Raw genomic sequence first — 57671 nt, 5'->3', positions numbered from 1 at the left:
GAACGTAATCGAGCGGTATGGGAACAGCCTAGTAAACTGCAACCGTTTATTAAACAGGGCTGCTTAATGCAAATTACCGCGGGAGCCTTACTGGGGCAGTTTGGCGAGATCAGTTTACAAAGGGCAGAAGAGTTGCTGCAACAAGGATTGGTTGATGTGATGGCCAGCGACGCTCATAACTTGACTAATCGCCCTCCAAAGCTTGCAGCGGCTAAAAACAGGGCATGCGAGTTAATTGGAGAGGTCAAAGCGAAGGCGTTAGTGGTTGACACTCCCGCTGCTATTTTAGGTTTCTGATGGCCTTCCTTGGCAGCCTCGGCTGATTGCTTGCACAAGCTCTATCGCATCGAATTTGGTCAGCGCTTCGTCGGCCCCTACTTGCTTAGCCCGGTCGACGCTTATTTCGCTCGACAACGACGTATGTAAAATGATGTATGCGTCGGCGATGGCCGGAGCACTGCGCACTTCAAAGGTCAGCTCATAGCCATCTAATCCGGGCATCTCGATATCGCTGACCAAAATAGTTACGGCTTGGCCTTCGGCCTGGCTTTGCTTCATATAATCAAACGCGTCGTGGCCATTGTGCTTAACTTGATAGCTTAAACCCAAGTCATCCAATGCCGTCATTAATTGGCGTCTGGCAACCGCTGAATCGTCCACCAATAAAATGTGCTGCTCGACTAAGCGGGCAAGCACATCTGGACTGACATGAGGCAGCTCAGTGTTGGCTTCATTAGGGTAAATTTGATCAAGCAAAAGCTCAACGTCTAGCAGTTGAACGAGGCTGTCCTCAATGTGAGTAACGCCAGTCATATAGGTGCCTTTACCTAAATGACTGGGGGGCGGTACAATCTTTTTCCAATCACAGGGGCTAATTTTATCTATGCCTCGGACTAAGAAGCCAACTAATTGGCGGCTACAATCGGTCACTATGATCACGCAATTAGCCATTTCTTCACTGGCAATAGGACGAAAACCTACCGCAGCAGGCATGTCTATCACGGCGATCGTCTTACCACGAAAATCAGCTGCGCCTAATACATATGGATGGGCATTCGGAATTGGCCTATAGGGTTTGTAGGGGATAATTTCTTGTACCTTCAAGGTGCCTATAGCAAATGTTTGCTGGCTAGAAAGCTGAAACGTGAGTAATCCTTGAGATTGGTTTTGCTGCATCTATCTACTTCCTCACAAATCAATGCTGGTATGGCATGCTATAACTGATATCTTAACGCTTTTCACTTATTGTCACCACGTTGTAGTTGGGTTTGCTATGTTACATTTTCATTTATTGTCGCACCCAAAAGAAGTCCACCGTCGCAGTAATACCGGGCAAGTGATTGAAGCGCTATGGCCTGAACACTGCCAGCGATATATTTGGTCACGCCAGCGTAACGTTTTGCCAAAAGCGTTAAATACCTCAATGGCGCTGTTAATGCCTGGCGACCAAGCAAGTAGCAGCCAAGATGAAGTGAAGGGCTTTCAACATTTCTTGATCATAGATAGCACCTGGCAAGAAGCCAAAAAAATATACCGGCAATCACCTTGTTTACACATTTTACCTAAAGTTTCAGTGTGCGCTAAACCGTCCACTTTTATTCTGCGGGCAAACCAAATCGAAGGCGGTTTAAGTACCGCAGAAGTAGCTGTAAATTTGCTTAGTCAGCAAGGTTATCACCAACAAGCGGAGCAACTTGAGTGTAACTACCATGCATTTATGCGCCAGTGCTTATAAATCAGTATAAGCATAATCTAAATGTGGCTTTTTCAACTTGACGAAATCGACCATAATTACCTTGTTGAGTAGGAGATTTACACTTTTTTGCTTAACAGCGAGGCGGATAATTGGTATAAAACCGCTCTTGTTGTTACGGTCTAACCGTCTCGACCCTTTTTTATCTACAAGGCAGCTTCATTTCGATGTTTTTAAGTCCATTTTTTAGCGAGCAGAATAACCAAGTGTTAATCACACCTGCTCAAGCCAGTCATTTCGCCAAAGCTGTAGCTGGAGACTTTAACCCACTGCACGATCCTGATAACAAGCGATTTTGTGTGCCGGGCGATTTATTATTTTCTATGGTGTTGGCGAAGTATGGTTTAAGCAAGAAAATGGCGTTTACCTTTGCCGGTATGGTGGGCAAAGACGTATTGCTGAACTTCCCTGATACTGATGACTGCCAGTTCGATGTTACGGACGATAAAGAAAAAGTGTACCTTAGCGTGGCCCGTGAAGGGGAAGTTAACCACGACGCAGAGCTGATCGAAACGATGGCGAAAAACTATGTCGAGTTCTCTGGACATAACTTTCCTCATATTCTCGTGCCTTTGATGGCAGAGCATAACGTGATGCTGAACCCTGAGCGTCCATTGGTTATTTATGAGAGCATGGAGTTTAGCTTAAGTCGAGTTGATTTCTCAGCGCCTACTTTAGAGTTGGCCGAAAGCCGCTTGGAAGTGAATGGCAAACGCGGCATCGCGTACCTTATCTTTGATGTAAAAGCCGATGGGGAACTTGTCGGTACAGGCTCGAAGAAAATGGTGCTTAGTGGCTTAAGAGAATTTGATAAAGTGGCTATCGACGCATTTTGTGAGCAATACCTTGCGAGCCGAGACGCTTACGACAAATCATAACTAAGGCCAGCTTTTACTGCCTGATAAAACCCAGCTTAGCTGGGTTTTTTTGTGCCTAACGCGGGCAAGCTTTGGCTTAAACAGGAAAAAGTGCGAAAATAAAATAAATTTTAGAGGGAGCAAGCTGAATGAAAAAAGACACAACGATTGTCTCGGCAGGTCGCAGTAAAAAATGGACAAAAGGCGTGGTTAATCCGCCTGTGGTCAGAGCCTCAACGGTCGTATTCGATAGCGTCGCTGAAATGAAACACGCGACTCGCAACCGGGCTAACCAGGTTATGTTTTATGGTCGCCGTGGCACAGATACCAGCTTTGCTTTTCAAGATGCGATGGTGGCGTTAGAGGGCGGTGCCGGTTGTGCCTTATACCCTTCAGGAACGGCCGCTATTAGTAACGCTATTTTATCTTTTGTGAAAGCGGGCGATCATTTATTGATGGTTGATACCGCCTATGAGCCAACCCGTGATTTTTGTAACAAATTGCTAAAGAATTTAGGCGTTGAGACAACCTATTATGATCCTATGATAGGCGAAGGCATTCAAGACCTTATTCAAGACAATACGCGTGTGTTGTTTCTTGAATCTCCGGGTTCACTCACCATGGAGGTACAAGATGTACCGACTTTGGCTCAGATTGCTCACCAACACGACATCGTGGTCATGCTCGATAACACTTGGGCGTCACCGATTAACTTTGACCCGTTCGCACATGGCGTTGATATCTCTATCCAAGCAGCCACTAAGTATATAGTGGGTCACTCAGACGTAATGTTAGGCACGGCAACGGCCAACGAACAGCATTGGGAGCAGTTACGCGAAAACAGTTACCTTATGGGGCAATGTACTTCGCCTGATGATATCTACAACGCGCTACGTGGTTTGAGAACCATAGGTGTAAGAATGCGTCAGCATCAAGACAGTGCATTGAAAGTAGCACGTTGGCTTGAGCAACGTGAAGAAGTGGATCATGTTCGCCACCCAGCATTTACAAGTTGCCCTGGCCATGCGTTTTTTGAGCGTGATTTTACTGGCAGTAACGGCCTTTTCTCATTCGTTCTAAACCGTGGTAATCAAGCGGCGTTAACGGCTTTATTAGATGGCATGGAACACTTTAAAATGGGTTACTCTTGGGGCGGTTATGAAAGCTTGATTCTAGCGGTTAATGGCGTGAAAAGTTTAAGAACAGCCACCGAATGGCAAGCGGCTGGGCCATTAATGCGGGTTCACATAGGCTTAGAAGATGTCGATGATTTAATCGCCGATTTAGAGCAAGGTTTTGCGCGATTTAATAGCTGTTTGTAGTCCATTAATATCGATGCCAAATCGTTGGCATCGATATTTCAATGGTAAGGTTATGTATTTTCGTGCTGATAAATGTGCACGTCGCGCTGTGGGAACGGAATAGAAATATTCTCCTCGTCAAAGCGCAGTTTTACTTCACGAGTAACGTCCCAATACACGTCCCAGTAGTCTTCATTTCTCACCCACGGGCGAACAGCAAAGTCTACCGATGACTCACCTAAGGCATGCACTTTGATCATATATTCATGACCTTCTTCTTTCATCACTGCTGGGTGTGCTTCTAAGATTTCCGCCAGTACTTTCTCAGCTTTACGAATATCATCGCCGTAGCCAATGCCAAATAACATATCTACACGGCGGTAGTTTTCAGCCGAGATATTATTGATAGTGTCACCCCAAATTTTATTGTTTGGAATGATTAAACGCTGGTGGTCAATGGTTTTAATCGTGGTGGAAACCAAGCTCATGTGGCTGACTTTACCGCGAACGCCGCCCGCAACATCGACAAAGTCGTCCACGTCAAATGGACGGTAAATCAAAATCATCACACCAGATGCAAAGTTAGATAATGTATCTTGTAAGGCTAAACCGACAACCACACCTGCGACACCAAAACCGGCTAATAGTGGACCTAACTCTACCCCTAGCTGAGACACTCCGACCATTAAACCTAGGACAAAAACAACTTTACCGGATAAGCCGATAAAGAACTCTTGCATCAGCACGCTAAATTTCATGGTTGAGTGGGTTACGCTACGCTGCACTGCTTTTCTAACCAAGCGAGCGATGCTACGAGTGATAAACATGATCACCGCAAACAATAATAGGCGCATCAATAGTGTTGGCGTATTGGCGAGCGCCCAATCTTGGAAGCTTTCTAACCATTTACCGGCTAATCCTGTGACGACTTTGAGGTCGAATACGTCGGTAGTAATGTCGCCGGTAATGCTAAAGATAAGCTGTTTATAATCGGATGTGCTTTGTTTATAACGATCCATTAGCTGCACGGTTTTCTCTAGGTTGCCTACCAGTGCATTGGCTTGGTCGGTGGCTTTTTGTAGTTCCTGAGTAAGAACCGCCTTGTCATCGTCAGCTGCTGTATTGAGTCGGCGCTTTAAGTCAGATTGACGTTCGGTTAAAAAATGAATCATGTTAGAGAGCATTTCGGCTCGGTTTCTGATTTCTTTTTTAAGCAAGCGAACTTCTTGTTTGACATCGATTTTTAGGCGCACGGCCCACTCTAACGTTTCGGCTAACGCCACGTAGTGTTCATCTAGAATATCAAGTTGCTTTTGCTGCAAAGTATTGAGTTCAGCCCGTTCTGATGGTTTCGCATTTTTATTCTCCGAAACCAGGGTGCGAAGTTCTTCTTGGCTTAACTTGATAGATTGTCTGAGGTAAGTAATTTGAGCAAAAATATGCGGCGTTATTTCAGCTGCGTGTTGTTCGCCAAATTTTTCGACCACTTCGTTTAGAATGATGCGCACGTCTTCATTTTGACGTTGCACCACGTCTTCCATGAATAATCGCTCTTCACCTTTCACCGCTTCTAGCTTTACCTGCTCAGCGGTAACGTCTTGTTGGTCTTGTTCTATGTCTTGCAATTGATCACTTAACTCAGAAGCAAAGCTTAAGCTGGTGAACAGTAGCAGTATGAGTAAAAAAGGCATTTTAATAACGCTTTTCATGCGTGGATTCCTGTTTTGTAACAAGCCGTTGCTTGAAGTAAGCAAGGCCAAGAAGTTGAGTCTTTGTGTCGCCACTGTTAACTATAAAACAATTTTGGCGCAGGTATATATTGCAGTGTGATTATGGTCACGTTTATCGCGGCTAATAATAGGGCGCTAAATACTAAAGAACAAACGCTTTTTTCCAGAATTAATGAATAACTCACTCTGGCGTAATATGGTAACTAATTAAAGTCAACACGACCTAAACTGATCCTAAATCGAAACTTGATTGAGTTAAGAAACTCAGATGTTTTATGCTTAGGAGCGAATATGACGTTGAAAAATTTCCTGACTTCCACTTTATTGGTATTGCTTATTACGCCTGTTGCTGCATTAGCCCACCATGATAATCATGGCTATAACAACGCTCATCATTCTGGACATTACCAGGACAATTATCACCAAGCGCTGCATAAGTGTGAACGCAAGGCCCGCAAAAATCGCCATAATGGTCAGGTTGTGAGAGGGGCCACACGTGGTGCGGTATTAGGCCGTTTAGTGGGCGGGAAAAAGAAAGCCCGTCGCTTGGCTGCGGTAGGTGCGGTGGGTGGCGCGATTCGTAAAGCGGATGACAGGGCTTACCATAACGTCAATAGCTGCATGGCACGAAAAGGCTATTAATCTCTATCTTACCATGGTGGTTAAAGCGTCAAAAAACAGCCGTATACTTAACGGCTGTTTGATGACTCCGGCAAGGCTTGCTAAAGGCCTGACGATAAGCTTTGTTTAGCCTCAAGCTCCTCAATTTGCTCTTGGGCGTCAAGCCATTGCATTTCAACTTCTTCTAACTCCGCTTTACAGCTGCGCTGCAGGTCAAGAGCTTGATTGAGCTGCGCTTTATTGTCTGCTTCATAAATGCTGCTATCACTGAGCTCTGCTTCTACATCAGCTAAAGTAGCAGTCAGCTTGTCCATTTGCTGTTCCGCTTGCTGCATTTGCTTACGGTAAGGCTGAGTTTGTTTGCGAAGCTCTGCTTCTAAGCGTTTTTGCTCTTTACGATTAGCTGCGCTATTACTGCCTTTTTCTCCACCGCTACTTGCTTGTTGCTTCTCGAGTTTTTGTTGCTCACCCAGCCATTTATGGTAATCGTGTAAATCGCCGTCAAAAGGCTCGACTTTGCGGTCGTGCACCAAGTAAAGTTCGTCGGTGGTGGTGCGTAATAAATGACGATCATGGGATACCACAACCATAGCGCCATTAAAGCCTTGCAGCGCAACCGTGAGGGCGTGACGCATTTCTAAATCGAGGTGGTTAGTTGGTTCGTCCAGTAATAATAAATTCGGCTTTTGCCAGACGATTAACGCCAGTACCAAGCGGGCTTTTTCACCGCCTGAAAATGGCCTCACTGCTTCTAGCGCTTTGTCACCTTGGAAACCAAATCGGCCCAAATAGTTTCTCAGGTCCAACTCAGATTGATCGCTTGCCAAACGTTTTAAATGTTGCAACGGCGTATCATCAAGGCGCAAAAACTCAAGTTGGTGCTGCGCGAAGTAGCCTACTATTGCGTTTGGGTTTATTTCAAAATCGCCGCCTTGGGCTTTGAGTTCGCCGGCAAGCAATTTAATGAGCGTGGATTTACCTGCGCCGTTTCGACCAAGTAAGCCAATACGGCTGCCTGGCACTAGGTTGAACTTAATCTTTTCGAGGATCAGCGTATCGTCATAGCCTGCACATATTTGCTCCATGGTAAGTAACGGCATGGGTAGGGCATCGGGCTCAAAAAAGTTAAAACTAAATTGACTGTCGGCATGAGCAGGCAGCGCCAGTTCCATTTTCTCGAGGGCTTTAATTCTGCTTTGCGCTTGTCTTGCTTTAGAAGCTTTATAGCGAAAGCGATCGATATAGCTTTGCATGTGAGCCATTTCTTTTTGCTGTTTGTCATAAACCGCTTGTTGCTGCATCAGCTTTTCGGCTCGTTGCTTCTCAAAGCTGGTGTAGTCACCGGTATACTCAAACATTTGATGTCGCTCAATGTGAATAATCTTGCTTACGATGTCGTCGATAAAATCACGATCGTGAGAGATAAGTATTAACGTGCCTTCGTAAGCGTTGAGCCACTTACCAAGCCAAATTACCGCATCAAGATCTAAGTGGTTGGTGGGCTCATCCAGTAACAGCAAATCAGAACGACACAGCAGAGCTTGGGCCAAGTTTAAGCGCATTCGCCAACCACCTGAAAAGTCACTCACTTGATGGCTTTGTTTAGCATTGCCAAAGCCCAAGCCGGCAAGCAATTCGGCGGCGCGGGCTTTAATGGTGTAGCCACCAATGGTTTCAATTTGGCCATGCAGTAGGGCTATTTTATGACCGTCGCCACTGGCTTCAGCCGCAGCAAGCTCTGTTTCAAGGCGGCGATATTCGCGGTCGCCATCCATTACGTATTCAATCGCAGACATGGCTAAGGCGGGGGTTTCCTGAGCTACGCTCGCAATTTGCCATTGACTTGGCCAACTAAGCTCGCCGTTGTCGGGCTGAAGCTCATGTTTGAGGAGCGAGAAGAAACTCGACTTTCCACAGCCATTAGCACCTACTAGGGCAACTTTTTGACCGGGATTAATACTGGCGGATGCGTTTTCTAAAAGCGGTCTACCGCCGCGAATGAGCTCAATGGCACTGGCAATGATCATATACAGGCTTGCTGACTAAAAAATGAGAGCAGATTCTAGCACAGGTGATACGACAGAAGAAAAGCTTGCCGCCTTCAGGTACAATGTTAACGCGGACTAAAGCAATAAGAGAGCAGCTACAAGCGGCCTTGAAACTTGTGTAATTGCCCTCATATAAGGAAGAGTATGAGCAAAAAGAAACGTTTTATTGCTGGTGCCACTTGTCCATCTTGTCGCAAATTAGACACTATAGTGGTGTTTGTTGAGCAAAATGTAGAGAAAGTAAACTGTATCGAATGTGGCTATACGCAAAGCCAGGCTCCTGATGAAATCAGCGGAGCGACACGTCAGTTTGAGCAAGTATTAGGCATCTTTAACCCTGATGATAATTAATTGGAAAAACTATGAAAGTTGCAAATGAACATGTTGTATCTATCCACTTTGCAGTTGCTGACGCTGATGGCGTTGAGATAGATAGCACCGCTGGTGGCGCGCCACTTGACTATATCCACGGCAGCATGTTTCTGGTGCCAGGTTTAGAAGCCGAGCTTGAAGGTAAGTCTGTTGGCGATAAATTTGAAGTGACGTGCCAACCTGAGTTGGCTTATGGTGTACATGAAGAGGCTTTAGTACAAGAAGTACCTCGTGCCTTGTTTGAAGAAGAAGGTGAAGTACATGCTGGCATGCGTTTTATTGCTGAAACAGATCAAGGCCAGCGCCCTGTTGAAATTACCGATGTCAAAGAAGAGACGGTAACGGTCGACGGCAATCACCCGTTGGCAGGCCAAACGCTGATTTTCTCTGGTGAAATCTTGTCCATTCGTGCCGCGAGCGATGAAGAGTTGGCTCACGGCCACGTGCATAAAGCTGGGGGCTGCGGTCATGGGAATAGCCATGATGATGCAGAGGAAGGTTGTGACAGTGAAGAGCCAAAATCAGGTTGCTGCGGCAGCGGTAAATGCGATAGCTAATCTTTAGCACGTCGCCATTGAATGGTTAAGCCCAAGCAAACTGCTTGGGCTTTTTTATTGTTCTTGCTTACTTTGAGTTTATGGTCGTGCTTGTTATCAAAAGTAAGTGCGCATCATATCAATGACCTGATATTCGTCGTCAATGACGGCAAGTTGTTTCCACTTATCAAAGGTTAAGCACGGATGTGAAGTCGAAAAGGCTATCATGTCGCCTACCTTAAGCGCTGCACCCTCAGGGAATGAGAGGTATGCATGTTGATCCATAATGTCCGTTAACTGCCACTGTGAATCGAGAGTAACTACATTATCTATGCCATCACCTGGCTTAACTAAAAGTTCTGGACTTGGAAGTCCAGCATCAAATGCTGTATCTCGCTTACCCATGCCGATGATCGCGTGACCAGGCTCTGGAATAGATTGAACATAAGCCCACACTTCAAGGGCTGAGCTAAGGTCGCCTTTAATATCACAAGCCACTTGAGAGCGCTGTTTTAGCGCTTGCTGGCTGCTTTGATAAATGCCTGTGTCGTGGATTAAATAACAGCCTGGGCGAATCACTGGAATAATTTGTGAAGGTAAGCGCGCTTGTTGAAAGCTCTCTGCAACCAGGTCATACCAAGCGCTGCCTGCGCCTGTTAATAGGACGCGAGAAGTATCAAACGCTTTAGCAGCAAGTAATGTAAGGGTTTGCTCAATCATATGTGCGACAAACTGCTTAATAAGTGTAACTTCATTGTCGCCATGAATAACCCCTTCATAAAACTCTACCCCGGCGAGTTGCAGGTACTCGCTGGTGTGGATCACGTCTAAGGTTTGTTGAATTTGCTCAGGAGTGCGACAGCCACAGCGGCCGCCTGAGACCCCAATCTCTAGCAATACTTTTAGTGGCGTTTTTACGTGGCCGAAAAAATCAGCCAGTAATTTTGCATGCTGAGCTGAGTCAGTAAGACAATAGAATTCGAAATCAGGGTCTTGCAGTAAATCTGCAATCATCTGCATATTGCTTTTACCCACCAATTCGTTTGCTAATATCACGCGCTTTATGCCGTGGTGATAAGCCACTTGCACTTGAGGGGCGCTGGCTAATGTTATCGCCCATGCACCGGCTGCCATTTGTTGTTGAAACAACCCTGGAGCCATGGTGGTTTTACCATGAGGGGCTAGCTTTACTTGTGTTTGGTTAGCGTAACCTTGCATCCAAGCTAAATTATTATCGATACGAGATTGATACAGCACTGCCGCAGGCAAGCTAATATCTTGCGCCAGCAGATTTTGTTGGCCGGGAACGAATGTGGAAATGCCTTTATGTAAAGAGGATGTGCTAGGTTGCATAGGACACTCTGTGTGAATCGGTTTATTCAGTGAGTGTATTTTTTATTTATATGACTTACAAACCTTATATCCATTAGGTTGATTCGGTAACCTAAGCAGTGAACCCAATAGCACAGGCGAGCAACGGGGCTTAAACAATCACGGGGTAAGAAATGACAGCAGCGGAAACAGGCTTACAAGAAAAAGCGCACGTGTGTGACGTGTTAATACTGGGCGCTAAGGTCGTCGATGGCAGTGGCCAAGACGCTTACCTGGCTCATGTTGCCATCACTGCGGATAAAATTGTTGCTATTCAAAAGGTCTCTCAGGTTAACGAGCGGCCACATTATTTGGGGCACAGAAAAGTGGATGGCAAAGGGCTGGTATTGGCTCCCGGGTTTATTGACGTGCATACACATGATGATACTAATGTTATTCGCAACCCTGAGATGCTGCCAAAGGTTAGTCAAGGCATAACTACAGTGATTGTGGGAAACTGTGGTATCAGCGCTGCTCCCGTCAGATTAACGGGCGCGCCACCCGATCCGATGAATTTGTTGGGAGAGCAAGCGGACTTTGTTTACCCTGAATTTGCAGATTATGCGGCGGCGGTTGAGGCTCATTCACCGGCGGTAAATGTTGCGGCCTTAGTAGGCCATACCGCGCTCAGAAACAACGTTATGAATGATTTACTGCGCCCAGCATATAAAGATGAAATTATTCAAATGCGGCAACAATTGCATCAGGCCATGGAGCAAGGCGCTCTAGGGTTAAGCTCAGGTCTTGCCTATTACAATGCCAACGCAGCACCCGCCGAAGAAGTGCAAGCTTTGGTGGATTGCTTGCGTCAACATGATGGCATTTATACTACCCATTTACGCACTGAGTTCGATGAAATCATACCGGCAATGAACGAAGCGTTTGATACTGCAAAACAAGGGCAAGTGCCTCTGGTTATCTCTCATTTGAAATGTGCTGGAGCAGGCAATTGGGGGCGCACCACCGAAACCTTAGCTTTGTTTGAACACCGCGCTCAGCACCAACATGCGGCTTGTGATTGTTACCCTTACTCGGCTAGCTCATCCACTTTGGACTTAAACCAGGTAACAGATGAATTTGAAATTTTTATTACTTGGTCTGAATCAGAGCCAAGCATGGCAGGGCAAACTTTAGCGTCGATTGCAAGCCAGTGGCAGCTGCCTTTGCTTGATGCAGCAAAGCGTTTGCAACCTGCAGGGGCGGTGTATCATGGTTTACATCCGGAGGACGTGAAACGGGTACTGGCTTATCCTCGTACCATGGTGGGCTCAGACGGCTTACCGAATGATCCTCACCCGCACCCAAGGTTATGGGGCGCATTTCCACGAGTATTGGGATATTACTGCCGAGAGTTAGCATTGTTTTCATTGCCTCAAGCGGTACACAAAATGACGGGTTTATCTGCTCAGCAGTTTGGTTTGAAGAAGCGGGGATTAGTGAAAGAAGGATATTTTGCCGACTTAGTCTTGTTTGACCCTGATCGCATCATAGATAAAGCCAGCTTTTCTGAGCCAAAGCAGGTTGCTTCTGGCATCGTAGCCCTTTATGTTAATGGGCAATTGACGTATCAAGAAGCAGCCAGCAAAGATATTTCGCCTCAAGTAACCGCGCGAGCTGGTCGCATGTTACGTCGTAAATAATCAATATCAACAGGAGAGCAGCATGAGTATTAAACGTTACGGCGCAGAAGGTGGTACAGGGACCGGTGGCCAACACTTGCCATTTTCAAGTGCGGTAGAAGCGGGTGGCTTTTTATACGTATCTGGCCAAACCCCAATGACAGACGGTGAGGTGGTTGAAGGCGGCATTGTTGAGCAGTCTCGTTTGGCGATTCAAAACTGTGTCGATATCATGCAAGGCGCAGGCTATGAGCTCAAAGATGTGGTGCACGTAAAAGTGGTATTAACCGACGCTCGTTACTTTCAATCGTTCAATAAAGTATTTAAAGAGTTTTTTGGTGAGCACCCACCGGCGCGAGTATGTTGGGTCGCTGATTTAGTGGTAGATGTGAAAGTAGAAGTAGACGTTACTTGTTTTCAAGCGCCTTAGGCACAGGCTCTAGACCCTAAAATGGTAAAATAGCCAGTGTTCTCTGGCTATGTTGCTATTTGCATGCGCCATTAATAGTGTGGCGGAGGGGTTTCTTCCGCCTCGCTGGCGACTTGATTTTCTACGTGTCCGTCCTTCATTTTTTGAACCAAAAATTGCATTTGTGATCGCAAGGTTTCGATTTTATTTTGTTGTTCGGCTATTTCTTGGTTTAAGGCTTCAATGGTGTCGTCTTGAAAAGCTACTTTCGTTTCTAGGTACTCAAGACGGTTAAGAATATCGCTGATTTCTGTCATGGCTTCTATGGGATACGACTGTTTACTGGCCAGTACTCGAGTAGTCCGGCGGAGCTTTCAGTGATCACTTGTTGGTCAACTAATGTGGCAGAGTATACAACAGCGCTTTTCGGTCGGCTGTTTTTTCTTGGGCTAACGTGCCATTTTTGTAGCTGCTTACCCGTCGCAACGTCCCACAGTAACACCTGACGTGCTGGTGAGCCGGTGAGTAAGTATTGACCGTCAGCCACAAAACGCGCACTGCTAAAGACCTCTTGGCGAGCTAAGTAGCGCAATCGAGACAAGGCTTCACCGGTTTGGATTTGCCATACGTTAGCCTGTTTTTGGCTGTCGGCGGTAAATGCAAGTTTACCCGTTCGCTCTAGCTCAACCATAGTAACGCGGCTGGGGTGAGTAAATTTATGCACAACTTGGGCGGTACGGGTGTCCCACAAATAGGCGGTATAATCATTACCTCCAGTTAAGGCGTAATGACCATTCGCAGAAAGATCTACGGCATTAATTTTTTCAGTGTGGCCGAGAAATTCTAGCCTACGGCCTGTTGTTAAGTCGACATGCACCACTACGCCATTTGCGAGGCCGTATAATACGTAACGCCCAGAGTTAGACAGGGCGATATCGCGAATGTTGGATTGACGTATCTTGTAAAAGCCTTTTGACTCTCCGTTATTGGTGTCCCATACTGCAAACTCGTCGCGGCTCGCGGTTACTACGTGAGAGCCATTGTCGGAAAAACGGGTAATAAAGACGGCGTTGTTTTCTTCGCTGCCGACACGCCATTGGAATTTAACGAGGTTTTTTTGGTTATCCCACAACGTTAGGCCGTGATGAATCGATGACACCACGCTCAACTGGCCGTCGCGGCTAATATCTGCGGCATAAGCGCTGTCGGTAGCGTGTTCTATTTGTGTGACAGGTAACCGCTCTTCACTGCATGCGGTTAATAATATCGCCTGAATCAAAGAGAAAAAGATTGCACCTTTAGCCATCTTTGTAGTCTACTTGTTGGTTTATAGGTTAGCGTTAGTATAAATGGATTTTCCACGCTAAACCTTTATCTGTATATCGATTATGTACATTGATACACTTTTTGGAGAAGATAGTTAATGAAAAATTTGTTTAAAGTATCGCTTTTAGCGGGCGCAGTATTTGCGGCCACAGGTTGTCAAGAAAAAGAAGCACAAGTCGCACCGGAAGCGGCGAAAGCTGAAGAAGCCAAAGCGGTGACGCTACCAGCCGAAGCATCAGCAGAAACTGCAACTACAACTGCAGAATTTGCTAGCGAAGATGCAAAAGCAGCTTACGCGATTGGCGTATCTGTTTCTCGTTACATTCAAAAAACAATGGGCGAGCAAGAAGCATTGGGAATGTCTTTAGACAAAGAGCAAATCATTGCCGGTATCTCTGACGCATTACGTGATGAACTTAAACTCAACGACGAAGAAGTGGTTGCAACACTGCAAGCTTACGACAAAAAGCTAAGCGAAGTAGCGCAAGCTAAACAAGCTGAAGCAGCTGCAAAGGCTAAAGAAGAATCAGCTAAGTACTTAGCTGAAAATGCCAAGAAAGAAGGCATTACCACTACAGATTCAGGTCTGCAGTACCAAGTGTTGACTGCGGGTAAAGGTGGTGATAAACCACAAGCGGCAGACACAGTAACAGTTCACTATGAAGGTCGCCTCACTGACGGCACCGTGTTCGATAGCTCAGTTTCTCGTGGTCAACCTGCAACGTTCCCGCTAAACCGTGTTATCCCAGGCTGGACTGAAGGCGTACAGCTGATGGAAGTTGGCTCTAAATACCAGTTTACTATCCCTTCTGAGCTAGCTTACGGTGAGCAAGGCGCTGGCAATATTCCGCCGCACTCTGCACTCGTATTTGATGTAGAGCTTATCTCTATTGCTGGTGGCGAAGAAGCTCCTGCTCAGCCTGCTATTGAAGCTGAAAAAGTAGAAGCTGAAACAAAAGCTGCGGAATAAGCCGGCACGACAAAATCAAAAAGGGAGCCGATGGCTCCCTTTTTTTATGTCTTTATGTTTACTGGTTTGACGCGAAGAGCAGCCTATCAGTATTTATGCCGTTACGTGTTTGCTGTGCAAGGTTTCTAGCAACTGATCTTCAAGGGCAAATCTTTGTTCCATAATTTGACCTAATTGAGATAAGTCCAAATCAAACGATGCTGCATGCTCATCAAGTTCAGCTTCTGCATACTTGTCGTTAAAAGCGAGCGCTGTGTCCGTGGTATCAGAAATTTTGGGGTAGAGCTCTTTAGCAAGAGTGACACTCGCTTTACCATGGCTTTCACATTTGGAAACGACTTGGTCGTAAATTTCAAAATGGCCAGTAGATAAATAATCCACCAGCACCTGGCAAAATTCCTGCACCTTTTCTGGGCTAGGCAGGGTTTGTTCATCTTTGTTGTAAGGCGGTAAACCTGCTAATTCACAATAACCGACAAGTACGGTTTGGCGATCATTTAGCCAGTTATCAATGATGTGTGACGAACCGCCCCATTCCAATTTTGCTTGTTCAAGTTTTGTTAGCATTGTTTATCCTTGGCATTTTATTCTGGCATACTGTTATAAGTAATGAAATCTGACCTTATCGTCAACAGTAATTTGGTTACTTAAACGGCGTTCATGTATAACTGTGAGCTATATGGAAATTGTGGAGAGAAGAAACTTGCAAAATAATCAACTAGTTCTGAATCAGACTGAAAATAGCTGGTGGTTTATTCTGGCGGGTGGAAAAATTTTAGTCTCTCATATGAGTTGTGCAATTCCTTTTGGAAGCTTGCAAGAGTTACCATTTCCCGACATTTTGCCCGAGTCCGTGTTACCGATAGGGGAGTATGATGCGAGCCCATGTTATTTGGTGGACCTAGGTCAGGAAGAACAAGACATGGGCATGGGCGAATTTCGCCCGTTGCGCTATTTGCTAAGCCGAACCGATGAATCGCTGTTTAATATGGCGGGCCGTGCGGTGCAAATAGCCAACTTTTTAGATACACATCGCTTTTGCGGGCGCTGCGGCAATACCATGACACACATCGACTGGGAGCTGGCGTTGAAGTGTTACGATTGTGGCCATCGTTGCTATCCGCGTATATCGCCTTGCATTATTGTGGCAATTCGCAAAGATAAGCGCATACTACTGGCAAACCATGTACGCCATAATCAGCCAGGAAATGAAATCTTTACCACCTTAGCCGGGTTTGTCGAAGCGGGAGAGACCTTAGAACAATGCGTGCAACGAGAGGTGTTTGAAGAAGCGGGCATTAAGGTAAAAAATATCAGTTATGTGAAAAGTCAGCCCTGGCCGTTCCCGCATTCACTGATGATGGGATTTGTAGCGGATTATGACAGTGGTGATATTCATATAGATCCAAATGAATTGCAGGCAGCCGACTGGTTTAGCTTTGATCAGTTACCGCTCTTACCTCCAGAGGGCACTCTGGCTCGAGCATTAATTGAGAAGATCCGCCACCGTTGCCGTTAGGTCACAAAGAAACGCTCTTAGCAAGCTTGCGCTTACAAGCGTTTCGCTTCCCCTTTAGCTTTGTTACAATCCGCTCAGAAATGCGATAAATGGACCTCCAATGAGCGAATTAAAAAACGACCGTTACTTACGTGCTTTATTAAAGCAACCTGTAGACCAAACTCCAGTGTGGATGATGCGACAAGCCGGGCGTTACTTGCCTGAATACAAAGCAACCCGTGCGCAAGCGGGTGACTTTATGTCTCTGTGTAAAAATGCGGATTTAGCTTGTGAAGTGACGTTGCAACCACTGCGTCGTTATGCCTTGGACGCGGCCATTTTATTCTCTGACATATTGACCATTCCCGATGCGATGGGATTAGGCCTGTATTTTGAAACCGGTGAAGGCCCTAAGTTTGAACGCCCGATTACTTGCAAGGCTGATATTGAAAAGCTCATCATGCCTGATCCAGAAGGTGAGTTGCAGTATGTGATGAATGCAGTACGTACAATTCGCCGCGAGCTAAAGGGTGAAGTTCCTCTTATTGGTTTTTCAGGGAGCCCTTGGACGCTAGCCACTTACATGGTAGAGGGCGGCTCTTCAAAGGCATTTACCAAAATTAAGAAAATGGCGTTCGCCGAGCCCAAATTATTGCACTTGTTATTAGACAAAGTGGCCGACTCTGTGATTGATTATTTGAATGCACAGGTCGCTGCTGGTGCGCAATCTTTGATGATCTTTGATACTTGGGGTGGCGTGTTGTCACCGCGCGATTACAAAGAGTTTTCGCTGCAGTACATGGAGAAAATTGTCGCCGGACTACAACGAGAAAATGATGGCCGTCGTGTCCCCGTTACCTTATTTACCAAAAATGGTGGTATGTGGCTAGAAGCCATTGCGGCTACGGGTTGTGATGCTGTCGGCCTAGATTGGACCATTGATATTGCCGATGCCAAAGCACGAGTGGGTGATAAGGTAGCATTACAAGGCAATATGGATCCTTCTATGCTTTACGCCTCTCCAGAACGTATTCGCCAAGAAGTGGCGACTATTTTAGAAGGTTATGGCCATAATAATACCGGCCATGTATTTAACTTAGGACACGGTATTCACCTCGATGTAGACCCTGAACATGCAGGCGTCTTTATTAAAGCAGTGAATGAGTTAAGTCGGCCTTATCATAAATAAGCCGAAAACGTTAAGGCCACTTCGGTGGCTTTTTTTATGCCCGCATACTGCGCTTTTACATTTTATTAACAACTGGTATGATAGTGAAACTATTGCATAATAGGATTTCAGCCAATGTCTGTAATAGCGCAAACTAAACGACTGACACTGCGACACTTTACCCTTGATGATCTTGAGCGTGTTCATGCCATAATGTCCAATCGCCAAGTCATGAAATATTCTATGTCGGGCCCGCTTAGTAAACAGCAATCAGCTACATTTTTGCAAAACATCCTCGATACTTATCAATCAAAAGGCTACAGCTTGTGGGCGGTTGAAAGCATAGAACATCAACAACTTGTTGGCTTTTGTGGTCACTTTTTTCATCGCTTTCAAGGTGAAGACGAAGTTGAACTGGCTTATCGGTTACACCCGGATTTTTGGGGGGTTGGCATTGCGAGCGAAGCGGCACAGGCTGCCAGTGAATACGCTTTTCGTGAACTTGGCTTGACGCGATTAATCTCTTTTATTTCACAAAAGAATGCGGCGTCTATCAAAGTGGCTGAGAATTCGGGATTTGAACTCGAGCAAGAAACGGAAATGTTTGAAACACCGGTCCTGGTGTATAGCTTGAAGAAGGGATAAAAGCTGTGAGAAGTGAGAATATTTGCTCCATGATTGGAGCTATTCTCTGTGTTCTGCTTATTAATAATGTTGCATTTCTGTGTAAATACAGAAGGAAGGTTTATAATTTACTTACTTTACTTTTTTAGCTTTTTTCTTGTTGCTGAAAAGGCCCGCTAGGTTCAAGCTTGCTTTACGTTGAGCTTCACGCTCTTGAAGTGTTGCACGACCAAAATCTGCTGCTGCGTTACCAAATAACATAATGTTACCTCTCTGTTTATTTAACTGTTTGTTTTTGTGTGTTCTCTTTGAGAACAGTTTCATAATACTGCTACCGAACAAATCGCGCAAGTACTTTTTGTAATAAATTTACAGAAAAAAGTGATCTAGGGTGTGTCGTTTAGGTTTTTTTGTGAGGTTAATCATCATTAATGATTGAATCGCTTCGCTTTAGGTTGCAAAGTTACCTTTTAGTGTGATTTTGGCTTGGTTTTTTGTTCGCGTTTTCTTTTTTTGTAATTTTAAAACAAGAAAGGGCGCAATGGCGCCCTTTCTTGGTGTAGTCAGTGTTAGCTCTGGCTGTCGTTAAAGCTTTTTCCACACCCCCCAGTCGCCAGTTTGCTCAGGGTTATCCCCTTGCGTCCACCATCTGGCTTCGTAGGTAACACCGTTTGCAGTCACTTGTTGGCCGCTGGTATAAACGGTATCTGCACTCCAGCTGCCTTGAACAGGCGCTTGAGTTGGCTGAGTCGGCACTGTGGTGGGCTTTGTTACGTTGCCATAACAACCCACTTCGGTCCAAAACCAGTTACCGCCAGCGCGTGGTGCTTCCCATACGCCAGGGTTGTTCTTAGCCTCATAACAAGCTCCCATATAGGATACGACGTCACCGTTATTAACCTGAGTTAAGCCCGCAATCCAAGTTGGCGGAGGCGGTGGAGGGCAGCTTAGACTTTGACGGCCATCATCATAAACAGGGCAAGGTGGCCAAGTTATTGGTGGCTCAGTCACAGGTGGTTCTGTTACAACTATAGGTGTGGCTGGTAAGCATGTCGGCGCCATGCCACCGTAGATAAGCTCTCCATCACAACCGATAACGGGCGGTTGGGTTGGGGGGGGAGTGACCGGCACACAAGTAGGGGCTATGTCACCGTAGATAAGATCGCCATCACAACCAACAACCGGCGGCTGGGTCGGCGGTGGCGGTGTAGGTGTTACGGTGACGGGTGGCAATGATGGCGGTGGCACATCATCGGTTGGGATCAGTGTTGGCGGTAACGTAGGCTTTTCGGTTACTGGCACATAACCCGTTAGACCGTCATGTATTGCGTTTAGGATGTCGCCGTTATCCGCGTCAATTTCCCACGAAAACATACCTGCTAGGCCTAGCTCTCGTGCGTATGCACCTTTGGTCTTGGTTGAGCGTGCGTCATCAAAAGTAATTAACTGACCAGTAGTACGGTTCCACACGTAAGGCGCTTGCGCTTGCTCGTCGTAGCCGTATTCAAAGCCGTTGATGCCTTGATTGTTAGCCCCAAGCATATACTTTTTAATGCCTTTATAATCAATTACGCCTGCTTCCCATACGCCCTGAGTTGTTGTTCCTGTGAGTTTACCGTTACCTGTGCCTGTCATAGGGTTGTTAGGATCTGTCAAGCTAGGAGGCATTACGCCGTCCCAACCACGACCGTACATAGCAGCACCTAGTACGAGTTTTTTCGCGGGCACACCTTGCGCCAGCAGCAGTTGGATACCGTTGTCAGCTGTGTAAGCAGGACCTTTGAAAGGCACGCCTTCAGCATCTACACCAGAGCCATCACACTGGCCTGGAGCCATGAATGAACCACAGTAAAGTGCAGTTTGGTGACCTGGTACGTTGTTCCAGCCGCCGTAGAAATCGTAAGTCATCGCGAAGATGTAGTCCATGTACTGAACCGCTTGAGCGTAGTCAACGTCTTCGATTTTGTCGTAACCTACACCGATAGCAGAAGTAACTTCATATTCTTTACCTGTTTCTAGCGAAAGCTCGTCAAGCATAGCGCGAAGCTCTGCCATTAGGGCAACGTATGCTGGGCCGTCGTTTACAGGGTCACCTAAGCTTGCGTTTTCACCGCCGCCACCAGGGAATTCCCAGTCGATGTCCACACCGTCGAAGAACTTCCAAGTTTTTAAGAACTTTTTAACCGATGCGACGAATACATCACGGTTAGCTTTGTCAGTGAAGTCAAAGAATGGGTCAGACAGTGTCCAGCCTCCGACAGAGGGCAGAATTTTCAGGTCTGGATAGCGCTTTTTAAGCGCCATCATCATCGCATAGTTACCTTTAATAGGCGTGTTGAAGTTATGGCCCGCTTGCTTAAAGATCTTTTGATAAGCCGCAAACGGATCGTGAATCACGACTTCATAGTCATTAACGTCCTGACAAGCGACTTGCAGCGCCTTAAAGCTACTGCCGCCAACAGATTTTAGTGATTCGTTAGGGCCACAAATTGGAATGAAGCCGTAAAGAATGTGAGTTAGGTTATCCGCAGGGATGTTGTCCACAGTGTAATCGCGGGCAAAAATGCCCCATTCAACAAAGTAAGTACCCACCACTGTGTTTTTATCAGTGTTGTAAGTTTTGTTGTTAGGGTCGATGTTCATTGTTAGCGGCGCTAAGTGAGAACCATCTGTATCAGCTAGCGTTAGTTCAGCAGCAGCACTTGCAGTACAGCCAGTGCTATCACATGCTTCGATAACTACTTGGTAAACACCACCTTTAGAGTATTTGAAGCTAGTAGTAGTTTGGCTGCCAGTGATAGGGCCAGTTGCTACTTCAATGCCGTCAAATAATACGCGGTAAGTGTCACCAGGAGTACCAGACCACTGGTTGAATTTGATGCCGATTTCAGCTTCTTCATTGTACTGAACCATGGAGTTGTAACCAGAGGTTGTGTCCATTGCCAGTTGAATTTTAGAGAACTGAAGGTTGTTAGAGCCGTACAAGTCGATGCTTGGCGCTGCTGGAGCAGCCATTACGCTGCCACTTACTGCCGCTAAGATAGAAGCGGCCAGTAGATTTTTTTTCATTAGTCGAATCCTTTGACTGAATGCAAAAATAGGATTGGTTGTAACTAAGATTACGACTGATAGCTGCAAAGCATACTAAGGTGCTTTATCAAATCTAAAACTCAACCAAGAGTGTGTTACCTGAGATAAACAGGTAAAACTTATACTATGAGAGCGAGGTGATAAGTCGATTTAAAAGAGCATTAAATAAAGTGCTAGTTGTTTGTTTTAGTGATAAACATCAACAACTTGCTAACCTTTTTAGCGATTTAGGGTGAGCGTCTAAAATCACAAAGGGGCGCAGGTGCTCAATGAAAAATAAAAGAATTCTTGTTTCAGTTTAATGAGTTAAAGTTTTTTCCACACGCCTAGTTGTCAGATTGTTTAGGGTATCTCCTTGGGCTTTATAAGCAACACCATTAAACAATGCACTGGCGATCAGGCACAAAAAAGGGACGCATATGCGTCCCTTAAAAGCGATTTAGTAAAAGATTAATCTAATAGATTAAAGCTTTTTCCAAACACCCCAGTCGCCAGCTTGCTCAGGGTTGTCGCCTTGTGTCCACCACTTAGCTTCGTAAGTTACACCGTTTACAGTCACTTGTTGACCGCCAGTGTAAACTGCACTTGCATCCCAGTTAGAACCGCCACCAGGAATAGTTGGCGCTTCAGTAACTACAGGTGCATCAGTAGGTGTTACTACACCACCTTCACATGGAACTTCAGTCCAGAACCAGTTACCACCTGCTTTAGGTGCTTCCCAAGTACCTGGGTTGTTCTTAGCTTGGAAACATGCGCCCATGTAAGAAACAACGTCGCCATTTGCTACTTTAGTAGAACCAGCAACCCATGGAGTAACGCCAGTTACAGGAGCTTCAGTTACAGGCGCTTCAGTTACAGGCGCTTCAGTTACAGGCGCTTCAGTTACAGGCGCTTCAGTTACAGGAGCCTCAGTTACAGGCGCTTCAGTTACAGGCGCTTCAGTTACAGGCGCTTCAGTTACAGGCGCTTCAGTTACAGGCGCTTCAGTTACAGGCGCTTCAGTTACAGGTACTTCTGTTACTGGTGGCTCAGTAGGTACTGGAGTTACAGGAACGTAACCTGCTAGACCTTCATGCATTGCATTAAGGATGTCGCCGTTATCTGCGTCAATTTCCCAAGAGAAGATACCCGCTAGACCTAGGTCACGTACGTACGCACCTTTAGTCTTAGTTGAGCGATCGTCATCAAAAGTAATTAACTGACCAGTAGAACGGTTCCATACGTAAGGCGCTTGCGCTTGCTCGTCGTAGCCGTACTCAAAGCCGTTGATGCCTTGGTTGTTAGCACCAAGCATGTACTCTTTGATACCTTTGTAATCAATTACGCCAGCTTCCCATACACCCTGTGCTTTAGTACCAGTAAGTTTACCGTTACCTGTACCTGTCATTGGGTCATTTGGATCCGTTAGGCTAGATGGCATTACACCGTCCCAACCACGACCGTACATAGCAGCACCTAGTACTAGTTTGTTCGCAGGTACACCTTGCGCTAGTAGTAGTTGAATACCGTTGTCAGCTGTGTAAGCAGGACCTTTGAAAGGTACGCCTTCAGCATCTACACCTGTGCCATCACACTGGCCTGGAGCCATGAATGAACCACAGTAAAGTGCAGTTTGGTGACCTGGTACGTTGTTCCAGCCGCCGTAGAAATCGTAAGTCATCGCGAAGATGTAGTCCATGTGCTGAACCGCTTGACCGTAGTCAACGTCTTCGATTTTGTCGTAACCTACACCGATAGCAGAAGTAACTTCGTACTCTTTACCTGTTTCTAACGATAGCTCGTCAAGCATAGCGCGAAGCTCTGCCATTAGGGCAATGTATGCTGGGCCGTCGTTTACAGGGTCACCTAGGCTTGCGTTTTCACCGCCGCCACCAGGGAATTCCCAGTCGATGTCCACACCGTCGAAGAATTTCCAAGTTTGTAGGAATTTCTTAGTAGAAGCTACGAATACATCACGGTTAGCTTTGTCAGTGAAGTCAAAGAATGGGTCAGACAGTGTCCAACCACCGATAGAAGGTACGATCTTCAGGTCAGGGTAGCGGTTTTTAAGCGCCATCATCATCGCGAAGTTACCTTTAATAGGCGTGTTGAAGTCATGACCAGCTTGCTTGAAGCTCTTCTGGTATGCAGCCCATGGGTCGTGAATAACTACTTCGTAGTCGTTAACGCCTTGACACGCAGTTTTCAGTGCGTTGTAGCTGTTACCGCCAACAGATTTCAGAGATTCGTTAGGACCACAAATTGGAATGAAGCCGTAAAGAATGTGAGTTAGGTTGTCAGCTGGGATGTTGTCCACAGTGTAACCACGCTCATAGATACCCCACTCAACAAAGTAAGTACCAACAACAGTGTTCTTGTCAGTGTTGTAAGTTTTGTTGTTAGGGTCGATGTTCATTGTTAGCGGAGCTAAGTGAGAACCATCTGTATCAGCTAGCGTTAGTTCAGCAGCAGCACTTGCAGTACAGCCAGTGCTATCACATGCTTCGATAACTACTTGGTAAACACCACCTTTAGAGTATTTGAAGCTAGTAGTAGTTTGGCTGCCAGTGATAGGGCCAGTTGCTACTTCAACGCCGTCAAATAATACGCGGTAAGTGTCACCAGGAGTACCTGACCACTGGTTGAATTTGATGCCGATTTCAGCTTCTTCATTGTACTGAACCATGGAGTTGTAACCAGAGGTTGTGTCCATTGCCAGTTGAATTTTAGAAAACTGAAGGTTGTTAGAGCCGTACATGTCGATGCTTGGCGCTGCTGGAGCAGCCATTACGCTGCCACTTACTGCCGCTAAGATAGAAGCAGCTAATAGATTTCTCTTCATAAGTCCATTCCTTTGACTAGTCATTTGAGAATTCGAAGAAAATTTGAAGTAGACGCAAGGGAAAGCAGCAGAGATAGAGTACAACAAAGGTAAGTAAGCATTACTTAACCGATATCCATATCACGTTGTTTTGCCTTTCCTTGGCATCAACACCTGTTTGTTAGAATGGCCTCCTGGCCTAAAACAAGTGCTATCAAATCTTTAGTCTAACCATAGACTGATATCTAATATAGGCGGTTATATTGGGATGAGCAATATCATAAGAGCATTAAATGAGTGTTAGATATTCGTAAATTGGAGTTAGATCATACTAATATCGATGATCTTATTTTTATTTTTTGATTGTGTCTGTTAAAGACGCTTTAAACGATATGTGTAAATAAGCTTTTAATTTTAAATGATTTATTAAAAAAGGGAGCCTAGGCTCCCTTTTTTGTTGAGGTTAGATTGAGCTATTGTTTATAGCTTTTTCCAAACTCCCCAGTCACCAGACTGCTCTGGGTTATCACCTTGTGTCCACCATTTAGCTTGGTAAGTAACACCGTTAACTACGACTTCGTCACCGCCGTTGTAAACTGCTGCGGCATCCCAGTTTGACCCAGGAAGTGTAGGTTCGTCAGTTGGAATAACAGGTTCGTCTGTTACTACTGGCGTATCCGTTGGTGTAATCACAGCCCCGTCACATGGCACTTCAGTCCAGAACCAGTTACCGCCAGCAACAGGAGATTCCCATACGCCAGGGTTGTTCTTCGCTTCAAAACATGCGCCGTTGAATGAAACCACGTCACCGTTGGCTACTTTAGTTGAACCGGCAACCCAAGGGGTCGCGTTTGTTGGCGGCTCAGTAGGTGGTACGTCAGTAGGTGGTACGTCAGTAGGTGGTACGTCAGTAGGTGGTACGTCAGTAGGTGGTACGTCAGTAGGTGGTACGTCAGTAGGTGGTACGTCAGTAGGTGGTACGTCAGTAGGTGGTACGTCAGTAGGCGGTACGTCAGTAGGTGGTACGTCAGTAGGTGGTACGTCAGTAGGCGGTACGTCAGTAGGCGGTGGAGTGATAACCACGTTGCCTTGTAAGCTTTCTTGCATGGCGTTGAGAATATCACCGTTGTCGGCGTCAATCTCCCAAGAGAATAGACCCGCAAAGCCGTTGTCCTTCACATATTGGCCTTTAGCCATTACAGAACGCTTATCATCATACGTGATAAGGTCACCCGTCGCTGGGTTCCATGCGTAAGGGGCTTCAGCCGCTTCATCATAGAATTTTTGCACTGATGGGTTATTGATGTAATCACGAACCACGTCTTTGTAGTCGATAACACCCGCTTCCCATGAGCCTTTCACTTTACCGTTACCCACACCTGTCATTGGGTTAGTTGGATCAGTCATTGAGGCTTCTGTTACGCCAGTCCAGCCGCGTGCGTACATTGCTGCACCCACCACCAGTTTGTTAGCGGGCACGCCTTTTTCAAGCAGTAGGTTGATGCCGTTAGCACTGGTGTAAGCTGGACCTTTACGTGGTTTACCTTCGTCATCTAGACCTGTACCGTTACATTCGTCAGCAGTCATGTGGCTGCCGCAATACAGCGCGGTTTGATGACCTACCACGTTGTTCCAACCACCGTAGTAGTCATAAGTCATGGCGAAGATGTAGTCCATGTGAGGCACTGCATCAATGTAGTTTACGTCTTCAATTTTGTCGTAGCCGACGCCAACCGCAGAAGTTAGCTGATACTCTCTGCCTGTTTCTGCTGACAATTCGTCTAGCATCGCGCGCAGTTCTTTCATTAGGTCTGCGTATGCTTGGCCGTCGAGATCCGGGTTACCCTTAGTTGGGTGTGCACCTTGACCACCTGGGTATTCCCAGTCAATGTCGATACCGTCAAAGAATTTCCAGGTTTGTAGGAATTTTTTCGCTGATGCAACAAAGATGTCGCGCTTCGACTTGTCTACAAAGTCGTAGAATGGGTCAGACAGCGTCCAGCCACCCACAGAAGGCAGGATTTTTAGATCTGGGTAGCGTTGTTTCAACGCCATCATTTGACCGTAAGTGCCTTTGTAAGGTGTTGAATGAATATGGTCGCCTTGTGGCATTTGTACTGCAGCCCACGGGTCATGGATAACCATTTCATAATCTGCAGTGCCGGCACAAGCGCGGTTAAGTGCTGCTAGGCTGTTACCGTTTTCAATTTCACCTAAAGATTCGTTTGGACCACAAATTGGCACAAAGCCGTAAATGATATGAGTTAAGTTCTGCGCTGGAATTTCATCTACAGAGAATTTACGACCGTAAACGCCCCATTCCACAAAGTAAGTACCCACAACGGTATTTTCCGGAGTGGTGTAATTACCATTGCTTGGATCAACTTTCATATCCAGCGGATCTAAATGGCTGCCGTCAGTATCAGCAACAACGATATTTTTCGCCGCACTTTCGCTACATGCGCCAGTATCGTCACAAAGCTTGACGGTCAGTGCGTATTGCCCACCGGTTTTAACCAACAGGTCAACCACGCCTTTTTGCACGGGTGTATCAGCGATAGCTTCTTGGTGAACGACTTCACCGTTTAATAATACCTGCCAAGACGTACCAGGTGCGCCTGACCACATATCCCAAGCTACTGGGACAGTAGCACCGTCTTTGATAGTAACCAGGTCTTTGTATGCGCTGGCCGCTTGGTCTACTTCGATGATGGCGAAGTTTTCTTCCATCCACTGTACGATAGGTTGACCTGGCGCTGCCATAGCAGTACCACTGATCCCCATGGCTACAGCCATAGCAAGTGAATTACGAACGAAGTGATTTGAGCTCTTCTTCATGAGTCTGTTCCTTTGACTAAAACACGAAAGAACACAATCTATACGCTGAATTGAGTAAGGAAAGCAGAAACAGAGCGGCAATACATACGTTGCATCCTGTCACAGTACGCCAATCCTTGGCATATCAGCGGGCTTCTAAAACTGGTCTCCTGACCAAGAAACGCACTAAATTGTGTATTGAGCCTCAATATTGAGGGCTGCCCTAACGTTAGCGCTAGTTAGTGTTTGATGCGAATAATTTTTAGCCGAATGAGATCTTGGTCATTTTTCTTTGAGGTTTTTAAGTGAAGTGTTAATACCTATCGATATATAACATGCGTTGACTTTTTGAGCTTGTTTTTACAGCAGTTTATTGGCAATTGATGCGAGGCAGAGGTTTTGTGATGTCGGTATTCTAGATAACAAGCGGTAACCGAGCCTGAAAGCTTCGCCTCACATCGTTTTATGCTTTGCTAAGTAACAATCAGCGCTGCTGATAATGTCATACATTGCTGGGCATAATTAAAGGGGTTTTATCTCGAACACATTGGAATTCGCATAGAAGTTAACCTCGAAAGGCCAGCATGCCTTAATAACCTTTTTTTAAATCAATAGGGTATATCAAAGCTTCGTGATTTAAAAAGCGGCCTAAATTGTCGCAGAAAATATCAACGACTTGAGCTGGTATGCTTACGGCGGCATTGTGCGGCGTAATAGTGGCATTGGGTTGTTGCCATAATGCATCACTTGCAGGTAAAGGTTCAACGTCAAAAACATCCAATACAGCATGGCCAATTTCTTTCTCGATTAAAGCCTGTAATAAGTCGCTTTGATGCACGGTGCTGCCGCGACCTACATTGATAAATATTGCCGAAGGCTTCATCTTCTGAAAGGCTTGTCGCGCAAATAAATGCCGATTGTGGGCAGTACTGGGGAGGGTATTGACCACTATGTCTGCGAGGGTGAGGGCATCAAGTAAATGTTGGGGGGCAACGCATTGTTTGAAGTGTTTTCGGGCCGTGCCTGCGCGGTTCATCCCTATGACATTTAAACCAAAGCTTTTGGCTGCTTTAGCAAGCGCAGAGCCGATGTCGCCAGTGCCAGCAATCAACATGGTGCTACCAACCAAAGATTGGTAAGGGGCAGCAGACCATATTTGTTGCTGCTGTTGGCGTCGATATTGGCCAATATGGCGGCTAAGTTGTAACACGTGCCCAAAAACATACTCAACCATCAGCGGGCCAAATATGCCTTTGACGCCAGTCAATTGGTAACTATGTTTGGTGCTGGCTTGGGTGAGGGCATCTACTCCCGCAAAAGTAGATTGCAGCCAACTTAATTGGCTTAAGTGCTCAAGGTGAGGAGCGATTAAGCTCGGCTCGGCCAAGGCGATGGTAATTTTTTGCTGCAAGGCCCCGATAGACTCTATATTATCAGTGCAAATCATATTTACACCGCTTGGCAGGCGATCTTGTAATAACTCTTGGTATAGTGGGGCAGAGTGACTTAACACTAACAGCGTTGTTTTCATGCTCTCTAACCTTAAAAATAGGAAATCACGTGGCGGATAAACTCAATAAGCAACTTCGAAATCTTCTCCCTTGGCAACAGGTCGCATTTTGTGTCGGATTAGCTGAGAGAATGTACCCTAATTATGTCTTATTCAGTGAAGGCACCGAGTTCGGCGGTGAAGCTACCTTTCGTAAAATGTTAGACCTATTTTGGGAAAACCTCACGGTTAAGGGAGCAAAAGTGAATTTTGAAACCCAAAGTGAAAAGTTCGAAGAGGCGATTCCGAATGTGGCCGATTATGATATGTACGGTGTTTATCCAGCGTTAGATGCCTGTGTTGCTTTATCATGTGCTTTCAATGCCGTGTTAACCAAAGCGGATGATGAAGCGGTGAATGCCAGTCAAACGTCGATTGGTACGGTTTCAAGCTTTATTGAAGCAACCAGTGAAGCTGAGTTAACGGAGCAAGAGATTTGGCAAGATGAATTAATCCAACAAGAGTTGGCGTTTCAAGAAGAGTTGCTAACCTTACTTGATGAGCAAAGAAGCCCTGATTTATTAAAAGCGGTACGCAAATTTTGTCGTAATGAAGGGATTAGCAATATCGGCATTAGCCTCGAGTAGCAGATCATAAAAACCGAATAAGCAGGTTTATTCGGTTTTTATCGCAAAGGTTATTCCGACTTTTCGATGATGCCATCGGTATTTCGTTGGTGGCGCAGCCAGCGTGCCTTGGCTAAACGCTGCATGTCGGCAATGGTGTCCTGCTCATCGACTATCTCTACCCCTAATAAGGTTTCAACTAAGTCTTCTAAGGTAACAATGCCTTGCACATCGCCGTATTCATCCACAATTAAGCTAATGTGATTACGTTTTTCCAGCAAGCTTTGAAAAAGTGCAGGAATCGGTACCGTTTCAGGCACTACATACAGTGGTTGTAACAATTTACCCAGTTTGACAGTATCGCCTTCACTTTGGTGCATCAAAATTTGGTTCTTATGAACAAAACCTATGATGTTGTCCTTGTCTTTACTGGTCAGTAAAATACGAGAAAATGGCGCTTCGGCGTGCTCCGCCAGATATTCGCTAACGGTCATATTTTTATCGACCGAATACAGCACGGTTCGCGGCGTCATTATGCTTTTCAGCCTACTTTCTTTTGACGCTAACAAACTGTGAATGATTTTGCCTTCATTCTCTGCCAGTTGCCCAGTTTCTTTGCCAAGGTGAGCCATTGCTGCAATTTCTTCGCGAATGTGCTCGTGTCCGTGCGCGCTTTTACCGACCAATCCTGTGATCAAGTCAGACAGCCAGATAAATGGCTTAAGGATAAAAATCATGCCTTTTAATGGCTTTGCCACATAAGGTGCTAGGTTACGCCAGTATGTCGCGCCGATGGTTTTAGGAATGATTTCTGAGAATACTAAGATAATCAAAGTCAGTACTATTGAAGTTAAACCTATGTACTGGTTATTGAACACGATGGCCGCTTGAGCCCCTACACCGGCCGCACCAACGGTGTGCGCGATGGTATTTAAGGTTAAAATGGCAGCGAGAGGTTGGTCTATTTTGGCTTTTAACTCTTCCAATACTGCCGCTTTTTCAGGATCTTTGGCTTTTTGTGAAGTAACGTAACTTGGGGTGATACTTAATAATACTGCTTCTAGGATAGAACAAATGAATGATACACCCACCGCGAGCAGTAAAAAGATAATCAGTAGTAACAAGTTTGGCTCCAATTAAGGTCAATAAGGCGGCAGTACGCGGTTGCAGTCAGCATTAGCACCGGACATACCTAGGCCTTTAAGTATATAGAAGACGGCTAAGAAGAAAAGTTCAATAGCTTAGCGGTACAAAAAATTTACGTATGCGGGAGGGCTCTCGGCTGAATTGGGTACATTAAATTGTGAGCTTGCGCGCATAAGTTGCCTAAAATGCCGTACTGGCGCGCTTTTTAAGGGATAAATCCTTTGCGCAATGGATTGTTTTTGCATACATTGAAGCCGCAATTAAGTTTCAATACGACCTTGGAAAGGAAGTCTTATGAATAAAACTCAACTGGTTGATGCCATCGCAGAAAAAGCAGATCTTTCAAAAGCACAAGCGAAAGCTGCATTAGAAGAAGTACTTGCGGGTATTACCGAGAGCTTAAAAGACGGTGAGCCAGTTCAGCTTATCGGTTTTGGTACATTTAAGGTTAACCACCGTGCCGCGCGCACAGGTCGTAACCCTCAAACTGGTGCTGAGATTCAAATCGCTGCTGCAAACATCCCTGCGTTTGTAGCCGGTAAAGCATTGAAAGATGCGGTAAAAGCTTAATCGCTGACCACGTTTTGCATATTAAAAAGCCAGGCATTGCCTGGCTTTTTTTATGGCTGTTTGAAACCACAAACAAAGGCAGTTAACGGGTTAAGGTTAACTGCCTGCTGATTTACTTCGCTTGCTCACGTGCGATGGCACGGTACGCAATATCGGTGCGATAGAATGCGCCTTCCCAGCTGATTTTCTTGGTCAGCTCATAAGCACGCTGTTGCGCTTCAGTGACTGAGTTCCCTAATGCTGTCGCGCAGAGCACTCGGCCGCCGTTTGTCACTGTGTGGCCGTCTTTATCTGCGGTACCTGCGTGGAATACTTTTTCACCTTCTACGTCGGTTGTAGGTAAGCCTGAGATCACGTCACCTTTGTTGTAGCTTGCTGGGTAGCCACCTGCGGCAAGCACAACACCGATGGATGCACGTGGGTCAAATTCTGCTGTAGCTTGGTCTAATTGACCCGCTTCTGATGCCAGGCAAAGCTCAACCAAGTCTGATTGAAGGCGCAGCATGATTGGCTGTGTTTCTGGATCGCCAAAGCGACAGTTAAACTCAATCACTTTTGGTGTACCGTCAGCCATGATCATTAGGCCCGCGTATAGGAAACCTGTGTAAGTATTACCTTCTGCAGCCATGCCGTTAACGGTTGGGTAAATCACTTCATTCATGATGCGGTCGTGGATTTCTGGCGTAACAACTGGGGCTGGTGAGTATGCGCCCATACCACCTGTATTTGGACCGGTATCACCATTGCCCACGCGTTTATGATCTTGGCTGGTAGCCATAGGCAATACGTTTTTGCCGTCAACCATTACAATGAAAGAGGCTTCTTCACCGTCAAGAAACTCTTCAATCACTACGCGGCTACCCGCTTCACCAAAGGCATTGCCCGCTAACATGTCGTTGACGGCATCAATGGCTTCTTGTTCTGTCATCGCTACGATAACACCTTTACCAGCGGCCAGGCCGTCAGCCTTCACTACAATGGGTGCACCTTTTTCTTTAATGTATGCCACTGCTGGCTCAATTTCAGTAAAGTTTTGGTACCACGCGGTAGGAATATTTTGGCGTGCTAAGAAATCTTTAGTGAAGGCTTTAGATCCTTCTAGCTGAGCGGCTGCCTGGGTTGGGCCAAAACACTTTAATCCAGCTTCACGAAATGCATCCACAACACCTATCACAAGCGGTGCTTCAGGGCCGACAATCGTCAAGGCGATTTGTTGTTCTTTTGCAAAGGCAACCAAAGCGGTGATGTCTTCAACGCCAATGGCAACATTCTCAAGTTTTGGCTCTAATGCAGTGCCGGCGTTACCAGGCGCTACAAAAACGGTTTCAACGTCTGCGTTTTGAGCGGCTTTCCATGCTAGTGCGTGTTCACGACCACCAGCACCAATGACTAATACTTTCATCTTTTATCCTTGTGCAAGCACATCGCAGCTTGCATTTATTCACGGCTAAAAATACGGCTAACACTCTGGTTAGCCGTAGTTATGTTTAATTTATGTTAGTTTTAGTGGCGGAAGTGACGCATGCCAGTAAATACCATGGCCATACCATGCTCGTCGGCAGCAGCGATAACTTCGTCATCACGCATTGAACCGCCTGGTTGGATCACGCAAGTGATACCGGCTTCAGCCGCTGCATCAATACCGTCACGGAATGGGAAGAATGCATCAGACGCCATCACGCTACCTGCTACTTCTAGGTTTTCATCGGCAGCTTTAATACCGGCAATCTTCGCACTGTACACACGGCTCATTTGGCCCGCGCCAACACCGATGGTCCATTTATCTTTAGCATAAACAATGGCGTTTGATTTAACGTATTTTGCGACTTTCCAACAAAATAGTGCATCGCTCAGTTCTTGCTCTGAAGGCTGGCGCTTAGAAACCACTTTAAGGTCATCAGCGTTAACCATACCTTGGTCGCGATCTTGCACGAGAAGGCCGCCATTGACGCGCTTAACATCAAAGCCTGTAGTCTTCGCTTGCCATTGACCACATTCTAGTAGACGCACGTTTTTCTTAGCCGCAACAATTTGCTCTGCTTCTGGACTCACAGTTGGCGCAATAATCACTTCTACAAACTGGCGAGAAACAATGGCTTCTGCCGTGTCTGCGTCTAACTCTTGGTTAAATGCAATGATGCCACCGAACGCTGACGTTGGGTCTGTTTTGTATGCGCGATCGTAAGCTTCAAGAATGTTGCTGCCCAGCGCGACACCACATGGGTTTGCGTGTTTAACGATAACACAAGCTGGCTCGCTGAATTCTTTGACACACTCAAGCGCTGCGTCGGTATCCGCAATGTTGTTATAAGACAGTGCTTTACCTTGAATTTGACGCGCCGTTGAAACAGAGGCTTCATCGATGTCATTTTCAACGTAAAAAGCAGCCGCTTGGTGGCTGTTCTCGCCGTAACGCATATCTTGTTTCTTTTGGAACTGCTGGTTGAAAGTGCGTGGGAATTTAGATTCTTCATCACCTTCTTTGTTTTCACCGTAGCTTGGTACCTTAGTACCGAAGTAGTTGGCGATCATTCCGTCGTATTGCGCCGTGTGCTCAAAGGCTGCAATGGCAAGATCAAAACGTGTTTGGTATGTCAGGCTGCCATTGTTGCTGGCTAATTCAGTTAACACTCGGCTGTAATCGCTGGCATTAACTACAATCGTTACGTCTTTATGGTTCTTTGCTGCTGAGCGCACCATTGTTGGGCCACCGATATCTATGTTCTCGATAGCGTCTTCTAGGCTACAGTTTGGGTTCGCCACTGTGGCGGCGAATGGGTATAAGTTAACCACGACCATGTCGATAGGTTGAATATTGTTGTCAGCCATTACGCCTTCATCAACACCACGACGGCCAAGTATGCCACCGTGAATTTTTGGGTGAAGGGTTTTTACACGACCGTCCATAATTTCTGGGTGGCCGGTGTAGTCGGATGCTTCAATAACCTTAATACCGTTATCTGCTAGCAGTTTAAAAGTACCGCCAGTCGACAAGATCTCAACGCCTTTTTCAGCTAATTCGCGAGCGAACTCAACGATGCCGGTCTTGTCTGAAACACTTATCAGTGCGCGTTTAATAGGTCGAGCTATGTCCATTTCTACTTCTTCCCCGATGATGTTTAGGATGTTGGCTGATGTTGTTGCTGAACACATTACGCGTGGCAACAAAATAGGGGCGACATTCTACCTTAATTCCCAAGATTTTTAACCTCTTTATATGACGGAAATATTCAATTCTTGGTGATTTTTAGCCTAGAAAAACATCAAATCTGCCCAGCCAATGTGATCTGGGCATCAATTAATTAGAAAAATGCCTTATTTTGTGCTTGACCTTGGAGTATTGTCTAAGGATTAGAATCTCGTTATCAAAGACACTTTCAGTAAGGCTTTTTCATGTATCGCATCGGCGAACTTGCCCAGCGCTGTCAGATCAAAACAGACACGCTGAGGTTTTACGAAAAACACGGCTTATTAAGCCCCAGTACTCGCAGTGACGCGGGTTATCGTTTGTATGACCAAGAAGATGAACAAAAGCTGTGGTTTATTATTCGGGCTAAACGAGTGGGCTTTTCACTGCAGGAAATTACCGAGTTATTGTCAATTCGCCTTGAGCGCTCACAGCACACCTGCGCTGAGCCCAAAGCCATCACCGACAGTAAGCTGGCTCAGGTAGAAGCCAAAATTAAAGAGCTGGAGATTTTTAAAGCGTCGCTGCAAAAACTCAGCAGTTCATGTTGTGGGGGGATTGAGTCAGCCAGTCACTGCTCGATCCTTGAAGCATTAGACGCCAGTGATAAGGAAAGCCAATGTTAATTGAAAATTTCATCGACTTGTTTTTAGAGTCCGCCCCTTGGATGATGCTTGGATTATTGATCGCAGGGTTAATCAAAGAGTTTATACCTGGCGATTTCCTCACCCGCCACCTTGGTGGTAAAGGTTTTTGGGTCACCGTTAAAGCCGCATTCATTGGTGCTCCTTTGCCATTGTGTTCTTGTGGCGTGATACCGGCTGCGCTCGGCCTTAGACGAAACGGAGCTTCCAAGAGTGCAACGACGGCTTTCTTGGTTGCTACGCCAGAAACTGGCGTTGATTCGGTTTCTGTCTCGTACGCTCTATTAGGGCCATTTATGGCCATTATTAGGCCGGTTGCTGCGGTGGTAAGCGCGATAGTGGCTGGGCTTATCGTTGGTAAAGATGATGCTGATCGTCCCGCTTCGAAAGTGCATTCAGGCCGTCATAAATCAGCAGAGGCTAATCAAGATGGTTGTTGTGGGGACAAAGTTGCGCAGCCGCGAGTGCCTAATGACAAGCAAACTACGACGCGCAGTCAACCTGGGTGTTGCAGTGCTCCTGCTGAACCGCCTAAGCCAGTCGTGAGCAGTTGTTGTTCTTCCAACAACAATGATGATGAAGCAGTCAGTGGTTGTAGCGGTAACAAGGGCGCTGTGGCAGCGACTTCTGTTGCAATAAGTGATTCAGTTTCATCATGTTGTAGTAATGATAGCGAGCAAGCTAAGTCTCAGTCTGAGGTAAACAAGCGAAGCGTAGGGCAAAAAGTCTTTGGCGGCGTCAGTTTTGCGGCCACCGATTTAGTGCGAGATATTAGCTTATGGTTGTTGGTCGGATTGTTTTTTGCCGCCTTGGTAGAAACGTATGTGGCAACCGATTATCTGGCCCAATGGGGAGATAGTATTTGGGCCATGTTGTTGATGGTGGCGATCAGTGTGCCCATGTATATTTGTGCCACGGCCTCAACGCCAATCGCTGCAGGTTTGCTGTTATCTGGCATCAGTCCCGGCGCTGTATTGGTATTTATGATGGCGGGACCCGCAACCAATGTTGCTACTCTCGGGGTTGTGGGTAAAGAGTTGGGCAAGCGAGCCTTATTGGCTTATTTAGTTGGGGTTATCGGGATGGCCATTGTGTTCGGTTTATTGACCAATTATTTAGTTGCTGAATTTGGTTTTGTGGTTGCCCCAATATCGGCCATGGACCATGCTTTATTGCCGCATTGGCTAACCATCTCTAGCAGTGTCTTATTGGCCGGGTTGATGCTTCGAGTCGGCTGGCAAAAACTGTCCCTTAAGCTAGCGCACTCAGAATAATTGGAAAATCGATTAACTCGTTGATGTAGGGCAATTTAGCCCTACTGATTTGTGTTGATCGTATCGAGTAGTGAAAGGTATTATCTGGCTCAATTATTTTAGTGTTTAACACTATTTCGGAGTGAGATATGGAACGCCACCAAGTCCTTGCGCGCTTAAATGAAACCCATTACGCGTACCAACAAGCCCTTAAAAGCTCTGACAAGCTTATTGCTTTGAGTCAACTACAAACGGCGACACTTACCGAGTCGATGCAACGTCAACCTGAGATAGACTGTCGAAACGGCTGCGCTAAATGTTGCAATATTAGGGTGATGGTGTTCCCTCACGAAGCGGTCGCCATGTATTTTTACATCAAAGCGAAGCTGTCTAAAGCGCAACAGGTAGTGATAGAGGAAAGGCTGCATCAAAGCGCGGATAAAATTGCAGCAATGACAGAACAAGAGCACTTAACAACCAATGTTCCATGTCCCATGCTAATAGCCGAGAGTTGCAGTGTTTACCCGGCTCGCTCCTTAGCTTGCGCAGGGTACCACTCAACTGACGTTAAGCAGTGCGTGCAATCTTATAAAACGCCGACAGATTTATCGGGCTTTATACCGCAGCTTAAAAACGTTCAACAGATGCAGCAACAGCTTGTTGGCATCAGTTATCAAGTGTTGCAGCAAAATAAAGCCGCTGCTGATAAAGTGGAAATGATTGGCGCCCTTTCGGCCATTTTTAGGCAGCCAAGCTTAATCAATAAGTGGAAGCGCGGTCGAGCTATGTTCAAACTCACCTTAAAGCAGCATTAACAGTTCATTTGAAGTGGCTTGTTTACTTAAAAAGACGATTTAAGCCAATAGTCCAATTGTATGCAATTAAGGGGTATGTCAGTATCCCCTTCGCTGCACTTCGAAAGTAAAAGTGCGCCACATCATCAAGGAGGCCGCCATGGCAAAAAAGCAAACCACCGAATATTTATTAGCCAAAGGTGAAATAAAAGATAACGCCTTAAAAGCCGTGTTAAACACGCCACTGTTTAAACAAAGAATCGAGAAAGCGAAGAAAGGGAAAGGCAGTTATCAGCGTAAACAAAAATTTTCTAAAGCAGGTTGGGAGTCTGCATTAAAGCTTACTTGGGCTTAATCCGTAGTTGGCTTTAATGCAGATTTCCACAAAATTTCCGCAGATTGTTTCAATAATCACAATTTTTTCTGCTTTATTACTACTTAGTCAATAGATTTGGCTGCCATTTGCTTGTAAAATTTTACTCAACTTGCGAATGGCAAGGTTATTTTACAAGCAGGCTTTAGGAGTAGGGATGTTTTATAAAGTTGCATTGGCAATGTGCTTGACCGTGTTTGTTGGTCACGTAGAAGCGCGAAATGGCCATAAATATAAATTAGAAGTGGTCGAATCAGCCATTAGCCATAAGCTACCTGCGGCCTCATCTTTAGCCGTTGTGGATGATCAGTTATATGCCATCAGTGATGAGTCTCCTTATTTATATAAGCTTGATACTCAATTTAATATTCAATCGACCACTACGATAAAAAAATTCGGCAAAGAGTTTTTTAAACCTAATGGCGCGTTAGATAAAAAAGTAAAGCCTGATTTTGAATCAATGAGCACCTTAGATCTTGGCGAAGGGACTGGCTTTTTGATTTTTGGATCTGGCTCTAAGGCCGACTTACGGGAGTGGGGCTATCTCGTTAACGCTGACCATTCGCAAGTGACAGAACGTTCGTTGAAGCCGTTATATGCGCAGCTACATCAGTTGGGTAACTTTACCCCTAAGCAAGAATTCAATATTGAAGGTTTAGCCATTGCTAAGGGCAAGGTTTATTTACTGAACCGAGGTAACTTTGGCGATAACTTGATCTTTGAAACTGAGTTATCGGAGATATTAGAGTACATGGCCGGTACTCGTGAAGCGTTAGATACCGTCATCGTCAAAAAAGTAATCTTGCCACGTATGCATGGCTTTGAAGCTGGTTTATCTGGCGCAGCTTACTCTGAAGAGTTAGACAGCTTGGTATATACCGCATCAATTGAAGCCGCCAGTAATATCCACAAAAAAGGTTACATTCTTGGCAGTTTTGTCGGCGTTATGCCTCTGGCAAAATTTGCCGCTGAAGACGTGATTGACTTGACATTGTACTCTGCCATTTTGCAAAAAGACGGAAAAGCCGTTACCTCAAAAGTTGAATCAGTCGTTATGACAGAAAAGCATGCCGATCATTATAAAGGCATGTTGGTATGTGACAATGATGACGGCACCAGTGAGTTTTTTAAAGTCATCTTGCACAAGCTCGGTGACTAGCTAGCAGCCTGTTTTAAGGCTATAAACAGAGTAAAAGGCTAAGCCGCAGGGCTTAGCCTTTTTTGTTGCTGGGCTTACTTGCCTTCATAAGCTGGCGTCAGCTCAGCTTGTGTGCAGGGCGGTATTTGGCGCTTAATGAATGAGATATGATGGTTAAGTGGATAAAGCTGGCTAGCTTATCTTGTGGTCAAGACACTGTGAGCCATTAGGCGACCTTTAGACGAGGGGTGGAATCGCTTCTATAAAAAAAGGCTTAATCGTAAGATTAAGCCTTTTAGAATTTTCTGTTCCAGCGTTGACTGGAGGATTAGTTCATGCCGTATTTCTTTAGCTTCTTGCGAAGAGTGCCACGGTTGATACCTAGCATGTTGGCAGCGCGTGTTTGGTTACCACGAGTGTACTGCATGATGACGTCCAAAAGTGGCGCTTCAACTTCAGATAAAACCAAGTCGTATAACTCAGTCACGTCTTGACCATTCAACTGCGCGAAGTAGTTAGAAATAGCCTGTTGGACTGAATCACGCAATGGACGTTGAGTTGTTTGGCCTGTCGCAGGAACACTAGTTGTAGTTGTTAGCGCTTCAGAAGAAATGTTTTGTTCGAACATAAGATATCAGCTCTTCTTAGTTAGTTTAATGCATGAAAAAAATCTTCCAATACTTTGAGTTGCAAGCTAGCGTCTTCAATAGTATTGAAATTTTTACGAAACTCTTGTGTATTCGGTTGTTCTTTTAGGTACCAGCCAACATGCTTGCGGGCAATGCGGTAACCTTTAACTTCCCCGTAAAACTCATGTAATTGTGCAACGTGTCCAAGTAAGTCATTAGCGATGGCACCATTATCTGGCTCAGGTAATATTTCACCGGTTGCCAGATAGTGGGCAATTTCTTGAAAAATCCAAGGTTTACCTTGAGCCCCTCGACCAATCATAATGGCATCAGCTTGGGTATACTCAAGTACTTGCTGCGCTTTCTTAGCACTCGTGATATCACCATTGGCGATAACAGGAATATTAATGTGCTGCTTGATAGCCTTGATGGTGTCGTACTCAGCAAAACCTTTATACATGCACTGTCGGGTCCGGCCATGAATGGCTAATGCCTGAATACCGGCTTGTTCAGCAATTTCTGCAATGATCAAACCATTTCGGTGTTCAGGGTCCCAACCTGTACGCGTCTTCAAGGTGACTGGTACGTCAACCGCATCTACCACACTTTCCAATATCGCTTTTACCAAATCCGGCTCTTTCATCAATGCCGAACCTGCCAACTTCTTATTCACTTTCTTTGCTGGGCAGCCCATATTGATATCAATAATTTGGGCGCCACGTGACACGTTTTCGCGTGCGGCTGCAGCCATTAACTTGGGATCTGAACCAGCAATTTGCACCGAGCGTATTCCCGTTTCATTTTCATGGTCCATCCGATTTTTTGATTTCTCGGTGGCCCAGACTTCAGGATTGCTTGACAACATTTCGGAAACCGCTAAAGCCGCACCGTATTTACGACATAACTGTCGAAAAGGACGATCTGTTATTCCGGCCATTGGCGCTAAGATAACTGGGTTGTCTAAAGTGTATTGCGCAATCCGCATGAAACGCTCTTACCTCTCACATGGGCGGCGTAGTGTACGCATTTTTGCGGCGTTAGGAAAGGTTAATAAATAGACATTTTAAAAAAAAATAGGTTGCAAAAATGAAAATTATGAAAACTTTTATTGTTGAATTTATAAACGGCAGTTTTATGATTAAGCGCAAAGATATTTACGCTTAATCATTGTCGATTTTTTATACTTAATTTAGCTAAAGTTTTAGCGAATTTGACCTGATAAACGAGCCCACTCTTCTTTGAAAACGGGGGCATCCATGTCAAACCATGCCTGGTAGACTTGATTAAGGTCTTGCGCCTGTTGCTCAAGGATGCCAGAAAGTCCTAATAAGCCTTGTGGTTTTACTAGGCTTTTAATGATAGGAGAAAGCTCTTTTAATGGACCGGCAAGAATATTGGCGACGACAACGTCTGCAGTGAGTCCATCCGGTTGTTCATCAGGAAGGTAAAGACTCAGTTGCTCGGCTACGCCATTTCGCGCTGCGTTATCCTTACTGGCTGTGATGGCCTGAGGGTCAATGTCGATGCCAATAACTTCCTTGGCACCCAGTTTTAACGCTGCGATGGCTAGAATGCCAGAGCCACAACCAAAATCAATTACGGTTTTTCCTGCCAGATTAAGGCTTTCTAGCCATTCTAGGCACAAGTGAGTGGTGGGGTGAGTACCGGTACCAAACGCTAAACCAGGGTCAAGCATCACATTCACCGCAAGTGAGTCGGGCACTTCGCGCCAGCTTGGGCAAATCCATAAGCGCTTGCCAAACTGCATTGGGTGAAAGTTATCCATCCATTCTCTTTCCCAATCTTTGTCTTCAAGCTGTTCAATTTTCCAGGCGAAGTCTTTGGCCATGATAGGGTGTAGCTTTAGCGCTTCGACAATAGGAAAAAGGTCTTGCTCAGCGTCGTATAAGGCAACGATATCGGTATTGCCCCATAGTCGAGTTTCGCCCGGTAAAGGTTCAAAAATAGGCGTGTCTTGAGCGTCAACAAAGGTCACGGCTAAAGCGCCGGCATCTTCTAATAGCTCGCCAATGGCTTCTGCATTATCAGAAGTAGCATTGAGTTTAAGTTGGATCCAAGGCATTTATTATTCCTCATTGTAGGATTGCGTTAATGGTAACACTGCCACGGAGAGGGGTAATTAAAAAACTCAAACTTAACCCATTTATCGCCTGTAAGTGTTTACTGTGTTATCTGTAAAAGAGTAAATTAATAATAAAGCATTAATCAGTGTTACTTTTGTTGATAAATTCATCGATTTTGACAAAAAGATGACCTTTACAGCCTAAAATGCTTTAATAAGCGCCATACTAAGACACAATTTGTGATGACTTCGCAGGATTGTTGAAAATAGCGTGACAACTAGGAGTAGGTTTGGAACGCAAGAGCCTCAAGCGGCGCAGGACAAGAACATCATCATTAGGAAGTACAACATGAACATAGTCATTATTGATGATCATCATTTGTTTTTGCACGGCATGCAGTTGATGTTGAACCAAGTGGGCTGGCAAGTGAACTGCTATGAAAAAGCAGAGATCGCGTTAGAGGCTATCCCAGAATTGGCTCCCGATCTAATACTTATTGATTTATCCATGCCTGCTATGGATGGCTACAGTATGATCCAGGCCCTAGACAGTCGTGATTGGCTTTATCCAGTTGCGGTAGTGTCAGCATCAGAAGATACCCAACTTATTTCCGATGTGTTAGAAGCCGGCGCAATGGGCTTTATTCCAAAGTCTTACCAACCTGATGAATTAGTTCAGGCGATAGAGCATATCATTGATGGCCAGGTACATATCCCAACAGCGATTAAGGCGCGCATTAAGGCTCTCAAACAGCAACAAGCGCAGCCCCATGCTTCATTATTATCAAAGCGCCAGTTAGACGTATTAAAGTTATTGGTTAAAGGGTATCCGAATAAGCGGGTTTCGGTGATATTGAATATTTCTGAAGACACTGTAAAGTTTCATATCCGAGGTATTTTTAAAGCTCTTGAAGTCTCAAATCGCACTGAAGCGGTGACTAAGGCGAGTGAGTTAGGGCTTATTCTTTCCTTGCATCAGGTAAGTGGTCAGTAACAAGATTATTTAACTTTGTTATTGTAGATTTTTTTCATTGCCACTCTCAACTGTGCTCCCTTTATTGGCTTGTGCAAGACTAAGTAGCCGTTTGGCTCTAAACTATGGTTTACGGGAATGTTTATATCCCCTGTTAAAATAATAGCGGGGACCGGCGCACCATAAAGTTGGTTAATTTGTGCTAAGGTTTCCGGCCCATTGCTGCGGCCCGGCAAGTTATAATCGGAAATGATCATGTCGGGAGTAATCTTCTTGGCTACAGAGAGAGCTTGCTCTGCATTTTCGGCCTTATAAACGCGGTAGTCCCAGCTTTCTAGCATTTCCGCCATGGCATCTAGGATCATAATGTCATCGTCTAACAGTAAAATTTGAGCCTGATCTGAAGCAACTTCTGGCTCAATGCTCTGCACATTAGCGACTGAAATCTGATGATAGTCTCCTCGTGGTAAGGTGACGCTAAAGCAGGTGCCTTGGTTTTCTTTCGAGTCGACATGCAAAGGTAAAGACAAGGCTTGACAGCTCTTTTTCACTAGCGCTAAACCTAAGCCTAAACCCTTATTTCGATTACGCTCAGGGTTATTTAGCTGGCTAAATTCATCGAATATACTGTCGAGTTGATCCGCAGCAATGCCCACGCCTTGATCCAACACTTGAAGCTTAATTTCAGATACAGATAAGCGAACACCTATCAATACTTTTTGCACGCCTTGTTGACCGGTGCCGTGCAGCAGAGCATTTTTCAACAGTTGTTGAATGCATTTACTTAGGATGAGCTTGTCGCTGTATACAACTGCTCGTGTCGGGATGTTACGCACAGTGATATGAGGAAAGCTGGGAGCGAGTTCATCTATTTGCTGCTGAATGACCTCTTGTAACGCAAAATGCTCAACGTGAGTTGACGTAGTTCCTGCGTCCAATCGTGATATATCAATTAATGAATCAAAGTAGTCTTTCAGGGAGTCAATGGCTTGCCGTGACTTAGTGATAACCGCTTTGGCCTCAGAGGTATGTGTCTGCTGGGCCAGTAAATCGTTATAAATACTCAAACTGTGTAGAGGTTGGCGTAAATCATGGCTGGTTGCCGCGATGAAACGAGATTTATCTTGGCTTTCTTTTTGAGCCAGTAAAATCGCCTCATTTTGCTTTTCTTCATACATCAATAGTGCGCGCTTATTTTTGTTCTTACTGCGCATTAGGTTATAGGCGTAATAGATGAAGAAGAAAAATGCCAGAAACTCTGTCATTTTGTTTCTTAAATTTACCTCGGGCAGCAGCGACAAAATGAAGACATAAGTCACCAAGGAAAAAGCGCTGTTTAGACATGAAGCCCTTACTTTACTCGGGAAAACAAAACAGCACATTAACGGGTAGCTGATGAAGAGCACGGTAAAAAAACTCTCGGAAATGACATGGTGAGTATTTAAAAACCAGCGGTCGTAAAATATCGCAAAATAAAACAGCAATATGTAAGACTGAAATAAGGTGATGAGAGAGTCATAATTTGCCGGGCGCACAGCTTGACGAGTGCCAAGAAAAAGCCACAAGGCCAGCAACACCATAATGAAGCGCAGTGAGAAAAACCCCCAGAAATGGGCACTGAGTTGATACCAGCCGTAATCCAATACCCCACCAGATAAAATCAGCAGGCTATAGATCAATATGGGTAAGCGAAAGGCATACCGCTCTTGTGGCCAGAGTTGGTTTAATGCCTGTTGTTCACGTTTTGGATCTTTAAAGCAACCCGTGACAGGGTTAAGCATACTGCTAAACTCAGGTAGCGCTTGAGTGATGCTTTCTAACTTGCCGGTTGGAGTGGTCTGTTGCATATATTATTCAGATAAAAAAAAGCCCGACCTATAAGTCGGGCAATCGCCAATTAGCTCTCTCGTGTCAATGGCGTAAAAACGGATTGTACTTTCAGCTTTCGCCTGCTGTACAACTGTAGACCGTAAGCACGGGATAAATAATGACAAACTCTGCATTTCTATGTAACTACACATATGGGTGGTTTTGATAAAAAAAGCACTTTTTATTGCTTTTTTTGCTGCATTTTTTGCGCCACTGCTTGAAGCGCGCAGTGGTAACCAAGGGTACCAAAACCACAGATAACACCTGTGGCAACGTCGCTAAGGTAAGAATGATGCCGAAATGCTTCTCTGGCGTGCACGTTTGAGATATGTACTTCAAAAAATGGGATATTTACGCCTAGTAGTGCATCACGTAGTGCCACGCTAGTGTGGGTAAATGCAGCAGGGTTAATGATGATGTAATCGACTTGTCCCATGGCCTGATGAATTTTTTCAATCAATTCATACTCACGGTTTGACTGTAAGTGATCTAACTCAATATCGAATTGCTGAGCGGCTTGGCGTAATTGCATGATTATGTCGTCGAGGGTGTCTGCGCCATAAATTTCTGGCTCGCGCTTACCGAGCAAATTGAGGTTCGGGCCGTTGAGCAGCAAGACTTTGTATTTTTTTGACATGGATCGTTTTCCCTTGACTGGATCTTGATGATTCTTTTGACGATCTATTGTGACTCAAAATTTACAGGCTGTCTTTATACAACTGCTGTTTTTGCTAACGTTAGAGGGCTGTATAATATAAAAAGCAACTCTAAGTTATTGTTTTTATATTTATTTGTTTTTTATATGTGAAGGAAATGCTAAAAAAAAGCCGGCTTAAAAAGCCGGCAAGCGAGTGTAGAATGGAATGTTTTTATTATGCTTTCAGAACCTTTTTATACTACCTTGGCTTTTTCTTCAATCAATTTATCAACAACTGAAGGATCTGCCAGGGTAGAGGTATCACCTAAGCTGCCAGTGTCGCCGGTAGCGATTTTACGCAAGATACGGCGCATGATCTTACCTGAGCGAGTTTTTGGTAATGCTTCTGCCCAGTGCAACACGTCTGGGGTCGCGATTGGACCAATTTCTTTACGTACCCACTGCTTAACTTCCGCGTGTAGCTCTGGGGTTGGCTCTTCACCGGCATTCAATGTTACGTAAGCGTAAATGCCTTGGCCTTTAATTTCATGTGGTACACCCACTACAGCGGCTTCAGCAATCTTTTCATGTGCCACAAGTGCACTTTCAATTTCGGCGGTACCCATACGGTGCCCTGATACGTTTAATACGTCATCAACACGACCCGTGATCCAGTAATAACCGTCTTCGTCACGGCGTGCGCCGTCACCAGTGAAGTACATGCCCTTGAAGGTCGAGAAGTAAGTTTGCTCAAAACGTTCGTGATCGCCGTAAACGGTACGCATCTGACCTGGCCAGCTGTCTACCATCACCAGGTTACCCTCGGTAGCACCTTCAATGATTTGGCCTTCGTTGTCCACCAAGGCGGGTTGAACGCCAAAAAATGGGCGAGTCGCTGAACCAGGTTTTAATGCCGTTGCCCCCGGTAGTGGGGTAATTAGAATACCGCCAGTTTCGGTTTGCCACCAAGTATCAACAATAGGGCACTTCTCGTCGCCGATGGCGCGGTAATACCACTCCCACGCTTCTGGGTTAATTGGTTCACCTACCGAGCCCATCACTCGTAGCGAGTTGCGGCTAGTACCCGCTGTTGCTTCATCGCCTTTCGCCATCAATGCTCGAATGGCCGTTGGCGCGGTGTATAGAATAGATACGTTATGTTTGTCTACTACCTCACTCATGCGTGCGGTGGAAGGGTAGTTAGGCACGCCTTCAAATAAAATAGTGGTTGCACCATTAGCCAGAGGGCCATATACCAAGTAAGAGTGACCAGTGATCCAGCCTACATCAGCGGTACACCAGTAAACATCGCCTGGTTGGTAATCAAACACGTACTTAAATGTCATAGTGGCGTATACCAGGTAACCACCTGTGGTGTGCAACACGCCTTTAGGCTGACCAGTAGAGCCTGAAGTGTAAAGAATGAACAGTGGATCTTCTGCGTTCATTTCTTCTGGCTCACATTGCTCTGACGCATTTTCAGTAATTTCGTGCCACCATAAATCGCGGCCTTCGGTCCATGCAACGTCACCGCCGGTGCGTTTTAACACAATCACTTTTTCAATACACTTGGTGTCTGGGTTTGTTAAAGCTTGGTCAACGTTTTGCTTCAATGGTACTGCACGGCCACCACGAAGACCTTCGTCAGAAGTGATGACGATGGTAGAGTTCGAATCTATGATGCGCCCGGCTAATGCCTCTGGAGAGAAACCACCAAAGACAATGGAATGAACCGCGCCGATACGGGTACATGCCAGCATCGCAATCGCTGCTTCAGGTACCATAGGCATATAAAGACAAACTACGTCGCCTTTTTTCACGCCTTGTGCTTTTAACGCATTGGCAAACTGACATACTTCTTTATGCAGTTCGTTGTAAGTCAATGATTTATCTTCTTCTGGGTTATCGCCTTCCCAGATGATGGCTACCTCGTCACCTTTGGTTGCAAGATGGCGATCAATACAGTTAGCTGAAACGTTTAAGGTGCCGTCCTCAAACCATTTGATATCGACATGGCCTGGGTCATAAGAAGTGTTTTTTACTTTAGTGTAAGGCTTGATCCAATCTAAGATTTGTCCGTGCTCGCGCCAAAAACCTTCTGGGTTGACGACAGATTGCTCGTACATTTTTTGATAACCGGCGTCATCAATTAGCGCGTTAGCAGCAATATTTTCCTTAACTGGATAAATTTTCAGTTCACTCATCTTCACTCCTTGCGGGAATTTCAATCAACTGCTGAGCTATTATTTGGTTATTGCCCTAGCAGGTAAAATGTTTAGATAACATCAGTTAAAACCAAACTGTTAACAATTAGACTTTCGGCTAAAGGCTTGTATTGGTCCCACTTTCACGTTTGGTGCCATATCATAGAGAGGCTCAAGTTAAAGTAATGTGAAGCGTCTCACCGAAATGCCAAAATTTTGTAACAGCTCATTTACGCTTTTGTTGCAACTGCTACCAAGCTCACAAATTAGTTTTGTGCCATGTTGTGGTTTTTTACCTCCTTGAATTAATGCTAAGCCAGTTTATGTCTTGGCAAACGGTCTCGATCACATGAGTTTTGGTCGATTGCCGTAGGTGAGTTTTAAATACATTAAAGCGGTTGTAATCGCGTCACCCACTGCGCTGTGGCGCCCTAACACTGGAATGTCTAAAGTGGTGGCTAAGGTCTCAAATTTATGGTCAACCCAAGCGTCGGGGTAATAGGCATTGACTTTTTTGTAGTAGATATTACACAGTTCGATGGCGTCATTTGGCAATTGAAAATCATAGCGTTGCTGGCAACATCGGTTTAACAAAGCCAAATCAAACTTTACAAAATAGCCTAAAATAGGTCGGTTACCGATAAATTGCAGTAGTTCAGGTAAGGCTTGCTCTAACGTGATGCCGTTGGCTGCGTCTTGGTTGCGGATCCGATGGATCTTTATCGCATCTTGCGGTATCACTTGTTTGGGCTTAATGGCGAGGTTGAGCTGTTTGGAAGTGAGTACGCGTTGACCCTTAACGATTACCGCACCAATCGAAATAATGTCGTCGATCTTTGGGTTGAGGCCTGTGGTTTCAAAGTCTAAAGACACGATTTCATCGCCATGATATGGCTCAAACAGCCATTGATAGCCCGCACGAGCCGCTTTTTTTTTCTCAAATGGCATTTTGCAGTGTTTAAGAAACTGAAACAGCATGGCTAGTAATCTCTGATCATAAAGTGTTGCGCGAGCAGCTTTTTAAACTTTTTCACTACGTGCAAACCATGACGCAGTAAATCCCGTTCATTAGGGCTCAATTGACTTAAGCTTAACTCATTGTTGATGCCTTGATGTTGCCCAAGCTGCTGTTCGAGCCGCAGCCAAAAGAATAATTGCAGGGTATGAATTAAGTTGGTTGCCATTTCCGGATCAATGACTTGTTTTTTTTGTAGCTGTTGAATTCTCTCTATGGTGTTTGTAGCGTTTAATGCATGCTCAATACTCAAGGCGCGCACACCGTGCACTATGGTGAAAATACCGCCTTTTTTTATGTCGAGGTGATCTTCTTGTGCCTTTAAACCGCCAAATAACCCTAGTGGGGTGGCAAAGCGCAGCGCAATAGCCGCAAATTGGGACATTTTGACCGTTTGTTGGTTAAAGCCGTCCAGCAGTGTTTGTTTCAGTTGCTTAAGTAAAGCGTCGGGGCCGCAAATACAGTGTGCGTCAGCTAAAATGGCCAGCTGCATTATGTCGTCACCTTGCTGGCTTTGGTGCCAGTGTTGAATTTGACGCTGCCATTGCTGACTGGTGTTTACCCAAGCAGGGTTATTTACCATCACCTTACCTGGGCAAGCAGGGTACCCGCAAGCTAAAAGACCTTGACTAAACGCCTCTAAATATTGTGTTAAATTGGGCTCTGTAAAGCCATCGCGTATGATCAAGGCATTGTCTTGATCTGTTTTAATTATTTGCTCGCCGCGGCCTTCGCTGCCCATCACAATTAAACAGCAGTGTTGCTGCACGGCATCCGGCATAATAAGTTGAAACAAACGTTTCATGACTTGACCATTCATGGTCGCCATCAACTTCATAATAAACTCGATTTTGATGCCGTTATTGGTGAGGTTTTGTACCAAAGTTTGCAGCGTGATAGCCGCGTCTTGTAATTCTGTAAGATCTTTGGCTCTGGCTATTCGTAGCGCCAGTACGTGAGAGTGAGTAGAGAACAAACTTAACAGATGGGGCATTTCTAAAATGCCGGTAATACGCAGGCCTTGTTTGACGACCACTCTTTCAATGTGGTTTTGTGTCATTGCCAGCATGGCGTTAAATAAAAAATCGCCTTGCGCGACGGCAATTAAATTAAAGTGAGCAAAGCCAAGTACTGGTGTGTCATTAGCCGCTTGTGCCATCACACTTGCTTTAAGCAGGTCGGTGCCAGTGAGCATGCCATATTGCCCTTCATGTTCAACCAATAAGGTTTCAATCTTTTGCTCTAACATCATTTGCGTGGCATGCTTGATACTGGTGTCGTCGGCAATCACTACCGCAGGCTGAATGTTGGAGTCATCTATTTGGGTTAATATAAATTCTGACAAGTTTTTGTCACCTACTCGAGCCTCTAGCTTGGCGTATTTTTGCGCCAAGTTTTGTTGAAAATGATCAACAAATGCGGGGTTCTCTCGGGTGAGCTTTAAAAAGAACTCAGTGGGCAGCTGATAGCAAAGCGTTTCTTCCATACTGCGATAATCATGCTTGCAAGGACTGCCAAACTGGCTGCGAATGTCAAAGTAATCGCCGTGAGTATAATGCGCGAAGACCTCTTGGCGAGTGTTATCAAGCTCTTCTATGACCCCCTTAATGATGATGTAGAAACTGCTGACTTGCTGGCCTTGAGTCAGTATCTGAGCACCAGATTCAAAATAAACAATGTCTAACTGGCGCTGTAATGCATCTTGCTGAGCCAAAGTGAGCAAGCTAAAGGGAGGCTCGCTGCAGTTGAAATCTGTGGTCATATGCTCAGGCTATGTTAATGGGAGGTAATATAAGCATTATTGATATCGACGCCAGAGCCAATGCGACTTTAGTCTGCGACCAATAAAGATTTCGAAAATAGCGTTTTTTTATGACTTTTTAACTATATTTTAGTGACGAGTGCATTACTTAATGCTAGAAATGTGAACTTAGTGTCGCGGTCGTTTTTTGTTCATGTTAAATTATCCCGTTAGGGAAATGGTGAACATTTTGCTAAAAAGTGGCGGCTTGACCCTGGTTGAATTGATGATTTCTGTGGCCGTAATCGGAACAACCTTAACCATAGGTATTCCCTCGTATCACAGCATGATAGAGCGGCAACACCTGTTGGTAACGACTGATGTGATTTACCAACAATTTCGATTGGCGCGCAGTTATGCCATCAAACACAATCAACAATTGGTAATGCAGTTTTGCCAGCAAGGTGAACAATGGAAAGTTGGCCTAACGACAAATACCGAGTGCGATTGCTTTCAACCTCTTTCTTGCAGTTTAAACGGGCAAGAGCAGGTATACGATTTTATTGATGGAAAAAAAGTCAAACTTGAGTCGATTAATTATTCTCACTCAAAAGTTTGGTTTTCACCAATACGGTTGAATTCAAATGGCGGGACGATAATTATATCTACCGCGAATGACAAAAAAATAAAAATAATTACCAGCTTGATTGGTCGGATAAGAATCTGTCAAATCGGCGCTGTTGGACTGGGTTACACGGAATGTATATAAAAAAATCTCTCGGTTTTTCATTAGTTGAACTAATGATCTCCCTCGCACTTGGCACCCTGGTCATTGCCATGATCTCTGGGCTATATGTGTCTGGTGTGGTCAATAACATACATGGCTTAAAATATTCTCGGCTGAAGTCAGATTTACAAACTCTGATGTATATTATGGAAACAGATATTCGTCGTGCTGGATTTAGAGGCGACACGGATAGTTATGCTTTAGGTACCCTCTCAGGACCGAACAATTTTATGTGGGAAGAAAGTATTTCTCATACCATTGGCTCTGGCGCAGCAGCAACTACAGTCACCCTTGATGCCGGGATAGCCGCTAAAATACTCACTTTTAACACAGTTGCGAACAGCTGCATTCTGTTCAAATATGATATTGACAAATCAGGAGGAACACCTGACACCAATGAGCATTTTGGATATAGGTTAAATGGCAGTGTTATTGAAATGTCAACGAACTCTTCTAGCTCTCCGGCTTCATGTGATGATGGCGATTGGGTTTCGATAACCGATAGCAACAGCATGACTATTTCAAAGTTAAAATTCTACGATGCTCCTCCTGAAGGCATTGCCCCTATCACTTCCGATTATAGTCGCATGCGATTTATTACAATTGAATTGGAAGGGGCAGTAAGTATTGGCGACGGGACGGCCACAGAATCTATCAAGTCGGCGGTACAAATTAGAAACTTGGAGTTATTTCGATGAAAAGTCAATATCATACTCGTACTCAGTCGGGGCTGGCGACGCTTACCGTTACATTAATACTGCTTATTGCCGCAACCAGTTTTACTTTTTACAGCATGAAATCAAAGGTTTCTCAAACGAAAATAGCATCTAATGATGTGAGGTATACAGAAGCTTTGGTAAATGCTGAATCTGGATTGGATTATGCTCTGAGTTTACTTAATAGCAAGGATTGGCAAACAGCAACTGCCGGCATTTCCAGTGCTGACCTTGGCGCTGGTAAAATGGAATATACGGTCACTCAGCAATCGGCAAAATATGGACTAAAGATCACTGAGGCTTGTGCCGGTTGTGACACGTTTATTGTGGCTTCAACGGGAGAAAGCTCACTTGATGACAACCAGAAAACAGTATCAAGAATCGTTAAAGTAGCTAGCGCAGGAGGCAAAATCAAAGCACCAATTCTTGCGGCAGGATCTTATGAAATTTATGGCTCAAGCAATGTTCACCCTGGTACCGCAGATTCTGCTATTCAAGCGGGGGGATCAACTCAAGGCTTAGTTGGTTCAAGTCAAACAAATGGGAAACCAGTTGACACGGATATTGGTGCATTGAGAGGTGATAACTTTCTAACTTATATGGGGGTTACCCAAGACAACTGGGCTGATTATAAAGCTCAGCCTGAGGTTCAAAAAATCAATGGTTGTGGCTCGCTAGCTACAGCTATTGCAGCTGCAGAAGCCCCCAAAACAATATGGGTTACCGGCGATTGTAATGTCAGTGGTATAGGAACCATAGGAGCGTCTGGCAAGACGAATAATATTACCAATGGTGTCACCCTGATCATACATAATGGTAACTTATCGGGCACATTTAATATGTATGGACTGATTTATGCGTTTAATTCGAACAATGACGTCACGTCAGCGAGCTTCCCTTACGAAGATCGCACATTAGCTCGCTTTGGCGCAGATGTGACTGGTGATGTATTCGGGGCATTAATTCTTGATTACAAGTATGTGGCTCGTTATAACGGTTCGCTAACCGTACATTATAATGATGATGCACTCGAAAATAGGCGTACATTATTCCCTAATGATGCATATTGGGTTCCAGGAGGTTGGAGTGATTTTTAATAAGAAAAATCAAGGAATAGGTTTAATTGAAGTTCTTGTTTCTTTGCTGGTTATTTCTGTAGGTGTGGCAGGCATTATTAGCTTGCAAAAGCATATGCGTAAAAAAAGCGCGGAAGCGGAAGAGTACTTAAACGCAATCACATTAGCGCAAGAAACATTCGATGATTTAAGGTCATTTAAAGATACCAACTATGCTTCTGTTGTAGCGGCAGGTAATGGTAACAATATATCATCTTTAGAAAGCCACACTTTATCTGATGGAATAACTTATAGTCGAACCATTGTTACTCCAACCGATCTTGCTTTAGTCTCCTCTGGTGGCATAACCTCAGATAACCAACTAAAGTCAGTTGACGTCAAGTTGACTTGGAGTTCCCTTTCCGGAGAAACAAAAAACCTAACTTATACCGGACACATTAGCCCTATAAGTCAATTTGCCGCGGATAAAGTATACGAAGAAAATAATGGCGGCTCAGGTGGAGGGACATACCCGACAATAGATCCTGCAATGGATCCTTATGATGCAAGTCATCAACCACCTTTATACGTCGCAAATTATCCTTATTTTGCTACAGATCAAGTGTCTTGGGACTTAGACGGTGATGGGGTGAATGAAAAGTATATATGTGCTTCTTCTGCGATTAATTGCTCTGATGACGCTTCTTGGGGGCCTGATTCTGGGAACTTCCCATATACTGCTAGCGATGACGGGTGGAAAGAGTGTCCGGCAGGCGACTGTACAGGTTTAGTTCCCCGCCCTACCTGGTTGTAACTTGCATAGATTTAAGGCAAACCACTGGCTCGCGACTTTTTTCGCGAGCTTTTTCTTTTGTTGGGGCATCTTTTTACCTTTTTGGCCCTTATGGCTGGAGCAAGAAGGGTTAGATCCTGGCTTGGTCGGCACTGTGCTCGGCGTCGCCTTGTTTCTTCGTTGTCTGTCGAGCTTGTGGTTGGTTAACCGAGTCCAACGGGAAAGCCAATTAATCATCGCCATTCGCTGGCTATGTTTACTTACATTAGGCGTCTTTGCGCTATTTCTTGCTTTTAACGGCTGGTATTGGCTAGCGGGATTAACCTTGCTGGCCAATTTTATTATTGCGCCTTTAATCCCTTTGGGGGATGCGGTAGCGACCCGCTGGGTCAAGCAAATTGGCCTCGACTATGGCAAGGTGCGTTTGTGGGGCTCTATCAGTTTTATTGTTGCAGCCATTGCCACAGGTTGGCTCAGTGAGCAATATGGCCATCACGTAATTTTATATACGCTGTTATTCGCACTGCTGCTTACTTTCTCGGTTGCCATCCTTAACCCTACCCCAGCTCTCACAGACTCGCAACAAACCAATACCGTAAGAGCCAGTTTATGGCAGGTTTGTCGCCTGCCGGGCTTGTGGCAATTTTTATTGGTCACAAGCTGCATTCAAGGCAGTCATGGCGCCTATTACACTTACAGCGCCATATATTGGCAAAGTGCTGGCATACCAGAAACCGTTATAGGTTATTTATGGGCATTTGCCGTGGTAGCAGAAGTGCTGTTAATGGCAAACGCTAAGCGTTGGTTTGCCAATGTAACCTTGCCAAAGTTGTTTATGTTAGCCGCTACTGGAGCTGTTATTCGTTGGACTGTGTTGGCCCTTTCTACCGACGTTACCGTGTTGTTCTTATCGCAAGCTTTACACGCGTTCACCTTTGCCTTGGCGCAAATAGCCGCCATACGTTTTATCGCCGAGAAGGCGCCTGCAGCATACAGCATTCAACTGCAAGCGCTCTATTCCGCTTTAGCTTTAGGCTTGGCGATTGCCTTAGCAACCTTGGTTTCAAGTAGCTTATATCAAGCTTGGCAAGGCAATGTATTTTGGTTGATGGCACTCATGGTGCTGCCGGTGTTTGTGATTTACGGCCGCGCCAGCTCTAACTCTTAGGCTTGTTTGCTTGTCAATCAGGCAGGCTTTATTGAACAATTGATTTTCATGACTTTATTGGTGGGATTACCATGGATCTCGGTTGGATCATTGCGCCTGTTTCTATCATTTATTTGTGTCTATTGTTTGTGGCCGCTTGGCTTGGTGACAGAAACCAGCACTCGCGCCTTAAATGGCAACCTATCATTTATAGCTTGTCGATCGGTGTTTATTGTACCTCTTGGTCGTTCTACGGCACAGTAGGTCAAGCCGCCACGGATTTTTGGTCCTTTATACCCATCTACCTTGGCCCCATTTTAGTGTTCACCTTCGGGTGGAAATTAGTGGGCCGCATTATTCTCATTTCAAAACGCGAACATATTACCTCTATCGCGGATTTTATCGCCGCTCGCTACGGGAAATCGCAGCAGTTGGCCATGGTTATCACCCTGATTGCGGTGGTGGGCATATTGCCTTATATCGCCTTGCAACTAAGGGCCATAGTCATGGGGCTGGAGCTATTGGTAGCGCCGCAACTGAGTGAGGGGAGCCACAGTGATAACGCCGGCATGATGGCATTATTAGTAAGCTTGGCGCTGGCCATGTTTACTATTTTATTTGGCACCCGGCGCATTGATATTACCGAGCACCACAGGGGCATGATGATCGCTATCGCGTTTGAGTCTTTGCTAAAGCTGGTGGCTTTTGCAGCTGTGGGCATATTTGCCGTTTATGTTATTTACTCCGCTCCTGAGTCGCTAACAGCACCTGTACTCAGTGATTACGCTGACAAAGCCACGTCATTTTCGGTTGCCCAAGGCATTGAAATGAGTATTTTAATGCTACTTTCTGCCTGCGCCATGTTTTGTCTACCGCGGCAGTTTCACGTGACCGTGGTTGAAAATAATCAAGGCCAAGATTTACACTGGGCTCGTTGGTTGCTGCCTTTGTACTTACTCATTATGGGGGCGTTTGTTATCCCCCTTGCGATGGCCGGTGATGTATGGCTGGCAGGGGATGTGCAGCCAGATAATTACGTTATTAGCTTACCGGTGGCATTTGAACATTCCAGTTTGGCGATTGCTGCTTATTTGGGCGGCATGTCGGCGGCCAGTGGCATGGTGATTGTGGCAACGATTGCCCTGTCCATTATGATCAGCAACGATATTATTTTGCCCTTGATATTGCGCCGAAAAAACTTTAGTCAAGGCAGCTTTGGCGAATTCAAAGACTTACTCATTAAGGTGCGCCGCACTGCCATTGTAGTGTTATTGCTATTAGCCTGGGCGACCCATTTACTGATGAGCCAGCTTGACTCACTGGCGGCCATAGGGGTGCTATCTTTTGCTGCCATTAGTTTGTTCGCGCCGGCTTTGCTTCTGGGCTTATTTTGGCGCAATGGTAACCGTAATGGCGTTTATATTGGCCTTCTACTGGGTGGCAGTTGTTGGGTGTTAACCTTACTGAATGAGGTGGGTTGGCTTGGCGGCGACGCTTCAAATAACCTCATGATTTATTTGCTTACACCACCAAGGTTCGGCGGTTTGTCTGATATGGCGCCAGCGTATTGGGGCATTTTGGTCAGCATAGTGCTGAATTTAGCCGGTTATGTTTTAGGTTCGATTTTTACTAGCCCAACGTTAAGCGAGCGGATGCAAGCGTCGGGTTTTGTCGGCTCGACAGAAAGCGATCCGGTCGCATTTTACCAAGCAAAAGTCAGGGTGGAAGAGTTGGAGATGCTGGCTACCCGCTTTTTAGGTAAACGCCGGGTGCGGCTGCACTTTAGTCGGTATGCCCGCATTAATGAGTTAACTCTCAAGCCCGACATGCAAGCGCCGGGCTCGTTAATTGAGTTAACCGAGCGGTTGCTTGCGGGGGTATTTGGTGCATCTTCTGCGCGATTAGTGTTGACCTCTGCACTGCAAGGGCGCGACATGCAATTAGATGAGCTTGCCACCATAGTGGACGAAGCCTCTGAGCTGTTTCAGTTTAACCGTGGTTTATTGCAAGGGGCGATTGAGCACATCAATCAAGGTATCTCAGTGGTGGATCATCAGTTGCAGCTAGTGGCATGGAACCGCCGTTATATCGAATTGTTTCAGTTTCCAAGAGAGCTTATTCAAGTTGGCCGACCCATTGAAGATATCATTCGGTATAACGCAGGTAATGGTCTACTTGGGGAAGGTGACGTTGAGGAGCAAATTTTACGTCGTTTAGAGCACATGCGAAACGGCACGCCCCACACCTCTTCTCGGATTAGAGATGATGGCAAAGTCATTGAAATGCAAGGTAACCCCATGCCTGGCGGTGGCTTTGTAATGAGTTTTACCGATATCACGGCGTTTCGTAATGCCGAACAAGCGCTTAAATCTGCCAATGAAAATTTAGAAGCCAGAGTGACAGAGCGAACCGAGGCTTTGTCGCACCTTAACAGCGAATTAATGCACGCGACGGCGCAGTCAGAGATGGCCAATCGTTCCAAAACCCGTTTTCTTGCGGCAGTCAGCCACGACTTGATGCAGCCGCTTAACGCTGCCAAGTTGTTTACGTCTACGTTATTAGAAACGGCTGCCAGCAGTGAAACAGAAGTGATCGCCAAGCACATTGATGACTCACTGAATTCAGCTGAAGAACTGATCGCCGATTTATTAGATATCTCACGCATTGAAGCGGGCAAATTAATCGCTAAACCCAAACATTTTTATCTCAGTGACGTATTAGACCAACTAGAAGCCGAGTTTGGAGTATTAGCGAAAGAGTACGGCATTGTCTTTCGCACTTATCATAGTCATTTACCCGTGTACTCGGACCCTAAGTTGTTACGGCGCATTCTACAGAACTTTTTGACCAATGCCTTTCGCTATAACCCCAAAGGCAAAGTGTTACTGGGCGTCAGGCAACGCGGCGAGCAAATAGACATTCAAGTCTGGGATAATGGGCCCGGAATTGCGCAGGACAAGCTGGCAGACATTTTTGAAGAGTTTCTCCGTTTGGATCACTCTAAAACGGCTCAAGAGCAAGGCCTCGGCTTGGGGCTTGCCATTGCCAAAGGCTTGGCAAATCTATTGGGTCATACTCTTGCTGTGCGCTCTTGGCCCGAACAAGGCACTGTATTCAGCGTGACCTTAGCTCGCTCACAACCAAGTTTAGTGCAGCACACGCAAGCCGTGCAGCCCAAAGCGGTAGATTTTACGGGCTGGGATGTTTTATGCATTGATAACGAGGCGGATATTTTGACCGCAATGAGTGGCTTGCTGCAAAAATGGGGTTGCAAGGTGCATTGCGCAGAAAGCTTAGACGCCGCGATGAATGTGTTTGTCAGTGGCATTCGTCCTAAAATGATACTCAGCGATTATCATCTTGGAGAGGGAAAAACCGGGTTACAAGCGCTGCACATGTTAAGGCTTCGCTATGGCGATATTCCAGGCGTGGTAATCAGTGCTGACCGTCAGCCAGAGCTGCTGTCGCAAATCAAGCAGCACGGTTATTATTATTTAAGCAAACCGGTAAAGCCACTGAAGCTTAAAGCCTTGTTAAGGGCGATGGCAAATTAAAGTTAATTTTACCGTATAATGCCTGCCTCGAAGGACGCAGGCTTTGTGTTTTAAATAAGAAAGAGTAAGTGACTGCTTACTCTTTTTATGTAACTATTCAGCCGCGAGGACTTGACACCAAAATTATGTGATCCAGTTAACTTGATCCCACTTTCAACTTGAGTGTTCTTTTTGTGGTGGCAATCTGGTAGGATGAATAAGAAAACATTACCTCCACCGCCAGATTTCGATTCGCCTGAAGAGGCGAAGGATATCATCCAGTTTTTATGGAATAAGTTGGCAGAACTTGAAGACAGACTAAATCAAAATAGTCGAAATTCTTCTGTGCCGTCATCACA

51 protein-coding genes (1 of these 51 running past the window's edge) are annotated in these 57671 nt (G+C 45.4%); 28 read left to right on the top strand and 23 right to left on the bottom strand.

Annotation, left to right across the window (positions count from 1 at the left end; genetic code table 11):
* Positions 1–297, top strand: the 3' portion of a protein-coding gene (locus D1Z90_RS09335; protein WP_119910488.1) for a tyrosine-protein phosphatase. 408 nt of this gene lie to the left of the window's left edge; 297 of the gene's 705 nt are visible here — the last part of the coding sequence; its start codon lies beyond the left edge, outside the window; it ends in the stop codon at positions 295–297.
* Here D1Z90_RS09335 and D1Z90_RS09330 read toward each other — a convergent pair.
* Entirely contained in the window at positions 286–1176 is an 891-nt protein-coding gene (locus D1Z90_RS09330) for a chemotaxis protein (protein WP_119910487.1), read from the bottom strand. The two genes, D1Z90_RS09335 and D1Z90_RS09330, sit on opposite strands and share 12 nt — an antisense overlap.
* Positions 1177–1198: 22 nt before the next feature.
* On the opposite strand from D1Z90_RS09330, the gene D1Z90_RS09325 reads away from it, so the two are divergent.
* From D1Z90_RS09325 to D1Z90_RS09315, 3 genes are all read left to right on the top strand, one after another.
* A complete protein-coding gene (locus D1Z90_RS09325; protein WP_119910486.1) occupies positions 1199–1735 on the top strand; it encodes a tRNA-uridine aminocarboxypropyltransferase in 537 nt (178 codons plus the stop codon).
* Between the two features lie 185 nt (positions 1736–1920).
* The gene (locus D1Z90_RS09320; protein ID WP_119910485.1) at positions 1921–2631 is read left to right on the top strand and encodes a DUF3581 domain-containing protein; all 711 of its coding nucleotides are present in this window, start codon (positions 1921–1923) and stop codon (positions 2629–2631) included.
* A 128-nt stretch (positions 2632–2759) separates the two neighbouring features.
* On the top strand, positions 2760–3932 hold the full coding sequence (locus tag D1Z90_RS09315) for a cystathionine beta-lyase (RefSeq protein ID WP_119910484.1): 1173 nt from the start codon (positions 2760–2762) through the stop codon (positions 3930–3932).
* Positions 3933–3982: 50 nt separating this feature from the next.
* Here the strand turns inward: D1Z90_RS09315 and D1Z90_RS09310 are convergent, their stop codons facing one another.
* Positions 3983–5620 (bottom strand): mechanosensitive ion channel family protein, encoded by a 1638-nt coding sequence (locus D1Z90_RS09310; RefSeq protein ID WP_119910483.1) that lies wholly within the window; start codon positions 5618–5620, stop codon positions 3983–3985.
* Positions 5621–5932: 312 nt separating this feature from the next.
* On the opposite strand from D1Z90_RS09310, the gene D1Z90_RS09305 reads away from it, so the two are divergent.
* Positions 5933–6283, top strand: coding sequence for a hypothetical protein (locus D1Z90_RS09305; protein ID WP_119910482.1), 351 nt, complete (start codon positions 5933–5935; stop codon positions 6281–6283).
* An 80-nt stretch (positions 6284–6363) separates the two neighbouring features.
* On the opposite strand, the gene D1Z90_RS09300 is transcribed toward D1Z90_RS09305, so the two are convergent.
* Complete coding sequence (locus D1Z90_RS09300; protein ID WP_119910481.1) at positions 6364–8289, bottom strand: ABC transporter ATP-binding protein; 1926 nt, start codon at positions 8287–8289, stop codon at positions 6364–6366.
* A gap of 165 nt (positions 8290–8454) precedes the next feature.
* On the opposite strand from D1Z90_RS09300, the gene D1Z90_RS09295 reads away from it, so the two are divergent.
* Together D1Z90_RS09295 and slyD are read left to right on the top strand one after the other, a co-directional pair.
* Positions 8455–8661, top strand: coding sequence for a YheV family putative zinc ribbon protein (locus tag D1Z90_RS09295; RefSeq protein ID WP_119910480.1), 207 nt, complete (start codon positions 8455–8457; stop codon positions 8659–8661).
* Between the two features lie 11 nt (positions 8662–8672).
* The gene (gene slyD, locus D1Z90_RS09290) at positions 8673–9239 is read left to right on the top strand and encodes a peptidylprolyl isomerase (protein ID WP_119910479.1); all 567 of its coding nucleotides are present in this window, start codon (positions 8673–8675) and stop codon (positions 9237–9239) included.
* Between the two features lie 96 nt (positions 9240–9335).
* Here the strand turns inward: slyD and D1Z90_RS09285 are convergent, their stop codons facing one another.
* Positions 9336–10571, bottom strand: coding sequence for an amino acid deaminase (locus tag D1Z90_RS09285; protein ID WP_119910478.1), 1236 nt, complete (start codon positions 10569–10571; stop codon positions 9336–9338).
* Between the two features lie 152 nt (positions 10572–10723).
* Here D1Z90_RS09285 and D1Z90_RS09280 point away from each other — a divergent pair, with 152 nt between their 5' ends.
* On the top strand, positions 10724–12229 hold the full coding sequence (locus D1Z90_RS09280; RefSeq protein WP_119910477.1) for an N-acyl-D-amino-acid deacylase family protein: 1506 nt from the start codon (positions 10724–10726) through the stop codon (positions 12227–12229).
* Positions 12230–12251: 22 nt separating this feature from the next.
* A complete protein-coding gene (locus D1Z90_RS09275; RefSeq protein WP_119910476.1) occupies positions 12252–12638 on the top strand; it encodes a RidA family protein in 387 nt (128 codons plus the stop codon).
* Between the two features lie 71 nt (positions 12639–12709).
* Here D1Z90_RS09275 and D1Z90_RS09270 read toward each other — a convergent pair whose 3' ends face one another.
* Positions 12710–12934 carry a SlyX family protein gene (locus D1Z90_RS09270; RefSeq protein ID WP_119910475.1) on the bottom strand — a complete coding sequence of 75 codons (225 nt, stop codon included), beginning with the start codon at positions 12932–12934 and terminating at the stop codon, positions 12710–12712.
* A 5-nt stretch (positions 12935–12939) separates the two neighbouring features.
* Complete coding sequence (locus D1Z90_RS09265) at positions 12940–13923, bottom strand: WD40 repeat domain-containing protein (protein ID WP_119910474.1); 984 nt, start codon at positions 13921–13923, stop codon at positions 12940–12942.
* Positions 13924–14040: 117 nt separating this feature from the next.
* On the opposite strand from D1Z90_RS09265, the gene fkpA reads away from it, so the two are divergent.
* The gene (gene fkpA, locus D1Z90_RS09260; protein WP_119910473.1) at positions 14041–14913 is read left to right on the top strand and encodes an FKBP-type peptidyl-prolyl cis-trans isomerase; all 873 of its coding nucleotides are present in this window, start codon (positions 14041–14043) and stop codon (positions 14911–14913) included.
* A 93-nt stretch (positions 14914–15006) separates the two neighbouring features.
* Here fkpA and rsd read toward each other — a convergent pair whose 3' ends face one another.
* A complete protein-coding gene (gene rsd / locus D1Z90_RS09255; protein ID WP_119910472.1) occupies positions 15007–15480 on the bottom strand; it encodes a sigma D regulator in 474 nt (157 codons plus the stop codon).
* A gap of 136 nt (positions 15481–15616) precedes the next feature.
* Between rsd and nudC the strand changes: the two genes are divergently transcribed.
* The 3 genes from nudC to D1Z90_RS09240 all read left to right on the top strand — a co-directional run bounded on the left by nudC (position 15617) and on the right by D1Z90_RS09240 (position 18224).
* On the top strand, positions 15617–16432 hold the full coding sequence (gene nudC, locus D1Z90_RS09250; protein ID WP_232525229.1) for an NAD(+) diphosphatase: 816 nt from the start codon (positions 15617–15619) through the stop codon (positions 16430–16432).
* Between the two features lie 100 nt (positions 16433–16532).
* Entirely contained in the window at positions 16533–17600 is a 1068-nt protein-coding gene (gene hemE, locus D1Z90_RS09245; protein ID WP_119910470.1) for a uroporphyrinogen decarboxylase, read from the top strand.
* 114 nt (positions 17601–17714) lie between these two features.
* Entirely contained in the window at positions 17715–18224 is a 510-nt protein-coding gene (locus D1Z90_RS09240) for a GNAT family N-acetyltransferase (RefSeq protein WP_119910469.1), read from the top strand.
* A 111-nt stretch (positions 18225–18335) separates the two neighbouring features.
* Here D1Z90_RS09240 and D1Z90_RS21185 read toward each other — a convergent pair whose 3' ends face one another.
* The 5 genes from D1Z90_RS21185 to D1Z90_RS09220 form a co-directional block, all read right to left on the bottom strand.
* Complete coding sequence (locus D1Z90_RS21185) at positions 18336–18527, bottom strand: hypothetical protein (RefSeq protein WP_147378749.1); 192 nt, start codon at positions 18525–18527, stop codon at positions 18336–18338.
* 261 nt (positions 18528–18788) lie between these two features.
* A complete protein-coding gene (locus D1Z90_RS09235) occupies positions 18789–21272 on the bottom strand; it encodes a glycosyl hydrolase family 18 protein (protein ID WP_119910468.1) in 2484 nt (827 codons plus the stop codon).
* Positions 21273–21756: 484 nt separating this feature from the next.
* Positions 21757–24114 carry a glycosyl hydrolase family 18 protein gene (locus tag D1Z90_RS09230; protein ID WP_198419088.1) on the bottom strand — a complete coding sequence of 786 codons (2358 nt, stop codon included), beginning with the start codon at positions 24112–24114 and terminating at the stop codon, positions 21757–21759.
* Between the two features lie 459 nt (positions 24115–24573).
* A complete protein-coding gene (locus tag D1Z90_RS09225; protein ID WP_119910466.1) occupies positions 24574–26931 on the bottom strand; it encodes a glycosyl hydrolase family 18 protein in 2358 nt (785 codons plus the stop codon).
* A 568-nt stretch (positions 26932–27499) separates the two neighbouring features.
* Positions 27500–28441, bottom strand: a complete 942-nt coding sequence (locus D1Z90_RS09220) for a D-2-hydroxyacid dehydrogenase (protein WP_119910465.1) — start codon at positions 28439–28441, stop codon at positions 27500–27502.
* Positions 28442–28470: 29 nt separating this feature from the next.
* On the opposite strand from D1Z90_RS09220, the gene D1Z90_RS09215 reads away from it, so the two are divergent.
* The gene (locus tag D1Z90_RS09215; protein ID WP_119910464.1) at positions 28471–29046 is read left to right on the top strand and encodes a YjaG family protein; all 576 of its coding nucleotides are present in this window, start codon (positions 28471–28473) and stop codon (positions 29044–29046) included.
* 50 nt (positions 29047–29096) lie between these two features.
* On the opposite strand, the gene D1Z90_RS09210 is transcribed toward D1Z90_RS09215, so the two are convergent.
* A complete protein-coding gene (locus D1Z90_RS09210; RefSeq protein WP_119910463.1) occupies positions 29097–30149 on the bottom strand; it encodes a CNNM domain-containing protein in 1053 nt (350 codons plus the stop codon).
* A gap of 316 nt (positions 30150–30465) precedes the next feature.
* Between D1Z90_RS09210 and hupA the strand changes: the two genes are divergently transcribed.
* Positions 30466–30741 (top strand): nucleoid-associated protein HU-alpha, encoded by a 276-nt coding sequence (gene hupA / locus D1Z90_RS09205; protein WP_119910462.1) that lies wholly within the window; start codon positions 30466–30468, stop codon positions 30739–30741.
* Between the two features lie 112 nt (positions 30742–30853).
* Here the strand turns inward: hupA and purD are convergent, their stop codons facing one another.
* Both purD and purH read right to left on the bottom strand, forming a co-directional pair.
* A complete protein-coding gene (purD, locus tag D1Z90_RS09200) occupies positions 30854–32143 on the bottom strand; it encodes a phosphoribosylamine--glycine ligase (RefSeq protein WP_119910461.1) in 1290 nt (429 codons plus the stop codon).
* 101 nt (positions 32144–32244) lie between these two features.
* Positions 32245–33837 carry a bifunctional phosphoribosylaminoimidazolecarboxamide formyltransferase/IMP cyclohydrolase gene (gene purH / locus D1Z90_RS09195; protein WP_119910551.1) on the bottom strand — a complete coding sequence of 531 codons (1593 nt, stop codon included), beginning with the start codon at positions 33835–33837 and terminating at the stop codon, positions 32245–32247.
* A gap of 297 nt (positions 33838–34134) precedes the next feature.
* Here purH and zntR point away from each other — a divergent pair, with 297 nt between their 5' ends.
* The 5 genes from zntR to D1Z90_RS09170 all read left to right on the top strand — a co-directional run bounded on the left by zntR (position 34135) and on the right by D1Z90_RS09170 (position 38151).
* Entirely contained in the window at positions 34135–34554 is a 420-nt protein-coding gene (gene zntR / locus D1Z90_RS09190; RefSeq protein WP_119910460.1) for a Zn(2+)-responsive transcriptional regulator, read from the top strand.
* Positions 34548–35846 (top strand): SO_0444 family Cu/Zn efflux transporter, encoded by a 1299-nt coding sequence (locus tag D1Z90_RS09185; protein WP_119910459.1) that lies wholly within the window; start codon positions 34548–34550, stop codon positions 35844–35846. The genes zntR and D1Z90_RS09185 overlap by 7 nt, the downstream gene beginning before the upstream one ends.
* Before the next feature lie 128 nt (positions 35847–35974).
* Positions 35975–36640 (top strand): YkgJ family cysteine cluster protein, encoded by a 666-nt coding sequence (locus D1Z90_RS09180; protein WP_119910458.1) that lies wholly within the window; start codon positions 35975–35977, stop codon positions 36638–36640.
* A 139-nt stretch (positions 36641–36779) separates the two neighbouring features.
* Complete coding sequence (gene arfA, locus D1Z90_RS09175) at positions 36780–36974, top strand: ribosome alternative rescue factor ArfA (RefSeq protein ID WP_119910457.1); 195 nt, start codon at positions 36780–36782, stop codon at positions 36972–36974.
* Positions 36975–37149: 175 nt separating this feature from the next.
* Entirely contained in the window at positions 37150–38151 is a 1002-nt protein-coding gene (locus D1Z90_RS09170) for a DUF6929 family protein (protein WP_119910456.1), read from the top strand.
* 307 nt (positions 38152–38458) lie between these two features.
* On the opposite strand, the gene fis is transcribed toward D1Z90_RS09170, so the two are convergent.
* The 3 genes from fis to prmA all read right to left on the bottom strand — a co-directional run bounded on the left by fis (position 38459) and on the right by prmA (position 40842).
* Entirely contained in the window at positions 38459–38758 is a 300-nt protein-coding gene (gene fis / locus D1Z90_RS09165; protein ID WP_119910455.1) for a DNA-binding transcriptional regulator Fis, read from the bottom strand.
* Positions 38759–38778: 20 nt separating this feature from the next.
* A complete protein-coding gene (gene dusB / locus D1Z90_RS09160; protein WP_119910454.1) occupies positions 38779–39744 on the bottom strand; it encodes a tRNA dihydrouridine synthase DusB in 966 nt (321 codons plus the stop codon).
* A 216-nt stretch (positions 39745–39960) separates the two neighbouring features.
* On the bottom strand, positions 39961–40842 hold the full coding sequence (gene prmA / locus D1Z90_RS09155; protein ID WP_119910453.1) for a 50S ribosomal protein L11 methyltransferase: 882 nt from the start codon (positions 40840–40842) through the stop codon (positions 39961–39963).
* A gap of 349 nt (positions 40843–41191) precedes the next feature.
* Between prmA and D1Z90_RS09150 the strand changes: the two genes are divergently transcribed.
* Positions 41192–41836 carry a response regulator transcription factor gene (locus D1Z90_RS09150; protein ID WP_119910452.1) on the top strand — a complete coding sequence of 215 codons (645 nt, stop codon included), beginning with the start codon at positions 41192–41194 and terminating at the stop codon, positions 41834–41836.
* 5 nt (positions 41837–41841) lie between these two features.
* Here D1Z90_RS09150 and D1Z90_RS09145 read toward each other — a convergent pair whose 3' ends face one another.
* The 5 genes from D1Z90_RS09145 to D1Z90_RS09125 form a co-directional block, all read right to left on the bottom strand.
* Positions 41842–43662: an ATP-binding response regulator gene (locus tag D1Z90_RS09145; protein WP_119910451.1), complete on the bottom strand. Its 1821-nt coding sequence runs from the start codon at positions 43660–43662 to the stop codon at positions 41842–41844.
* Between the two features lie 203 nt (positions 43663–43865).
* Positions 43866–44321, bottom strand: a complete 456-nt coding sequence (gene aroQ, locus D1Z90_RS09140; RefSeq protein WP_119910450.1) for a type II 3-dehydroquinate dehydratase — start codon at positions 44319–44321, stop codon at positions 43866–43868.
* Positions 44322–44575: 254 nt separating this feature from the next.
* Positions 44576–46525, bottom strand: a complete 1950-nt coding sequence (gene acs / locus D1Z90_RS09135) for an acetate--CoA ligase (RefSeq protein WP_119910449.1) — start codon at positions 46523–46525, stop codon at positions 44576–44578.
* A gap of 345 nt (positions 46526–46870) precedes the next feature.
* Positions 46871–47503: a 3'-5' exonuclease gene (locus D1Z90_RS09130; RefSeq protein ID WP_119910448.1), complete on the bottom strand. Its 633-nt coding sequence runs from the start codon at positions 47501–47503 to the stop codon at positions 46871–46873.
* A 2-nt stretch (positions 47504–47505) separates the two neighbouring features.
* Positions 47506–49302, bottom strand: a complete 1797-nt coding sequence (locus tag D1Z90_RS09125; protein WP_119910447.1) for a DUF294 nucleotidyltransferase-like domain-containing protein — start codon at positions 49300–49302, stop codon at positions 47506–47508.
* A gap of 229 nt (positions 49303–49531) precedes the next feature.
* Here D1Z90_RS09125 and D1Z90_RS09120 point away from each other — a divergent pair, with 229 nt between their 5' ends.
* From D1Z90_RS09120 to D1Z90_RS21695, 7 genes are all read left to right on the top strand, one after another.
* A complete protein-coding gene (locus D1Z90_RS09120) occupies positions 49532–50050 on the top strand; it encodes a GspH/FimT family pseudopilin (protein WP_158587096.1) in 519 nt (172 codons plus the stop codon).
* Positions 50041–50766 carry a PilW family protein gene (locus D1Z90_RS09115; RefSeq protein WP_119910445.1) on the top strand — a complete coding sequence of 242 codons (726 nt, stop codon included), beginning with the start codon at positions 50041–50043 and terminating at the stop codon, positions 50764–50766. Before D1Z90_RS09120 ends, D1Z90_RS09115 begins: the two co-directional genes overlap by 10 nt.
* Positions 50763–51881 (top strand): pilus assembly PilX family protein, encoded by a 1119-nt coding sequence (locus tag D1Z90_RS09110; RefSeq protein ID WP_119910444.1) that lies wholly within the window; start codon positions 50763–50765, stop codon positions 51879–51881. The genes D1Z90_RS09115 and D1Z90_RS09110 overlap by 4 nt, the downstream gene beginning before the upstream one ends.
* A complete protein-coding gene (locus tag D1Z90_RS09105; protein ID WP_158587095.1) occupies positions 51871–52653 on the top strand; it encodes a type IV pilus modification PilV family protein in 783 nt (260 codons plus the stop codon). Before D1Z90_RS09110 ends, D1Z90_RS09105 begins: the two co-directional genes overlap by 11 nt.
* Before the next feature lies 1 nt (position 52654).
* Positions 52655–53800: a 3-phenylpropionate MFS transporter gene (locus tag D1Z90_RS09100; RefSeq protein WP_119910442.1), complete on the top strand. Its 1146-nt coding sequence runs from the start codon at positions 52655–52657 to the stop codon at positions 53798–53800.
* Between the two features lie 71 nt (positions 53801–53871).
* Positions 53872–57333, top strand: a complete 3462-nt coding sequence (locus D1Z90_RS09095; protein WP_119910441.1) for a hybrid sensor histidine kinase/response regulator — start codon at positions 53872–53874, stop codon at positions 57331–57333.
* A gap of 192 nt (positions 57334–57525) precedes the next feature.
* Positions 57526–57671, top strand: a 146-nt coding sequence (locus tag D1Z90_RS21695; protein WP_232525231.1) for a DUF6444 domain-containing protein, incomplete at its 3' end; no start/stop codon positions are given.

The sequence above is a fragment of the Motilimonas pumila genome (assembly GCF_003596335.1).
Taxonomy (GTDB): Bacteria; Pseudomonadota; Gammaproteobacteria; order Enterobacterales; family CBDFNC01; genus Motilimonas; species Motilimonas pumila.
The sequence above is the reverse complement of the archived record's forward strand: the minus strand, read 5'-3'. Positions and strand labels throughout refer to the sequence as shown.

Excerpts from the sequence above, each read along its gene's own strand:
- D1Z90_RS09220 (WP_119910465.1), bottom strand. The coding sequence starts at position 28,441 with ATGAAAACAACGCTGTTAGTGTTAAGTCACTCTGCCCCACTATACCAA.
- arfA (WP_119910457.1), top strand. The coding sequence starts at position 36,780 with ATGGCAAAAAAGCAAACCACCGAATATTTATTAGCCAAAGGTGAAATA.
- D1Z90_RS09320 (WP_119910485.1), top strand. The coding sequence starts at position 1,921 with ATGTTTTTAAGTCCATTTTTTAGCGAGCAGAATAACCAAGTGTTAATC.
- D1Z90_RS09325 (WP_119910486.1), top strand. The coding sequence starts at position 1,199 with ATGCTGGTATGGCATGCTATAACTGATATCTTAACGCTTTTCACTTAT.
- D1Z90_RS09145 (WP_119910451.1), bottom strand. The coding sequence starts at position 43,662 with ATGCAACAGACCACTCCAACCGGCAAGTTAGAAAGCATCACTCAAGCG.
- purD (WP_119910461.1), bottom strand. The coding sequence starts at position 32,143 with ATGAAAGTATTAGTCATTGGTGCTGGTGGTCGTGAACACGCACTAGCA.
- slyD (WP_119910479.1), top strand. The coding sequence starts at position 8,673 with ATGAAAGTTGCAAATGAACATGTTGTATCTATCCACTTTGCAGTTGCT.
- D1Z90_RS09300 (WP_119910481.1), bottom strand. The coding sequence starts at position 8,289 with ATGATCATTGCCAGTGCCATTGAGCTCATTCGCGGCGGTAGACCGCTT.
- D1Z90_RS09125 (WP_119910447.1), bottom strand. The coding sequence starts at position 49,302 with ATGACCACAGATTTCAACTGCAGCGAGCCTCCCTTTAGCTTGCTCACT.
- D1Z90_RS09285 (WP_119910478.1), bottom strand. The coding sequence starts at position 10,571 with ATGCAACCTAGCACATCCTCTTTACATAAAGGCATTTCCACATTCGTT.
- aroQ (WP_119910450.1), bottom strand. The coding sequence starts at position 44,321 with ATGTCAAAAAAATACAAAGTCTTGCTGCTCAACGGCCCGAACCTCAAT.
- D1Z90_RS09185 (WP_119910459.1), top strand. The coding sequence starts at position 34,548 with ATGTTAATTGAAAATTTCATCGACTTGTTTTTAGAGTCCGCCCCTTGG.
- D1Z90_RS09115 (WP_119910445.1), top strand. The coding sequence starts at position 50,041 with ATGTATATAAAAAAATCTCTCGGTTTTTCATTAGTTGAACTAATGATC.
- D1Z90_RS09280 (WP_119910477.1), top strand. The coding sequence starts at position 10,724 with ATGACAGCAGCGGAAACAGGCTTACAAGAAAAAGCGCACGTGTGTGAC.
- D1Z90_RS09315 (WP_119910484.1), top strand. The coding sequence starts at position 2,760 with ATGAAAAAAGACACAACGATTGTCTCGGCAGGTCGCAGTAAAAAATGG.
- dusB (WP_119910454.1), bottom strand. The coding sequence starts at position 39,744 with ATGCGGATTGCGCAATACACTTTAGACAACCCAGTTATCTTAGCGCCA.
- hupA (WP_119910462.1), top strand. The coding sequence starts at position 30,466 with ATGAATAAAACTCAACTGGTTGATGCCATCGCAGAAAAAGCAGATCTT.
- fis (WP_119910455.1), bottom strand. The coding sequence starts at position 38,758 with ATGTTCGAACAAAACATTTCTTCTGAAGCGCTAACAACTACAACTAGT.
- D1Z90_RS09130 (WP_119910448.1), bottom strand. The coding sequence starts at position 47,503 with ATGCTGTTTCAGTTTCTTAAACACTGCAAAATGCCATTTGAGAAAAAA.
- purH (WP_119910551.1), bottom strand. The coding sequence starts at position 33,837 with ATGGACATAGCTCGACCTATTAAACGCGCACTGATAAGTGTTTCAGAC.
- D1Z90_RS09265 (WP_119910474.1), bottom strand. The coding sequence starts at position 13,923 with ATGGCTAAAGGTGCAATCTTTTTCTCTTTGATTCAGGCGATATTATTA.
- prmA (WP_119910453.1), bottom strand. The coding sequence starts at position 40,842 with ATGCCTTGGATCCAACTTAAACTCAATGCTACTTCTGATAATGCAGAA.
- D1Z90_RS09295 (WP_119910480.1), top strand. The coding sequence starts at position 8,455 with ATGAGCAAAAAGAAACGTTTTATTGCTGGTGCCACTTGTCCATCTTGT.
- D1Z90_RS09225 (WP_119910466.1), bottom strand. The coding sequence starts at position 26,931 with ATGAAGAAGAGCTCAAATCACTTCGTTCGTAATTCACTTGCTATGGCT.
- D1Z90_RS09235 (WP_119910468.1), bottom strand. The coding sequence starts at position 21,272 with ATGAAAAAAAATCTACTGGCCGCTTCTATCTTAGCGGCAGTAAGTGGC.
- D1Z90_RS09180 (WP_119910458.1), top strand. The coding sequence starts at position 35,975 with ATGGAACGCCACCAAGTCCTTGCGCGCTTAAATGAAACCCATTACGCG.
- D1Z90_RS09330 (WP_119910487.1), bottom strand. The coding sequence starts at position 1,176 with ATGCAGCAAAACCAATCTCAAGGATTACTCACGTTTCAGCTTTCTAGC.
- D1Z90_RS09150 (WP_119910452.1), top strand. The coding sequence starts at position 41,192 with ATGAACATAGTCATTATTGATGATCATCATTTGTTTTTGCACGGCATG.
- D1Z90_RS09230 (WP_198419088.1), bottom strand. The coding sequence starts at position 24,114 with ATGAAGAGAAATCTATTAGCTGCTTCTATCTTAGCGGCAGTAAGTGGC.
- rsd (WP_119910472.1), bottom strand. The coding sequence starts at position 15,480 with ATGCTAACAAAACTTGAACAAGCAAAATTGGAATGGGGCGGTTCGTCA.
- D1Z90_RS09095 (WP_119910441.1), top strand. The coding sequence starts at position 53,872 with ATGGATCTCGGTTGGATCATTGCGCCTGTTTCTATCATTTATTTGTGT.
- D1Z90_RS09275 (WP_119910476.1), top strand. The coding sequence starts at position 12,252 with ATGAGTATTAAACGTTACGGCGCAGAAGGTGGTACAGGGACCGGTGGC.
- D1Z90_RS09270 (WP_119910475.1), bottom strand. The coding sequence starts at position 12,934 with ATGACAGAAATCAGCGATATTCTTAACCGTCTTGAGTACCTAGAAACG.
- acs (WP_119910449.1), bottom strand. The coding sequence starts at position 46,525 with ATGAGTGAACTGAAAATTTATCCAGTTAAGGAAAATATTGCTGCTAAC.
- D1Z90_RS21185 (WP_147378749.1), bottom strand. The coding sequence starts at position 18,527 with ATGAAACTGTTCTCAAAGAGAACACACAAAAACAAACAGTTAAATAAA.
- hemE (WP_119910470.1), top strand. The coding sequence starts at position 16,533 with ATGAGCGAATTAAAAAACGACCGTTACTTACGTGCTTTATTAAAGCAA.
- D1Z90_RS09240 (WP_119910469.1), top strand. The coding sequence starts at position 17,715 with ATGTCTGTAATAGCGCAAACTAAACGACTGACACTGCGACACTTTACC.
- D1Z90_RS09170 (WP_119910456.1), top strand. The coding sequence starts at position 37,150 with ATGTTTTATAAAGTTGCATTGGCAATGTGCTTGACCGTGTTTGTTGGT.
- D1Z90_RS09305 (WP_119910482.1), top strand. The coding sequence starts at position 5,933 with ATGACGTTGAAAAATTTCCTGACTTCCACTTTATTGGTATTGCTTATT.
- D1Z90_RS09110 (WP_119910444.1), top strand. The coding sequence starts at position 50,763 with ATGAAAAGTCAATATCATACTCGTACTCAGTCGGGGCTGGCGACGCTT.
- D1Z90_RS09310 (WP_119910483.1), bottom strand. The coding sequence starts at position 5,620 with ATGAAAAGCGTTATTAAAATGCCTTTTTTACTCATACTGCTACTGTTC.
- fkpA (WP_119910473.1), top strand. The coding sequence starts at position 14,041 with ATGAAAAATTTGTTTAAAGTATCGCTTTTAGCGGGCGCAGTATTTGCG.
- zntR (WP_119910460.1), top strand. The coding sequence starts at position 34,135 with ATGTATCGCATCGGCGAACTTGCCCAGCGCTGTCAGATCAAAACAGAC.